We start from the raw sequence: 57,671 nt of genomic DNA on the forward strand, positions 1-57,671 counted from the left end.
AATCTGTTGTGCGGACTCCTCGCCCGAGACGTAAAGCACCGTGCCGATGTTTTCAGCCAGGAGGGAGGAAGTCTGTAGCAAGAGCGTTGATTTACCTATTCCGGGATCGCCACCGATAAGGATGAGAGAACCGGGCACGATGCCTCCACCCAAGACGCGGCTGAATTCCTCAATGGGAATGCGAATTCGCTGAAAACCGTTGGCCGCGATCTGGGTTATGGGTTGTGGTGGGGCTTGGGATGTCACCAGGGTGGAAGACGGCCCACCTGAGGTGAGGGCTGTCTCTACTAGACTATTCCATTCCCCACAACTGGGGCAACGGCCAAGCCATTTGGGGCTTTCGTTGCCGCACTGTTGACAGACAAAAACGGTCTTGCCCCGCGCCTTCATATCGCTCATAGCTCCTATCTAATCCCGGCATCTCTATCGCTAACCTTCCTTACCCTACAAGGGCGGGGATTATGCGCCCGTTAAGTAAGAATCAACTACAGACATTATAGCAAGGGGCATACCTTGGGGCAATGCAAGCAGAGTTAACCCCAACCACCGCCACCAGGTGTCTGGATAAGCAGGATGTCGCCCTCGTCCACCGAAAAGGTAGCCTTTGACGGAAGCTCTGTTTCCTCCTCACATCTCTTCCTGAACAGGATGTTGCGACCGGTGGCTCCTGGGCTTCCTCCAAATAGGCCATAAGGGGCAAAGCGTCGTCGTTCCGAAACGATAGTCACCGTGGCTGAGGATAGAAACTCGATAGCGCGATGGAGACCATCACCACCCTTATATTTGCCCAAGCCCCCGGAATGGCGGCGAATGGCATATTCTCGAACCCGGAAAGGGAATTGAAATTCCAGGGCCTCTATTGGCGTGTTCATCGTGTTAGTCATATGGGTGTGTACTCCGGATAAACCGTCACGTCCTGGCCGCGCCCCCATGCCTCCACCGATGGTCTCGTAATAAGCATAGAGTTGCTGTCGGAAGGGATCATAGCCCCCGATCGTTAGGTTATTCATTGTGCCCTGGCTGGCTGCCGGAATGATGTTGGGCAGCGCCTGGGCTAAAGCCCCCAGTATTACGTCTGCGATCCGCTGTGATGTCTCGACATTACCAGCTGAGACAGCCCGTGGCGGCCTGGCGTTCATAACACTGCCTTCTGGAGCAATGACCTTGATGGGGGCCAGGCATCCCTGGTTAGCCGGTACGCGATCCCCCGTCAGACACCGCACAACGTATAGCGCCACCGATTGTGTGACGGACAGAACGGCGTTGACGCAGCCCATCCGTTCCGCTGAACTACCGCTGAAATCTAGAGTGAGCTCATCGCCTTGTACCGATACCTCCACCTGGATGACGACGGGTTCAGCCGTATACCCATCATTGTCAAGATGGTCGGTGAAGACATAACGGCCATCTGGAACTGCGCTGATGACCGCTCTAGTCAGTCGTTCCGTATATTGGATTAAAGCGTCTATGTGGGCTCTTGTCTCAGTGATGCCATAACGGGCGATGATCTCATTTAAGCATCTTTCCCCCACCCTTGCAGCGGCGATCTGGGCGGATAGATCACCCCTGCGTTCCTCAGGGGTGCGGACATTACGGCAGATGAAACTTAACAGGGGCTCATCGACTTGTCCGGCCCGGGCAATCTTCAATGGTGGTATGATGAGTCCCTCCTGGAAGATCTCCGTGGCCATCGGCATTGACCCTGGGGTCATGCCCCCGACATCGGCATGGTGGGCTCGACTGGCAACGAAGCCAAAGAGCTCTTCGGCATTGCTCTGCCCCCCTTCACGGATAAAGACCGGCGAGACTAACGTAATATCAGGGAGATGTGTTCCACCCAAATATGGATCGTTGAGGATCACGATGTCGCCCGGTACAAAGTCGAATAGCTCAATAGCCTTGGCTACCGAAGCGGGCATGGCCCCTAGATGAACCGGGATATGAGCCGCCTGAGCTACCATACGCCCCTGAACATCGAAAAAGGCACAGGAGTAGTCGCGGCGTTCCTTTATATTAGGTGAATAGGCCGTTCGACCCAAGGTCACACCCATCTCTTCGGCTACGGAGATGAAAAGGTTCTTAAAGATCTCTAAACTTACCGGATCGATCACTATCTTATCCCCCTTCTGTGCTGGGAGATATGAGGAGATTGTGGAAGGGATCAACTATACCAGTCCAGCTGGGTGGGATCACTACCGTAGAATCGAACTGGAAGATGATAGCCGGTCCGGCTATCCTGTTCCCACAATGTAGTCGCGAGCGCTCGTAAAGGGCTGTGGTCAACAGTTGGCCAGCAAATAAGACCGCTTTCTGGCCAAGTAGGGCCTCACTGGCATCTTCTCCCCTAAAGTTTTCCCTTTCCAGGCTGGGTTTGTCGACCAGCCCTACCGCCCTCAGTCGCAGGTTGACTATCTCCACAGCTCGCTCGGGATTGCTGTAGGCGAATCGTTGTTGGTGAGCCTTATGGAACCGCTCAATGGCGGCTAAGCGACCCATGGAATTGATGGCCGGCTCGCCAGGCGATTCATACACTGTAGTCAATTCGTAGGCTTGTCCTCGATAGCGCATATCCAGAAACTTCTCAATCCTGATACGCTCCGCTGGAATCCCTTCAGCCAGCATCTCCATCCATCCCCGCCTCTCCAACGGTTCAAGGAGATTTTGGATTTGTTCCGAACCGGCCTCGGCTTCGCCTAACATTACTGTTGTGGAGTAGTCTTTAATTATATCCGACATCATAATCCCCATAGCCGAAAGTACTCCTGGATGGCGGGGAATCAATACCCGTGGTATGTGCAGCTCACGGGCCAGATCACAGGCATGGGCTGGCCCAGCACCACCGAAGGCGACGAGAACAAAGTCTCGGGGGTCAAAGCCGCGTTCCACTGATATCACCCTGATAGCGCGTTCCATATTCGAATTGGCCACGCGAATTATGCCTTGAGCGGCTTGTTGTATACTGGTGCCCATCGTCTGGGCCAGACGCTCCATATGTGACTTAGTTCGTTCGTAGTCCAGGTACATCCGGCCGCCCAGAAAGTAGTCCACATCTAACCTGCCCAAGATCAGGTTGGCGTCGGTAACTGTGATATCCTGTCCTTTACCATAGCAAACCGGCCCGGGGTCGGCCCCGGCCGACTCAGGACCTACGGTTAAGGCCCCTCCACTATCTATGCGAGCGATGGAACCACCTCCTGCGCCAACCGTATGAATGTCAATCATAGGCACCCTTAGGGGATAGCCATCGATGCTGGACTCGGTAGTTTCCTGAATGTAACCAGGGCAAAGAGAGACGTCGGTTGATGTCCCCCCCATATCAAATGTGATGACGTGGTTGAAACCACTGGCTAGGGCTACATTATAGGCACCTACCACACCACCAGCTGGCCCACTCAATATGGTTCGCACCGGTTGGTTGATGGCTGTCTCTGCTGAGATACTTCCTCCGGAGGACTGCATGATCCGGAAGCTGTGGCCCAAGCCTGTCCGCAGCTTGGCTATATAGAGGCTGATGATTGGGGACACGTAGGCATTGACGGTCACAGTGCTGATACGCTCATACTCGCGGTATTCTGGCAGTATCTCACTGGATAAGGAGACGAATAAGGTATCTTGCTCCCGCAAGAGAACGTCTCTGACCAAACACTCGTGCACGGGGTTCAGGAAGGAGAAGAGAAAACAGATGGCCACAGACCCCACGTTTTGTGCCTGTAATAGGCGCATGATAGGGCCAATCTCTTCCGTTGAGAGGGGCTGGATGACAGTGCCGGTGTAATCAATGCGTTCAGAAACCTCAAAGCGCCGTTCGCTTGGTACCAACAAAGGGGGTCGGTCAACCATCAAATCGTAGAGGCTGGGGCGAGTCTGGCGTCCAATCTCCAGGACGTCCTTGAACCCCTTAGTGGTGATGATGGCGGTGGTCGCCCCCTCACGCTCTAAAACGGCGTTTGTAGCCACGGTGGAGCCGTGCACGATAGGACAGTCAGAGGGTACGTTGAAGTCCTTGAGTCCCTGGCAGAGGGCCTCGGAGGGGTCGTCAGGGGTAGTAAGCAACTTGTGGATGGCTAGTTTACCATCTCGAAACAGGACGAAGTCTGTGAATGTGCCGCCTATATCGACGCCTAAGATCATCTTTGAGGAGCGGTGCTTAAGGATTTGTCTCTGCCCAGCAATATAGTAACCTTAATAGGGTATGTTCACTGTCTTTAGCTGTACCTTGAGTGGCCTCACCTGCTTGATTAGTTCCACAAGGTTAGCCACCAGGGCCTTATGGAACCTTTCTCCTTTCTCGGCGGTGATCACTGTTGCATCCCCATAGACACCACTTGGTTCTGTATTCTGCTTGAACTCCTCCATCGTCTGAGGCACGAAGATGCGGTCCCCCTGAAGATAAGGGTCGGAGATATGAAACCGACCCTGTGGCCATACGTTTCGCCTGGCCTTACTCATATCTACCAGGTTTGGATACAGGTAGAGCATCTGCGATCCCTCATGCTGAGCGCCGTGCCCGATCGATCCAGGTTCGGGTGTTCGGAGCTCCCTGGATATCGTGTCACCAAGATCCCAGGGATCCACTACGGCCACGTACGCCCCGGTCTCATTCCTCACCCTTGTCGCTGCTATCTGTAGCGGTGGCAGGTTGGCCCGGGCGTGACCATTGACGATGATCACCTTACCGAAGCCATGGCTGATCAAGCTGTAGCAGACCTCGGTTACCACTTGGGCCACCGTCTCCGGTCGCAGGGTAATTGTCCCCGGATAACCCATATGGTGAACTGACCAACCATACCAGAAAGGTGGTGCTACTAACGTCATCGTTTCCCTGGCGGCATCCTCAGCCAGGCGGATGGCCGTGAAGGCGTCGGTGCCTAAGGGCATATGTTGCCCGTGTTGCTCTGTGCTTCCCACTGGCAACAGGATCAAGTCGTTCTCCTTTAGATGTGCCTCTACCTCGGGCCACTTCCATTCTTGGAGCCAACATCGCCACATCGTTCACCCCTCGTTACATTCCTAAATAGGCTTTCCTGACGAGATCAATCTCCAGCAGCTCTGCCCCTGTGCCCTCCAGGACGATATTGCCGGTTTGAAGCACATAGGCTCTGTCGGCCAGCTCCAGGGCCTCTCTGACGTTCTGCTCTACCAGGAGGATGGTTGTGCCCTCCTGATTTATTTGCTTGATGGCCTCAAAGATGGCTGTCACCAGCCGGGGCATGAGCCCGAGGGAGGGTTCATCGAGCATCAGGAGTTTAGGGCGTGACATTAAGCCACGGGCTATGGCCAGCATTTGCTGTTCACCCCCGCTCAATGTACCCGCCTTCTGTTTCTGTCGCTCCTTCAGCACAGGGAACATAGCGAAGATGCGTTGGAGTGTCTCTTCTCGCCACTCCTCGGACTTGCGTGAGTAGGCACCCAATAACAAGTTTTGCCGCACATTCATCTTGCTGAAGATGCGTCTTCCCTCAGGGACATGGGCGATGCCCAGATCAACCACCTGGTGGGGCGGCGATTGATCGATCCTTACGCCCTCAAATAGGATCTGTCCCTCTGTAGGATGAAGTAGACTGGAGATAGTCTTCAGGATTGTGCTTTTACCCGCCCCATTAGAGCCGATGATGGCGACGATCTCTCCCGGCTCTATCCTGAAAGAGACATTGTGAAGGGCTGGAACACCCCCATACGATACTTTTATCTTCTCAACTTGCAGCATGGTATCTATCTCCCAGGTAGGCTCTAATGACATCCTCGTTTTGGGCGATCTCCTGAGGCATGCCCTCAGCTATCTTCTTCCCATAGTCGAGCACGAGGACCCGATCGGAGATAGGCATAATTACTTCCATAACGTGCTCAACCAGAAAGAGGGTAATACCCCGGTCGCGCAACCTATAGATCAGCTCTACCGCCTCTTGTTGCTCCTTCGGATTTAAGCCGGCCATGGCCTCATCAAGCATCAACAGTTTTGGCCTGGTCGCTAAAGCGCGGGCCACCTCTAAGCGCTTCTTATCAGCGGTAGTCAGGTTGGCTCCCAGAATGGACTGCTTATCGGCTAGCCCAACGAATTCCAGTACCTCCAAAGCCGTCTTACGTGTCTGCTTGGCGTCCGCTGTGTGGCAGAAGCCGCCCACCATCACATTCTCCAGGACAGTCATATCCTTGAAGATGCGCATAATCTGGAAGGTGCGGGCCAGTCCAAGCTGGCAGATTCGCTCCGGCGTATATCCGGTGATCATCTGCCTGTCAAACCTGACGGAGCCTTCATCCGGCCGGTAGAACCCAGCGATGCAATTGAAAAGGGTAGTCTTGCCTGCCCCATTGGGACCGATCATACCCACGATCTCTCCCTGGTTGACCTCCACATTTATGCGGTCGTTAGCCACCAGGCCGCCAAACCTCTTCGTCAGATTGTTCACTTCGAGAAGAGCCATCTCAATTCAACCCTGCCGTCTGAATCGCTGAAGGAGTCCAATCAATCCCTTAGGCTGAAAAACAGCCACAATCGTAATCATGGCCCCATAGGTGATCAGGTGCACGGCCGTCGTGCTGCCCAGGTAAACGCGGGTGAACTCGGACAAAGGTATCAACATGAGTGCTCCCAGAATAGGTCCCCAGAGCGTTCCCGCCCCTCCGACGACGGCAATAAGGCAGATGATCACCGAAAGTATGAAGTGGAATACCGTCTCCGGATCAATGAACATTAGATACTGGGCATAGAAGGATCCTCCGAAGGCAGTGAAGAGAGCACTGAAGGACATCGCAATCAACTTATATTTGGTGGGGTCTATGCCCAGGCTGCGTGCCGCATCCAGGTCCTGTTTGATGGCCCGGAAGTAGAAGCCCATTCGCGAGCGCTCAATCCAGTAGGTCAGAACCATTATGGCTGTAAGCATGGCCAGGCTGATGTAGTAAAAAGGGGCCCGACTCTTAAACTGAAAGTTGATAAATGACTCTTTTAGGAAGGGAACGTACAATCCTACGGCACCACCAACATCCTGCCAGTTAATAAAGCTGGTTTGGATTACTGAGGCAACGGCGATAGTAGCAATGACAAAATAGTGCCCTTTAAGTCTGAAGCATGGATAGCCAATGATCAAGGAAACCAGCACAGCCACAAGTCCACCGGCGAGCATCCCTATCCAGGGGCTGATGTTCCAGCGTAATAAGAGTACAGTTGAAGTGTAGGCGCCAATGCCAAGATAGGCGGCGTGTCCCAATGATACCTGACCGGCATAGCCACCGATGATATTCCAGGCCTGCCCCAACATAGCGTATAGGAAGATCATAATCATCACGTGCTGTGGGAAGAGCCCGCTGAAGATAAAGGGATAGACCAGGATGAAAACACCTAAACCAATCACTACAGCCATCCTGACCAGGCCAAAGGTTGTGAGCGTTTCAACCAGGGGAGCCCGTCTGACCTCAGTTGCACCCTCTACAAGATTCGGCGTTCCCATTTGCTCATCACCACTTCCCAAATAGCCCTTGTGGCCGTATCAGCACAACAGTCAGATAGACCAATAAAACGATCGCGTACTTGAAAGCCGGCAGAAAAAGTCCGGCCCAATTCTCCACCAGGCCGATCAGTATGCCAGCGACGAAGGCCCCGCTGATGCTGCCAAATCCGCCCAGGGCTACCGTCACAAAGGCGGTGAGGGCAAAGATGGAGCCAACGTTGGGGAAGATGTAATAATAGGTGGCTAACAGCGCGCCGGCGATGCCCACACAGGCGGCACCTATCCCCCAGGCGATGGCGAACACACGATCGGTATTTATGCCCATCAGGGCGGCTGCCTCTTTGTCCTCAGCCGTCGCTTCGAGGGCCCGTCCCGTCTCTGTTCTAGCGATTAACCAGTAGATGAAGGCTGTGGCCACGATGGCTCCCACCGAGGCTAGCAGTTGGGGTGTACCGACGAATACGCCCTTAAATACCTCAAGGCGCCCACTGGCCAGAGACACTTGAATCAGCCTATAGTTGGCTGTCCAGAGAAATTGGGCTGTGGCTTGCAGGAAGACCATCAGACCGAACGTGGCGAAGATTTGAGCTGACATAGGGGCGGCCAGAACGCGACTGATGATCAGCTTGTGCGTGAGCACGCCGATCATGAATAAAAGCAAGGCGCAGATGGGCAGGGAAACCAGCGGATCCATGGCGAAAAGCACATATAACCAGTACGCGGTATACATGCTTATCATCAAGAACTCCCCATGGGCGAAGTTCACGATATCCATAACGCCGTAGATCAGGGTAAGGCCAAGGGCGATCAGGGAATAAACTAACCCCATCAACAGACCGTTGAGCATTGCTTGGGCCAATGCCTCAGGCTGCATCTATAGTACTCCATTCTAGGAGCAGGTGGCTTCTACGAAGAAGCCGCCTGCTCGACCTCAGGAATGCTGTATCACCTATTTTCGCTCGCTCCACTTCGGGATGGGCCAGATCACGTCCTTTGCGGCCAACTCGAAGGGCCAAACGGTGTAGTATACCTCGCCCTGTGCTTGAACCACGATTCCCCGTCCAAGGATGTTCTGTCCGGTATTCGGATCGAACTTCACGCCGTCCCAGGGCATGATCAGCTGGTCGCCGGGGATATTAGTCTCAAGCAAAGCCTTGCGGATAGCCTCCGGGCTGGTGGAACCAGCGCGGTTAATAGCATCCAACATCGTTAACGTTCCGGTGAAGTTACGTGAAGATACGCCAGTCATATTAGCCCCATAGCGCTGCTTGTAGAGATCATTAACGGCCTTCACCAGAGGCTTCTTCCCGGCCAGGTCCAGAGCGAACACCTCGCGACTTAATATGTAGTTGCCATCCTTTCCTACCGTCTTCAGAAAATCTGACTCGATGAAGCCGGCATCCTGGGCGATCACGGCCAGCGGATTGTAGTCCAGCTGCTTGAAGGTCCTTACCATCAGGATAGCGTCGGAGATGTAGGAGGTAGGCATCGCGATATCGGCCCCGGAACCCTTCAGTTTCTCGACCTCGCTACTGAGAGAGGCGGTATTGGCTGGATAGGGTATGGTCGTCACTACATCATTGCCGTACTCCTTGGCATATTGAGCCTCAAACTTGGCCGAGTCGGTGCCGAAAAGGGTATTCTCGTGGATGAGGGCGATCTTCTTGACTGCAATGCCCTTTTTCTTCTTCAAATCCTCCAGGAACTGGAAGAAGTTCTGAGCGAACGTTTGATCGTGTGGGGTGGTGCGGAAGAACCACTTCAGGCCCTGTTGGGTTAACATTGGGGAGGTGGAGATGGGAGTCAGGAGTGGCACTCCCAACGATTCGGCCGCCCTGCTGGCCACAGCGGTGACTGAACTGGCGTAGGTACCGACGATGGCCACCACCTTCTCACTAGTGATCAACCGTTCTACCTCAGCCTTGCCCTTCTCCGGGCTGCCCCCATCATCTGCGAAGACGAGCTTGACTTTTGCTCCACCAAGATTAGGTAGTCCCTCTGTCTTAGCCAGGGGCATGTTCAAGTCATACTTGCCATTAACAATTTCGGCCAGCAGTTCAGAGCCGTTTTTCATCTCCAACCCAGCCGGACCCTGAGGGCCTGTCAAAGGAGCGAGGACGCCTACTTTTATCTCCTTCACGACCACGGGGGTGGGACTAGGTGCCGCAGCTGGCTTAGTTGCTTCCGCTGCCGGCTTAGCGGCAGTAGGGGTGGGTGTCGGCGCGGCGGCCTTCTCAACACAAGCAGACAGCAAGACACCGATTAACAGAAATACCAACGACATCCCCAGAACTTGCCCTATCTTCTTCATATCAATTTCCCCTCCTTCAGTGAATGCATCGAATGGGGGGTGTTCGAAAGCGCTTCTCAATTTGAACCCCACCATTTTGAGGGATTTTAGAAAGAAAGCCACTGTTGGGGTACACCCCCAGACCCCCAACGTTGAAATTCCCTGCTCCGTTCTAAATTACTATCTCACCTCCATTCCTGTAAGGCGTTTGGGAACGCCTCTCGACTCCAAAAAAAGCCCTCTATAGGTTTAGCAACCATCGTGGTATTTCTACCATCATGGTGTGCAGGTCCACTTCGCTGATGCCTTTCTCATAGAGACACTGAGCCAGAATGCGCAGGGCCTCGGGAGGCATTGGATTGTGTCGTTGTCCTGTGTCCGTGACAAGAATGCAATTACCGGCTCCCAGGATGCTTATGGCTTCACGGACCCGGTCCAGATTGTTGCCTGGCCAGGCCCACATGGGGGAGAGCCCACAGTAGTCGATCTCCACCTTTGCTCCCAGGTTCACCAGCTCTTTTAGCGGCCCCAGGTCAAGGTTCGGTATTTTGAAGAAGGGGTGATTGATTATCATCCGACGAACGCCATGCTCCCTGGCACCACGTAGCAAGGCCAGGATCTCCTCGGGGGAAAGGTGTCCTGTTCCCAGAGCGACATCGTATTGGGCGATTAAGGCAAGTACGTTCTGTGTGTCATCGGTCAGTCGTCCATTACTTAATATGGTGATGCCTTCCTGGGTGCGCTGCCCCCCGGCCTGGACGTCGTATCCACCGGTGAAGCCGAATATCCGGGCATGATTGGCGGCGTCGATAGTGGGCATCCAAATGATCTTGCCTCCTAGCTTAAGCGTGGCTTCTACAGCCGCTGGGTTGAGGCCACCGACATAGCGGTTCAGGACTATACCACCAAAAACCTTAATCTCTGGAAACTCTTGTCCTACCAGATAGGCCCGGCTAACGGTAGCCTCGTGATGGCATTTGAGGACGATGGCCTGCATCCCGGTCTCTTGTGCAGCCCTGGCCATCGCCCGATCATCAGCCAGGCGGTGGAACAGGCAGGGGTGAGAATGGATATGGATATCAATGGCTCCCTGCACTGATACCATATCGGTCATAACGCTCTACCCTGAAGGATAGTTTTCCATCTGAGCCCCATAGATTCGAGTTCCTCTCTAACCCGATGATATAGTTCAAGGTATTCCGGTTTGGGAATGCCCCGGGCGACATCGAAACAGTCCTGGTATCGTTGGCCGATGGGGGCATGCGGTATCGAATCCTCGTACCGATCCAGAAGGGACTTAACAACCTCGTTAGCCTCTTTCCGGGTCATCCCGGTGGTGGCGTGGGCCACCTCGGTCGCGAATTGCGGTTCTAGCGGAGTCATATAGTCGACGTGTGTGGCCTTGGCCGTTCCTTCGGCCTCGATCGACCCGCCGGAAACGACGGCGGCGATCACCCAGGCAGCCGTCTCGTAGAGACACATTTCTGTCACGGGCCCAGCAGCGACATACCCCAAGTCCAGGAGTGGGAAATGGCTGTTGCGACTGATGGCCTGGGAGCTGACGCTCAAGGCCCATAAGGTATTCCGACAGGTAGTGCAGCCATAAGCAAAATGAGTGGGGAACGGATGATGGAACGTAGCGCGCTTCACCAGGATGCCCTCCAGATTGTAGGCCACCGTCACCACAGCCGTACCTTCTGGCCCACCGGCGTAGCCACCAAGAAGCGTTCCTGTTTCGGAGAGCCAGTTGAGCCCTGTATTCAATAAATAGGCAATCTTATTCAACAGGTCGAAGTTGATCTTCAGTTCAGCTAAGGAAGCGATCTCCCAGGCATCCCCGGCCCCCAGGCCGAACTGGCTGCCAGCCAGTGTAGCCATGCCAGATACAGCTGTGGCTATGCCATTGATAATGGGTAGACCAGGCCGTCCAGCGCGGCGAATGGCCTCTTTAGAAAGGACTACAGTTCTGATCGCTCCCTCGATCTCCAACGGCGTCCCAGCTACAACTTCCTGTCCATTGATAGTGGCTAGGCTGGGCGTAGTGATGGAGTCAGCCAGAGGGATGGCGGCATACCACTGCACCAGGCTGGCCAAAATCTCCTCATTGGAGGCACCCCCGCCGGCCGCACCTACCGAACACCACGGTGGTTCGCTGCTTTCAGGGCGCCTGGCGATCAGCCTCTTGGCCTCCTTCCCCGTACCTAAAATGGGTCCAATGGGGGCAGAGGCGATAGCCTCGTTGAGCTCCTCCGCGCTGAACTTGATGATCCGTTCACTATCGACACAGTATGTCCCTACATCTCGATAAAATTCCATTCCAGCCATAAACAGCCGGTCGGCTAACCCATCGTCGGCCGGTATCGGGTTCTCTGGATCATACCTGATATCGTATTTGCGGATTACCTCCCGTAGTTTGGGTACGAAAACTCGCAGGTTAAAATCGTTCTCTGAACAGACTGGGCCGCTAAGGGCCCTATTAACCACCTCAGCGAAACTGACCATGCCCTTTAGCCTCTCTTTCTCTCAGACATCAGTTGCAGAGCGACCTTGACTGCATCATCGGCCGTCGCCCCATAGCCGTCTGCTCCTATCTTGTTAGCCCACAGTTGATCGACTGGAGCACCGCCCACCATCACCTGATATTTTTCCCTGAGTCCTTGCCCTTTGAGGTGCTCAATGACATCCTTCTGGTTAGGCATCGTCGTTGTCATCAGGGCAGAACAGGCTATGATATCGGCCTTCGTCCTTTCAGCAGCCTCGACAAAGGCTGAGGCAGCGATATCGCTGCCCAAATCATACACTTCGAATCCCGCTGCTTTCAACAAGGTGGCGACAATATTTTTACCGATCTCGTGAATATCACCTTTAACCGTGCCGATGACGACCGTACCAGCCCTCAACGTCTCCTTGTTGTCCCTGGTCATCCTTGGCTCCAGCACGGCCATCGCTGCTTTCCAGGCCTCAACGGCCAACATAACCTCTGGCAACCAGATTTCGAAGGCACGCCACTTGTCGCCCACAGTCCGCATGCCAATCAGGAGCCCCTTTTCTACCGCTTCGACGGGTGGAATGCCCTCCTGTAGAGCCTGTTCTGCGGCAGCTGTTGCCGCGGTGACATCGCCAGCGACGATGGCCCTGGCCAGCGCCTGTAAAGTCGCTTCGTCTGACAATGAAGAATACCTCCTTGTGTTATTGTAAGCTGCTCAATATGTCAAGGTCAGCTTTCACCTGCAGTCGCTTGAGGGCTGCCCACAGTGAGGCCTGGTTGCTCGTCACCACTGGCTTGCCCAGCACCTTAGAGAGAGGCACAATTATCTCGAAGGTGCGAAAGTTGGTGCAGCTGATAAAGAGGACATCCGAGTCCTTATCGTTGAATTCATAGGCTAGTTTGAAAGCTTCGGCTGGATGTTGCCGGCCTATCTCGGTGTTATCCACAATCCCTAATCCCCGTACCTGCGTTACCTTAAATCCGTTGTCCTCAAAGAAGATCCGTTCCCGCTCGTTGATCTCAGTGATATAGGGAGTGAAAATCTCCACGCGTTTGGCCTTAAGGTGAGTCAGGGCGTCCAAAACGGCGTGGGAGGTCGTCAGTGTCGGTATCCCGGTAGCCCCTTCCATCTGTTCTTCAAGTCGCCTATCATAACCCTTTCCTTCGATGAAGCTGCCACTGGTACAGCCATAAAGGATCAGATCAGGTCGACAATCAGCCAGGAGTTGTGCCCCTTGGACACAGGTAGAGGCCATCGCCCGAAGCACCTCTGGCGTCACATCAACGCAGGGCATCCGTGCCGTGTGTAGTGACACAGAAGGAGGCAAATAGTGGCCGAATTCGAATTCCATTGTGGTGTTCGATGAGGGAATAAGTAGCCCGAGTCTCTTCCTGGGCTCGCCTAACATACTAACCACCTCCTCACTCGCCTTAGGTCATTATGGGGTTGTAATCAACATTGTGATGTCCCGAAAACTGAAATTCTGCTCGATTTACGGTATAGCTAATCGAAGGCCACGGCCAGGTCCCTGATCAATGACTCCTTCTCCAGAGGCCCGACCATCACCCGCTCCCCCGGCCGGACAATCGTGTGGCAGGCCTTGACCGCTTTGCCTCCCAAGCGGAGGCGACAGCTCCCACAGATGGCCCGCCCGCAGTGATAGTCACGGAAGGCTAGGGTTGGGTCCAAATCCTCATAGATATGCCTGAGCAAGGCCAGGAGGGTCGTTTCCCGGTCAGATAGGATGCGATATGTTTGGAGAGTGGGTTCACCTTCCGCCTGGGGGTCATAACGCAAAATGTCAACGATAATCTCCTTGGCAGGTTCCTTCATTGTCTACGATGCCTCCTCATCTAGCCGGATGGTGGGCACAAGTGTGCTGATGATTCTGTTGTTGTTGCGCCGCAGCAGGGTATGCTGTGGCCAGCCATCGGCCATCTCGGGGTAATCGGTTCGAAAATGGTGACCACGGCTCTCCTTGCGCAACATGGCTGCTGTGGCCACCGCCTCAGCCAGATCAATCATTCCAGGCAGTTCTAGCGCCTCTCGCCAATCATTATTGAAATGAGTCGTCCCCATGACACGGAGATGTGGTAGATCCTCCTCGCGCAATTGTCCCAAGTCTGCTAGAGCCTTCTGTAAGCTAATCTCATCTCGCTTATGTCCCAGATATGTCTGCACGATAGCCTGTAGATGGCGCTTCACCTGGCGAGGTCGCAGGTTACCATCTTTTCGCTCCAGCACTGAATAGGCTGCGGCCGCTGCCTGCTCTACCTCTTCAGGCTCTATTTCTACCCGCTTCCCCAAAGCCTTCGCTGCTTCGGCGGCAAAGTGGCCTGCCCGTGTGCCAAACACTTGGGTCTCGGCCAGGGCGTTACCAGACAAACGGTTTGCTCCGTGCACGTTACCGGCCACCTCTCCGGCTGCGTAAAGCCCGCTGATATTTGTCTCTGTCCTCTCATTGATGCGGATGCCTCCGAGGGTGTAATGGGTGGCGGGGGCTACTTCGATGGGCTGACGCCGAATATCAATACCGACATCCCGCAAGTTATCGTAGGGCAGAGACATTAGTCGATTCAGGATCTCCTCTACCTCTTCTGCACCCCTTGGTGACTTGGCAATATCGATATACAGACCGCCGTGCACCGTCCCTCGGCCCTGCTCTATTTCGTCGAACATAAGGCGCATAAACACGTCGCGTACCGGCAAGGGGCCAGATGGTAAGAACTCTTCGCCCTTTGCGTTTAGCATCTTGCCGCCGACATGCTCCTCATATAGCAGCCCCTCATATTGCACTACAGTGCCACGAAGATGAGGAGGATAGACCAGCACAGTGGGGTAAAAGAGCATCATTTCCATATCGACCAATTCTGCTCCGATGGTGTAGGCCAGCGTGGCCCCATCACCGGTGCTGTCCGGAGACGCATCGGTTTTCTCCCAGAGCGCCTCGTAGCCCCCCGTTGCTAGCACCACCGCCTTAGCGGAGAAGGCGTAGAGGGCACCACAGCGGAGATCAAGAGCGGTTGCCCCCACGACCCTACCGTTCTTAGTCAGTAGCCTGGTCACCATATGGTCCTCAAGCACCTTGATCTCGGGATGCCGGCGCAGCTCCTTTTTGAGGCCAGCTATCAATCCGTAGCCACCGCCCTGAATGACCAGGTTTCGAGGATAGGTCTGGCCAGGGTGCCAGACCTGCAAGAAGCGTTCACCATCCTTGCGGAACTTAACGCCATACCTTTCCAGTTCGAGCATTCGCGGTATGGCCTCGGTGGCCAACGCCTTGGCCAGGTTCTGATCGCTGAGATATCTTCCTTCACGTACCGTATCCTGGAAGTGTATTTCCGGGTTATCACGGGAATCGCGGTGGCCGAGGGCTGCTTCAAAGGAGGGATAAGCCATGGGAGTCAAGCCGCTCCGGCTCAGAGCGCCCTTACAGAGTAGGGTACAGCGAACGCCTTGGGTGCTGGCCTCTATGGCTGCTCTTGCCCCTGCTCCACCGCCCCCAATGACTAGGACATCAGTTTCAACAGTCTGATAGGAGACCATAAAACCTCCCAAGGTTAGGATCGACGCAGCGGCGTCGCTATATGGCTAGAAAGTGGGTGGCGTTATAACCCAGATTAGTTCTAGGTCCTCGGTTCCGATATTGCGCCAGCGGTGTGGGCTTGTACTTTTGAAGTAGATGGAATCCCCTGCCTCGAGAGTATACGTATTGTCATTGATCTCGATCTGCATCGTCCCTCTTTGCACGAAGCCGCACTCTTCGCCCTCATGGCGGTAATAGCTCTCGCTACCAACCCCAGCCGCCGCTCTGATGTAAAGGAATTCCATCCTGCCTTGTAGATTAGGAGAAAGCAGCTCGTAATGAATGTTTGAACCGGGATAGACGAGACTCTTTCGGCTGTGCTTCCGAACGACAACCTCGTCGCTACTCTCTATCTTACCCTCCCTTGGGGGAGGCTTGACCTTCTCAAAAAAGGAGGCGATGGGCACGCCGAGGGCTTCAGAGATGGCCTTGAGGGCAGACACGGATGGGGTAGCCAGATTGCGTTCGACCTGGCTGATAAAGCTAGGGGAGAAGCCGGTCATCTGAGCAACCTGGCGAATCTTGAGATTCTTCGCCATTCTGGCTAGTCGCAGCTGGGCGCCAAGGTCCATCAGGCCCTCTTTGTGCAGTGGTGCTTACTAAATCACTATCATTTAATTTTATTAATCACAATTTAACATACATATGGATTTTGTCAAACCTTCTAATGGGCTATAATTGAGAGAGAAAGCGAGAAAAGAGGAGCTAACGAGAGATAAATGACCTCTTACGTGCCTAGGTCGCTCCGCACTCATTTGACCCTCGGTGGGACTTAGGTGAGGATAGCTGAGGAAAATTATTCAAGGTCACACGTCTATTGATCGGCTAGATGTTGGCTGGGAGAAGGTGAGGTTTGCTGGAGAGGGATGCGATTCAAGTCACTGGCCGTATCCCTACTCGTGGCACAGGGCTGGCGTTGTCTGAGCCTCTACACGGCCGAAATTTTAGCTCCTGCACAAACTCTATTCAGCGAGGAGGAGCCGCATGCCCAATGCACCATCCCCGTCCTGTGTGCGCCCCAGTACCGGTAACCGCACCCTCCTGATTTTAGCTGACAGCTCCCAGGCCGAGGCCTTGCACCTGCCAGGAGCTCTTTATGCCGCGCTAGGCCACTGGGGCATGCCCTACCAGGTCTTGGACCTGGCCCGCAGTCGTTTTGATGCCCAAGGGCTGGCCTCTCACGCTGCCGTGGTCATCGCCCAGGAGCACCTGGGGGCCCGCCTGACCTCAGGCGAGGTGGCGGCCCTGCTGAGTGCCGTGGATGATGGACTGGGCCTGGTCAATTTCGATCATGACCTGGATCTCTACGGTGCAGCCTACCGAGAAGCCGTAGGGTTGATGGGGACCGGCCTGGGAGGCCGACCGGCAGTAGAGGGTGTGGAGAAGATAGTGGTGGCTGACGATGGCCACTACATCAGCTACACGCGGGAAGTGGGCACAGCCGTATCCCTGCGCCAGCCAGTGCCGGCCCTTATAGTCCGGGTCGAGGGCACCAGGAGGAGGGTGTTGGCTGAATCCCAGGATGGCGCCCCCATGTTGGTGGCGGCAACCCTTGGCCAAGGCAAAGTGGTCCAGTGGCTACTGTCGCCGAGGGTCTGGACCCGTTCCTATCTTGGCCACACTCGGGGGATGGATGACCTCTTTTGGAAGGGCATCACCTGGGCGGCCCGAAAGCCCTTCGTCATGAAGGCTATGCCGCCCTTCGTCCGCCTCCGCTTCGACGACTGCAACGGCTATTGGCGAGATGGGTCGGACTTCTACTTCGTGGACGTCCTGAATGCCTATGGCCATATCCCAAGCCTGGCCCTGTGCATGCGGGCGGTCACAGCCGATGGAGCGGCCCGGATCCGCGCGCTGGCTGATGCCGGACGAGCGGAGTTCGCTCCCCACATCCTTGAACCATCAAAAGGCATCTTCTATGGTGATGAAGCTGGGGAGTACAGCGAGGAGCAGTTTCACGCTATCATCGCCGAAGTGAAGGAGCTGTTCCAGAAGTGGGGGGTGAGGATTTCCCCCATTCTTTCAGATCATGACCACACCTGGAGCTGGGGGGTGGTGCCGCTGCTGAGGGAACTGGGGATCGAGTTCAAAATGAACATTACCTTGCCTGGCGAGCGCTGGGAAGACGTACACGTGGACTGGCGGCCGGCGCCATACGGCGTCATGGACTACGCCCTGGACTACCTGCCTGACCCGCTTAGTCACCTTTTCGTTGTCTTCAATCACTACCCAGCCTTTGAGCATGCTCGGGCCTATCTACCGGACGGCCGCTTTACCTATAACCGGGCCGGGGGCTTCGGATCCTACAAATGGGACTTTCTCAACGGGTTGACCACCTACCGGGGACAGCAAGCGACTAATCAGGTGGAAGTAGCAGCGCGGCGCCTGGCTGAGCACACTCGTCTGGGCCTGGATAGCCTCTTCTTCGGCGGCTCCATCAGCCACTCGCACTTCATCCGCGATCTTTCGGCGGGGGAATGGCGAGCCCTGATGGATCGCTATGAGGAGCTGACGGCTCGTTACCAGAAGCTCAACGTGGGCTATGATCAAGTGGCCCACTACGCCAGAAGCAAGGTGGATAGCCACCTGGCCTATGTTGAAGCCGAGTCCTCTGGGACCTTCCACTGCCGCCTTGAGGGCCGCACCACTGTCCCCCTCCAGCTCTACGTCTTCCGCGACGTGGACGATGGCACCGAGCATCGTTTCCAGGAGGTACCGGTCTTTGAAGGGAGGCAAGAGGTATCTTTCCGGGCCTGACCACGGGCGCAGGGAAAATCCCAGCTGTGCTCCAGCCACCAAGCAAGACACTTTATGAGCATCACTCAGGAGGTGTCCACTTGCCCTAGCTGCCTGGGGCGGCGCTTAGGGGCAAAGATGGATGGGCACTGGAAAGCAGAAATAGCCCTTGTTGGAGAAGGAGGTGAGGGACAAAAACATCAATGCCGATGGTTGATCGTATCCCAGTTGGGAAGTACAGCGTCTAGTTTTATGTCTGGTGATGTAAAAGGAGGCTTTCGATGAAAAGGCAGTTTTTGATGCCGATCATTATTGTGGTACTGCTTGGTGTCCTAGCCAGTGCCTGTGCCCCAGCAGCTGCCCCGACTCCTACGCCAACCAAGCCACCTGCCCCACCAACGGCGGCACCAACCCCTGTAGCTGTAGCCACCCCCACACCAATGCCACCGACGCCAACCAAGCCAGCGGCACTACAGAAGATCACCTTCACCACCGATTTCGGCTTCTTCGGTCGCCACGCACCCTACTACACGGTTCTGGATAAGGGCTTCTGGAAAGAGGCTGGGTTCGATGTGACTATCGTGCGCGGGGCAGGTTCCCTCGATGCCATCAAGATGGTCGCAGCGGGCAAGGCCGACTTTGGCTTCGCTGATAGCGGGGCACTGATCATCACGCGGGCCAATGAGAACGTCCCTGTCAAAGAGCTGGCCATCATCTACCAGAAGGCCCCGCAGGCCATCTACTGCCTGGAAGAGTCCGGGATCAAGAAGCCTAAGGACCTGGAGGGTAAGGTTCTCTCTGATTCAGCGGCCAGCGCTGTCCCTAAGCTCTTCCCGGCGTACGCCAAGCTGGCCGGCATCGATGCCAGCAAGGTCACCTGGAAGTTTGTCGACCCTGCTACACTACCAGCCCTTCTAGCTGCTAAGCAGGTCGATGGTATCTCTCAGTTCATGCCGGGTGAGCCGATGCTAGAAAAGGCGGTGGCTCCCAAGAAACTGGTCCGCCTGGCCTACGCTGATGCTGGTATGGAGATGTATAGCAACGGTATCATCGCCACTGATGAGACCATCCAGAAGCAACCGGACATGGTACGGCGCTTCGTTTTGGCGACCCTGAAGGGAGTCCAGTATGCGCTGGATCATCCGGATGAGGCTGGCGCTATAATGAAAAAGTACCATCCAGAAGGGGACGCAGCCATTTATGCGGCTGAGGTGAGGATAGTGCGCCAGCTGGCCATTACCGACGACACTAACAAGTACGGCCTCGGCTACATCGACCCGAAGCGTATGGAGAAGACTCGCGATTTGCTGAGCGAACCCTTGGGAGCCAAGCGGATCGTGGCGGTTGAGGAACTTTACGCGCCGGGCTTCCACCTGCCGAAGCCTTAGGGGCTGGTTTCCTGGCGACCTGATATTTAAAGGGCTGGTGGGCGCTGGATAACTGCTAGCTCCTGACCGATGTAACGGAGAGGTAAGGACCTTGGGACAGCGCGAGTCCACCTGGGTCGAACTGCCAGCAGAAGAGGTAGGTGATGTGCTCGTTGAGGCGATGGCCCTTGGTGGAGTCGAATACCTATTTTTCACCTCCGGGTCTGATATCATCTTCTACCAGGAGGCGGTGGCCAAGGCCCATGCGTTAGGTCGTCCTGCACCGAAGCTCATCACCGTGTTGCATGAGAACGTGACCCTCAACGCAGCCATGGGGTATACCATGGTCACTGGACGCCCCTCTGCTACTGCTGTCCATGCGGACTTGGGCACGCTCAACTACGGAGCTGCCATCCACACCGCTGCCCGGGGCGGCTACCCTGTCCTGATGACGGCCGGGGCTGGCCCTCGAGCCTATAGCGGGACCATGCGGGGCGACCGCGACCATGTGGTCTACTGGCTTCAGGAGGTTCGCGATCAGGGCGAGCTGGTCCGACAGTACACCAAGTGGGATTACCGCCTGGAGGCCCAAGATAATCCTGGATTGGTAGTCAGTAGAGCATTGCAGGTCGCGCTGAGCGAGCCGCCCGGGCCGGTCTACCTGAGCATTCCCCGGGAGATTGGCATGCTGCCAGTCCAGGGGGCACATTTCCCTACCCCTCAGCAACTGGGGCTCCCGGAGCGGCTCGCGCCCGACCCCGAGGCCATCACCAGGCTCGCACGCTGGCTAGTTGAGGCTAACAATCCAGTTATCATTGATGGGCGCAGTGGTCGCCACCCCGAGGCGGTAGGTGCGCTGGTCCGGCTGGCCGAGCTATTGTCCATCCCCGTGCGGGGGACTGGCTGGCGGGACCGTCTCAACTTCCCTACTAATCACCCGCTCTTTGGGGCTGATCCCCCGCTCTATCAAGCCGATGTGGTGCTGGTAGTTGAGAGTGCTGTACCCTGGGTGCCCGGCCCCGAGGCGCCCGGACGCCAGGCTAAGATCGCCTTCCTCGACGTTGATCCCATAACCCAGGCTATCCCGACCATGGAGTTCACCGCAGACTTGCGCCTCCAGGCTGATAGCGCCCGGACGCTGATTGACCTGTACGAGGCGGCCACAAAGCTCTTATCCTCCTCCGGCCGTTGCCGCTGTGTTGATCGCCTTGAGCGACTGCAGGTGGTCAAGCTCGAGCGAGAGCGGCAGGCTGAGTGCCTAGCCATGGAGGCGGCCAGAGAGCGGCCTATCAACCCACGCTGGCTGGCCTATCAGGTTGGCCAACTAGTTGGGGAAGAGGCTATCCTACTAGATGATGCTCTGAGCAATTCCCATCTGGTCCAGACCTACTGGCGCAGCAGCCGGCCTGGCTCTCTATTCCGGACGGGAAGCAGTGCCGGGGGCTGGGGTCCGGGGGCAGCCTTTGGAGCCAAGCTGGCCGCCCCTGACCGGGATGTGGTGCTAGCCGTGGGGGATGGCTATTACATATTTGGAGTACCCCTTGCAGCTCTCTGGTCAGCAGTACACTACAAGGCTCCCTACCTAACTGTGGTCTTCCAGAACAGCAGCTACAGCACTGGTACCTGGGAGGTTCATAACTTCTACCCAGACGGCTACGCGGCAAGGGATGCATTCGAAGGTGGTATCTTCGATCCGCCGCCAGATTTTGCTAAGGAGGCCGAGTCCGTGGGTGCCTACGGTGAGAACGTGTACGAGCCGGAAGAGGTGGCGCCGGCTCTGCGGCGGGGGCTGGAGAAAGTGCAACAGGGGACTCCCGCGGTCATCGCTGTGTGGCTACCTAAACTAGGGCGAAGAATAACATAGCTCCCGTCAGGGAAGATCGGATACAGTCCAATGGCAATGATGCCTTGGGCCAGTGCAGGGGGGACGTCCGCGCGGCGTAAAAACGTCCGGTCTCACGCCCCATAGGGGTTTATAGGGGCATCGCTCAGGTTGACGGCGATGGTTTTCACCTCAGTGAAATAGTGAAGGGCTTCCATACCCATCTCCCGGCCGATGCCACTCATCTTGTAGCCTCCGAAGGGTGCCTCGGAGAAAGCTAAGGTGATGTGGTTGAGGCTCACGATGCCGACACGCAGCCGGTGGGCGACACGCAACCCACGGGCCGAGTCCCGCGTCCAGATCGTGCCTGCTAGCCCGTACTGGCTGTCGTTCGCCATGCGGACTGCCTCCTCCTCGTCTTTGAAAGATACGATATGTATTACGGGGCCGAAGACCTCCTCTCGTGCCAGGCGGATATCGTCCGTGACACCGGTAAAGACAGTGGGCAAGAGGAAGTTACCAGCGGCCAGGTTTGGGTCAGCGGGCGCTGCGCCGCCGCACAACAGGCGGGCCCCTTTGCCCTTTGCGTCCTCAATGTAGCTGAGGATACGGTTCAGGTGCCGCCTCGAGGTGATGGCCCCGATCTGAGTGGTGGGGTCCAGGGGGTCTCCAACTCGCAGCCGCTGCGTCCGTTCCACGAAGGCGGCGGTAAACTCGTCCACGACAGACTTCTCCACTAGCAGCCGTGTCCGCGCAATGCAGTTCTGCCCCGCGTTGTAGTAGATAGCTGCCAGAGAGCCATTGATGGCCGAATCAAGGTTGGCATCGGCAAAGACAATATTGGGGGACTTGCCACCGAGCTCCAGGGAGACGCGGGTGATATTACGGGCGGCCGCGGCCATGATCATCTTGCCTGTTTCGGTTTCGCCGGTAAAGGAGAGTTTGTCGATGCTGGGGTGCCCAGCCAGGGACATGCCCACCGATGGCCCGGGCCCGGTCAGCACATTAACTACTCCAGCAGGAACACCACACTCCAGAGCAATCCGGCCCAAAAGCAGGGTCGTCAAGGGGGTGTCGCTGGCTGGTTTGAGGATGATGGTACAGCCAGCGGCCAGGGCTGGTGCTAGTTTGACACTGGCCAGTAGTAGCGGGAAGTTCCAGGGCGTGATAGCACCAACCACTCCCACGGGCTCACGTCGGGTATAGCACAGGAGATCGCCCAGTACCGGGATAGTCTCTCCGAAGATCTTGGTTGCTGCTCCAGCGTAGAACTCGTAGAGGTCTGCTGTCCGGGTTGCATCGTCGCGGGCGGTGGTGATAGGCTTGCCGTTGTCCATGGTCTCTAGGAGAACGATCTCCTCCAGCCTGTCCCGGAGAGCCTGGGCGATCCGGTACAGAACCCTCCCCCGCTCTGCTGCGGAGAAGCGTGGCCATGGGCCTTCCTCGAAGGCCCGTCTTGCGCTCGCTACTGCTAAGTCCACGTCTTCGGGCCCAGCCTGTGGCACTTCTGCCAGAAGCTGGCCTGTGGCCGGGTTGAAGACGGGGAAAGTCTGGCCTGATGCGCTCTCCACGGGCCGGCCTTCAATTATCATCTGATAGCGCTGTGGTGCTTTAGTGTTGCTCACCCTTGGCTACCTCCCCTCGCTGGATTAAAAGCGAAGTGCCCCCTACATAACAGTGGGTTTTATTCGTGCTAAGACTCTTTTGGCTCCAGGATGTTTTCGAGAATTTGCACTTGGAATAGGGAAAGAAAAGCGATAGGTTGACCTACAAGAGTCGAAAGATCAAAGACTTGCAAAAGAAGGCCCCTACTGACGATCGAGGTGACCGCTACTGTAAGTATAGTACTCGAATGACCTCCTCTCGTCAAATGTTGTTGTCCTCTCAATAGCAGTTGGGTTGCATCAGTGCGTTGTTTGTGCTAAGATAATGGGCGTTACGAGAGGAGTCTAACGAGGGCCTGTGGCGCAGCGGGAGCGCGTTTGACTGGCAGTCAAAAGGTCAGGGGTTCAAGTCCCCTCAGGTCCACCAAATAACGTTGATAGTAGCTGTCCTAGCAGAGGGCCTTGTGGATCACTGCCTGCGCCTGATGCACATCCATACGTTCCTGTGCCCGCTGGAGGGATTCTGCGTCGATCTTCCTGGCCAGGCACCAAAGGGCCTCGATGTTTTCGATGGCTATGCTGGTCGCCTCAACGATATCCTCGTGGTGAGGGGAAAGGCTTAAACCGAACCAGCCATCGTAATCGATCATTCGACAATAATACAAGAATTCCAGGACTTCCCAGAAATGGATGGTCGCTGGGATTATTTCATGATCCCATTCGCTATCTATATCACTAAAGTAGATGTGACAGAGCTTGCCGCTCCGCGCAATGTGAGTCAACGACTCTGTGGGGTTCTCCCGACTTGTCAGGGCGTAAGTGAAGTCAATTGTCACCCCGAGGTTAGCTAGCCCCAGTTCCTGACAGATGGCCAGGGTCTTACCCACCTGCCCAATAGCCATATGTTTGCGTGGCTCCTGCGAGCGATATTTGAGCCCGATCCTGACGTCTGGGGCAGCATACATGGCTACCTGTTTGATGCCATCAAGTCCCAGTTCCCATTGTTTATGATAGTCGACCTGAAAAGGATGGTCGCAGCCATCATAGGCCAGCCATAGACCAACGATGGGTGTTCCAATCTGACGGGCGATGTCTACAGAACGCTTGGCCTCTTCGATGGCATCCCGACGTAATTGGGCATCGCGGCTGGTGAAAGTACCGTATTGCCAGCGGGGATCACCCCAAAGGTCGGTGTCGACGACAGATACCGCCAGGCCGTTCTCATCTAACAGCCTTTTGAAATCGGTCAATCTGATCTGATCAAAGTCGGTCTGATAGCATTCGACAGCTTGTAGTCCCCTGACCTGACCAGCGATGGCTATGGATTCCTCTAAAGGGATGATTTTGCCGTTGCCATCGGGCCGATGGTGAAAGGTTCGCAGCCCAGCAGAGAACTTCAGATTGTTCATCGTGCTCACCCCCATACCATTCGGTTGTCAACGTGGGCAAGTGTAGGACAAGGCGAGCTATTTTGTCAATGGCCCATTTTGGCCCGGATTTCCTCTCTGGAGATAGTCCTTGTAAGAAATACAGTGGTTTCAGGGAGGTTCAGCAGGCGCTCGTAGATGGTGTTAGCCACTGATTTAGAAGCACAAAGGGCGTATAAGGTTGGGCCGCTACCGGAGAGTCCTATTACTTCAACCCCAGGTAGGCGCAATTTGGAGTGCAGGTCTTCGATAAGCCTGTATTTCTTTCTAAGGATGGGCTCGAATGTGTTCCTGAACAGCGTAGATGGTATCGGCTGGCCCTCTCTTAAGGCCAGGCTAAGGGCAAGCGTCGTTGACCCATCAGTGTGATTTGCGGGAGTGAGACACGAATACAGGAACCTGGTTTTATCCGGGAGAGAGATATGAGGGGTAAGAAGCACAACCCAGGTGGTCGGGAAGGCGGGCAAAGGAGACAGACGTTCCCCTCGTCCTTCGGCGAGAGCCGCCCCCCCTTGAAGGAAAAAGGCTACATCTGAACCCAACTCAGCACTCAAGTCTTGTAGTTTCTCCAGCGGATAATCTAAATGCCAAAGCCGATTTAAGACGATCAGCGTACAGGCAGCATCGCTGCTGCCACCACCAAGCCCGCCAGCCACTGGGATGCGCTTGACCAGTTCTATCTCAACACCGTTTCGTATGTCAGCGCAACGAGCTAACAGCCTGGCTGCCTTAAAGACGAGGTTATCCTCGTCGTTTAAGGAGGGCAGGTTACATCTCAGGATGATCTCCTTCGCTGGCCGAAAGCTTAATTCATCGTGTAGCTCAACCGTTTGCATTACAGACATTATTTCATGGTAACCATCAGGGCGTTTGCCCAGAACTTCTAAAGACAGGTTTATCTTGGCGAAGGCAGGTAGGATAAGCTTCCCTCCTTCAGCAGCCATTGGCTTTTGAGCAGGGTGAGATGACTCGCCAGTCATACGTATCCTCTCTTCTCCAGGACCTGGCAGAGTTTTGCCCATTCTTCCAGAGTCAATGTCTGAGCTCGTCGTGTTTCGTCTATGTTGGCCTCACGGAGGAGATGTGTGGCCATCTCTGGTGGTAGGCTGATATGCCGGGCGAGGATATTGCGCAGCTGTTTGCGGGGTTGGGAGAAGCCGATGTGGGCAACCTGGAAGAATTTTTGGGGATTGATATCGATAAGAGGGTGATCATACACTTCGATATACACGATTGCCGAATCTACCTTGGGCGGCGGATAAAAGGCAGCGGCTGGTATGACTCTGACTAAGCGGGGTTCGCCGTAAAACTGAATGCTCAGGGAGAGCAGGCTCATAGCACCTGGTCGGGCGGTGATCCGTTCGCCAACCTCCTTTTGCACCATAAGCACCAGCACCTTTGGCTTAAGAGAGGACTCCAGGAGATGGCGAAGGACAAGAGAGGTGATGTAATAAGGAAGGTTGGCCACTACTTTATATGGTTGCGCCGCAATAAGTTCGGCTGGGTCAAACTCCAGGATGTTCTTATTCACGATCTCAACATTCTTGAAGGAGGAGAGGAGGCTGTGGAGGGCTTTGGCCAGGGCGGGATCGAGCTCTACAGCTATCACTCGGCCGGCCCTACGGGCCAACTGTCGGGTCACATTCCCCAGCCCAGGCCCGATCTCAAGCACGATATCGCTCTTTTGAAGATCAGCGATTTCGACGATCTGCTGAAGCACTCCTTCATCCACGAGAAAGTTCTGCCCCAATCTTTTGCGGGGGCGCAGCCCTAGTTGGCGGAGTAGACGCCGTATGCCTGAGAGAGAACTGGCGTCGGCGCGTGGTTGAAGATAGGCCCAGCCCTTATCCTGTTCCCTTTCTCTCTTGGCCATATTTGCCCATCACTGTCGATCTGATACTAATGCTTCATCCTGATCACGCACCCTGCGTTTTCAACAAAGATGCTCACTCGGCAAGTAAAAGGGAAGGCAGTCGATCGCCTTCCCTGCAAAGTGGTATCCTGCTGTGCAGAGCGCATAAATATGGCCGTGCACCCACTGTCGATTCCAACCGTCCGGCTTGCGGACAACAGCCAGCTCCAATCAGGCGACCCTGCGGCACCCAGAAGGGACTACTTACCGCTGCTTTCTTCCGAACCTGACGGGGTTCGTAGGCTTCTGCCGCGCAGGACCCAATCTTCAACGCCACTTTTTGTCAGCAGTCCCGAAAAGCGAAACCTCGAGTGGGGATTCGACCCCGCTATAGCGGGTTGCGGGTACAGGGCACCGCTAGCTCCCCATCTAGCACGACCAAACCCATTATATTAGGAGTTGATGTTTCCTGTCAAATCAGGCAGCTCAAGATAATATTGCAGTGCTGGCCGTTTGCTTCTATAATTGGATTACATAGTTGTCCTTTGGGAATTAAGAAGCAGGAAATGTTTTCGAAGCGCTGTCCTCAACACTATACGCAGGATCCTGCTGGAGGCTCCTCCACCGCCTCATTATTTCTTTGCATTCATTTCAGTCCCCTTGAGAGAGCCTACCATTAGGAAGGAATGAATATTTTGGGAGTTGAGCTCGTCCATATCGGCTTTGGTAACGTCGTAGCCATCAACCGTATTCTGGCCATCGTCAATCCTGATTCTGCTCCGGTCAAGCGGATGATACAGGAAGCCCGCGAACAAAATATCCTTGTTGATGTCACTTATGGACGCAAGACTAAGTCGGTGATCGTCTTCGATAGTGGGCATATTCTGCTGGCAGCGATCCAGCCCGAAACGATCACGGGCCGCCTGAATCAACAGCGGACGAGCGAGGGGGATAAATGGCAAGAACGGACACGATGAGCGAAGCAAATTCAGTCATTTTGACTCAACCGATAGCCATTGGTGAGGCTGATAGGGTATCAGGTGCTTGGACAAAGCGGCGTTCGGGTCTTCTTTTTGTCCTCTCTGGGCCTTCGGGGGTAGGCAAGGATGCCGTTATTAACAGTCTCAAGGAGCAGAAAACCCCCATTCATTTCGCCGTCACCGTAACGACCCGACCACGTCGTCCCGGGGAGATGGAGGGCATCAATTACTACTTCGTCACTGTGGAACAATTCCATCAAATGCGAGAGCACGGTGAGCTCCTGGAATGGGCCGAAATCTATGGCCACTTTTATGGGACACCGCTTCAGCAGGTGAGAGAGACCTTGAACAGCAGTAAGGATGTCCTTCTGAAGATAGATGTGCAGGGGGCAGCTAAGGTCAAGAAACATGTGCCGCAGGCGGTATTCATCTTTCTGGCGCCTGAGACCATGGATGACCTGGTCGAACGGCTCAAGCAGCGGGCCACAGAGATGGCGGGTGAATTGGAGGCAAGGATAAAGACGGCTTATGAGGAGATAAAGCATTTGCGTTATTATGATTACGTTGTAGTCAACCATAAGCAAAGGCTGGAGCAAGCTGTGGAGGAGATTAAGTCTATTATCACGGCTGAGAAATGTCGCGTCAGACCAAGACAGATAAAGCTATAATCGGCTGTTCAAGTTTAGGACCGAATAGCAATAGCATGGGGAGCCGCCGATGACCTATGCTGAAGTGGTAGTGAACTCGCCGGCGTCGCGTGTAGGTACAACCTTTCACTATGCTGTGCCGAGCGGTTTAGATATTCGAGTGGGACAACTAGTCCTGGTACCCTTTGGGTCCTATCGCTTACAGGGTATAGTGCTGGCGATCACCCCTACCAGCCCGGTTGAGATAGTCAAGGAGATTCTGGGGGTTTTGGACCCCAGTCCGGTGCTTACGGAAGCCCAAATTGCCCTGGCTCGCTGGATAGTAGATTACTATTGCTGTTCTCCCCTGGACGCTGTCTCCCTAATGCTCCCCCCAGGGATCAAGCGGAAGATTATCACAACTATAGCTCTTAACGAGCAAGCAGTGATCCCCAATGATCTGAGTGAGAAGCAACGCATGCTCCTGACCCTTTTGCACAATAAGGGCAGATTGCGTCTGGAAAAAGTGCGCTCTGCCTCACATTGGAAAGACTTCAACTCCGTCTTACGGCCGCTAATCCGACGAGGGCTGATTATCCGTGATTGGGAGCTGGAAAAGCCGAAGGTACACGTGAAGCGACAAAAAGTGGTTCGATTGATTGTCGCTGATGAGTATCTTGATGAGATTCTGACTCAGCTCAAACGTGCTCCCCGCATGGTAGAGGCCCTTTGCTTCCTGCAAGATAAACGGTCGAGTGTGGTCCAGCGGAAGGATATGGACGAAAAAGACAGGATGACCTTCATTCCAGTATCCGAACTCTATAGCGAGACGGGTTGTGATGGAAGAGTGCTAGGTGCTCTTTTACAGAGAGGACTGGTGGAGGTCCAGGAGCAAGTGGTGCGGCGTGACCCATTGGCACAGCGGTCTTTTCGTCTGGCGCCAGCGCCATCCCTGACAGCGGCCCAGGCACAGGTTTGGCAGGAGATAGAGAGGGGGATGCTCAGGAGAGAGTCAACCGTGTATTTGCTACACGGGGTGACAGGGGCGGGGAAGACAGAGCTTTATCTGCGTGCCTTGGAGGCGACATTGCAGCAAGGCAAACAGGCGATCGTACTTGTGCCCGAAATTGCCCTAACACCTCAGACCATTCATCGCTTCGCGACCCGTTTCCCGGGCGCCTTAGCTGTCCTTCACAGCAAGCTCTCTTTGGGGGAACATTACGATGAATGGCAACGGATTCGGGATGGCCTGGTCTCAGTTGTTATCGGTTCGCGGTCGGCTGTTTTTGCTCCCTTACCAGATTTAGGGCTGATCATTCTCGACGAGGAGCATGAATGGTCCTATAAACAAGATAGGATGCCTCGTTACCATGCTCGTGATGTAGCTATCAAGCTTGGCCAATTAACAGGGACAAAAGTGATCCTGGGCAGCGCTACACCGGACGTGGTTTCCTATTATCGAGCCGAGCAGGGTTTCTACCATTTATTGCGCTTGCCGGAACGTGTAGGGGTGATGAGTGCGACTGCTGTTCCTGAAGGTGATAAGGTTGGGGTTGTGATTGACCCCCATGCTTACTTGCCACCTGTCCATGTGATTGATATGAGACAGGAACTGCGGGCAGGCAACCGGGGCATTTTCAGCCGGGCCCTTTTGGAGGCACTATCTTCTGCTCTGGAGGCGGGGGAGCAGGCGATTCTGTTCTTAAATCGTCGTGGCTCGGCAACTTTCATTATGTGTCGTGATTGTGGGCACGTCCTTAAGTGTAAGCGCTGCGACACCTCCCTGGTATATCATGCGGTTGGTGAGGCTCTCGTATGTCATCAATGTAACTATCACACCGCTGTGCCGAATACTTGCCCCCAGTGTCGGAGCAGTCGCATCAAGTTTTTCGGTATTGGCACACAAAGGGTAGAGGAGGAGGTGAGACGGCTCTTCCCGCAATCCCGCCTCCTCCGCTGGGATAGGGATGTGACCCGGGGCAAGCTGGCTCACGAGCAAATTCTTTATCGGTTCGTACGTCATGAGGCTGATATTCTGATTGGTACACAGATGATCGCCAAGGGGCTGGACTTACCCCTGGTAACGCTGGTGGGTGTGATTAATGCTGATACGGCCTTGCATTTGCCGGACTTTAAAGCAGCTGAACGAACCTTCCAGATTTTGACGCAGGTTGCTGGGCGGGCTGGACGAGGCGCTCTGGGTGGCAGGGTTATCATCCAGACGTACACACCGAATCATTATAGTATTCAGGCGGCGAGCAGGCATGCCTATGAGGCCTTCTATCAACAGGAGATGCATTTTCGGCAAAAGCAACACTATCCACCTTATAGCCAGTTAGCGCGACTTATTTATGCCAGTAGCAGTCATAATCGCGCTCAGGAGCAGTCGGAGCGTTTTCGTGAAGTGCTGTTGCAGCAGATTAATTGTCTAGGGCTATCTGGGATAGAGGTGATAGGTCCGGCTCCAGCCTATAGACGCAAGCTGCGGGGTAAGCACCGTTGGCAGTTGGTTCTATGTGGTCCGGTGATCCAGTCGTTATTGCGGAGTGTAACGATTCCCCTAGGATGGATGGTTGACATCGATCCAGTAACAATGCTTTAGTTCGGCGAGCGGAGACTCCCCTCTCGGCGTAACGCATCGGGTGGGAAGATCTAGTCTTTACATAATTACTTTGGGGCACCTCCAGGAGGTACATAAGGCGGAGTGGCTGTTTTGCCTGTTTTGTCAGCCGATGATCCTATTTTGCGGCTGAAATCTAAAAAAGTACGGCATCTTGATAGTACGCTGCAGAAGCTCATTGATGATATGGTTGAGACGATGCATAGTGCTAAAGGGCTTGGGCTGGCTGCCCCTCAGGTGGGCACACCATTGCGTATCATCGTCCTCGAGCTGCCAAAGGAGTCCGATGACCCGCTGGCAGGGAGGCTTATCGTGCTTTGCAATCCTGAAATTGTGAAGGCCAGTGGAGAGTGGGAGCCTGAGGAAGGCTGTCTCTGCTTGCCTGGCTATGTGGCCAATGTGAAGAGGGCGCGGAGCGTCGTTGTGAGAGGGCGTGATCGACAAGGGAAAGAGGTGAAGATCAAAGCTAAGGATACGTTAGCGCAAGCCTTGCAGCACGAGATCGATCATTTGAATGGTACTCTCTTCTTCGATCATCTTCAGAGCTTAAATCAGCTACGCCGTGTGGAACCTAAGGACAAGGGTAAAACAACCTTGGAATAGCTAAGAGATCGTTTGGCGATGGAGGTTCCGAGAGAGCGAAGCACTTCTGGAAGTGAGGAGCAGTTTATGGGAAAGACCTTGGCTGAAAAGATTCTCAGCGAGAAATCGAACAGTGATGCCCGGGCCGGTGACATCGTCATCGCCAGGGTAGATGTGGCCTTGGCTCAGGATGGAACAGGTCCCCTGACAGTGCAGCAGCTACGGACGATGGGGCTTGAACGGGTGGCCAATCCTAAACGTACTGTCTTTTTTCTTGACCACGCCGCACCGAGTCCACGCTGGGAGCTATCCAACGATCATATAATTCTGCGTTCTTTCGCCAAACAGATGGGTATTCAACTTTCTGAGATTGGGGAAGGGGTATGTCATCAGATAATCGCTGAATCGTATGCTAGTCCAGGCGAAGTAATCATCGGAGCCGATTCCCATACCGTTACGGCGGGGGGGCTATGTGCCTTCGCTACAGGAATGGGCTCTACTGATGTGGCGGTAGGGCTGGCCCTGGGCAAGACCTGGTTCAGGGTGCCGGAGACCTTTAAGGTTGTTGTCAGTGGTGCCTTTCAAAAGGGTGTATATCCTAAGGATCTGATTCTCCATCTCATAGGTATGATCGGGGCCGATGGGGCTACCTATAAATCGCTAGAGTTCTGCGGCGAGACCATCGAGGGCATGAGCATGTCTGGACGCTTTACTCTGGCCAACATGGCTGTGGAGGCTGGGGCTAAGGTAGGGTTGATCGCCTCCGATGAGGTGACTCGCGCCTATCTTGAATGGCGTGGGCGGGGTGATGCCTATCACCCTATGCGCCCAGACCCAGACGCCATCTACGAACATGTGATCACTATAGATGCCTCCATCCTTGAACCGGCCATCGCTAAACCACACACAGTGGATAACACATCTTTAGTTAAAGATCTCCAGGGAATGAAGGTTGAACAGGTCTTTCTTGGCAGTTGTACCAACGGGCGATTGGAAGACTTGGCTGTTGCTGCAGAAATATGGAAAGGGAAGAAGCGTCATCTAGAGACGAGGGTCATCGTCGCTCCAGCCTCCAAGGAGGTATTCCTGCAAGCCCTGGCGGCCGGTTACATAGCGACCTTCGTTGAGTTTGGGGCCGTGATCGTTCCGCCCGGTTGTGCTGCTTGTGTTGGCGTTCATCAAGGGGTTTTAGGGGATGGTGAATCTTGCCTGAGTACATCAAACCGCAACTTCCAGGGCCGCATGGGGAATCCAGCAAGCTTCATTTACCTGGCCAGCCCAGCTACGGCAGCGGCTAGCGCCTTGCGGAGTGAGATCACCGACCCAAGGGAGGTATTATAATGATAGAACCAGGTCTGTCCGGCCAAGAGTTCGCCCGCATGGGCGCTTCGCTAAGCGGCAGGTTGAGAGGTAAGGCTTTTAAGTTTGGTGATAATATCTCGACTGACCACATCGCCCCGGGGAGATACTTCCACCTGCGCAGCGATCTTCCTGAACTGGCCAAGCATGTCCTGGAAGATGCTGATCCCACTTTTGCCAGGCGGGTACAGCCAGGGGATTTTGTGGTGGCTGGACGTAATTTCGGGTTGGGCTCAAGTCGTGAACATGCCCCTACCATCATCAAATCGGCTGGTGTGAGCGCTGTTTTGGTGAAGTCGGCCGCTCGTATCTTTTTCCGGAATGCTATCAATGTTGGTCTTCCTATCCTCATCTGCGATACGGATAGAATCGACGCCGGGGATGAGTTGGAGGTGGACTTAGCGGCGGGCACGATCGACGATCTCACGCAGAGCATTCGTTTGACCTTCGGGAAGATCCCTGAACAGATGATAGATATCCTTAGCGAGGGTGGGCTTGTTGCCTACATTCGTAAATACGGTGATTTTAGGGTTTAGGTAGCAGTAAGGTTTAGGGTACCGATAGGGCCTTAATTGTTGCGTAGGGATGAGAGCGGACAGAGGGGCCGTACGCCGTCGAGTACAAGGTGATTGATAGGGCCTTAATTGTTGCATGGGAGTGAGAGAGTGGTTTATCGTGTAACCTTAATCCCTGGAGATGGAACTGGGCCGGAGCTGGTTGGGGCGGCTAAAAGGGTATTAGAGGCAAGCGGTGTGTCCTTTGATTGGGATATTCAAGAAGCCGGTGGGGCCGTGTTGGCAGAATACGGGACTCCTCTGCCGGAACACGTGCTGGACTCGATCCGGCGTAACAAGGTTGCTTTGAAGGGACCGATCACTACACCGGTCGGCAAGGGATTTCGCAGTGTGAACGTCACCCTTCGACAGGATCTCCAGCTCTATGCTAACGTGCGTCCGGCCAAGACCATACCTGGTGTAAAGACCCCTTTCGATAACATTGATTTAGTCGTCGTCAGAGAAAATACGGAAGACCTTTATGCTGGCATCGAGCACATGGTCGGCGATGATGCGGCTGAAAGTATAAAGATCATCACGCGCAAGGCCTCCACACGCATCGCTCGTTTCGCCTTTGAATATGCGTTAAAGAATGGACGGCGCAAGGTCACTGCTGTTCATAAGGCCAATATCATGAAGCTCACCGATGGACTCTTTCTGGAATCTTGCCAACAGGTGGCTTCTGCCTATCCCCAGATCGCCTTTGAGGATCGTATCGTTGACAACATGTGCATGCAACTGGTGCAGAAGCCTGAATTATACGATGTACTTGTCTTGCCGAATCTTTACGGAGATATAATATCCGATCTCTGTGCGGGGTTGGTGGGTGGCTTGGGGGTAGCGCCGGGAGCGAATATTGGTGAAGAGATAGCTGTTTTTGAGCCGGTGCATGGTAGCATGCCTAAATATGCAGGACAAAATAAGGCTAATCCGACAGCCCTTATCCTTTCTGGTGTGTTGCTGTTAGAATATCTCGGCGAGCAGACGGCCGCTCAGATAGTGCGATTGGCCCTGGAATCCATCATTGCCGAGGGTAAGGATGTGACTTACGATCTGGGCGGATCAGCTGGAACATCTGAGATGGCCGAGGCCATCGTTGCTAGAATGGAAATATCGTCGTAGCTCACATGCCAAGGGGTAGCCGGTGAAGATTCAAGAATATCAGGCACGGCAGATTCTGGAGCGATATGGCATTCCCATCCCAAGGGGTGAGGTAGCCACGACGCCTGACGAGGCCGAGGCGATCGCTGAGCACCTCGCTGTTCCGGTAGTGGTGAAGGCGCAGGTACTTGTGGGAGGGCGGGGTAAGGCCGGAGGGGTAAAGTTGGCTCAATCACCCTCCGAAGCTGGTCTGGTGGCCAGCAAGGTCCTTGGTATGAATATAAAGGGGACCACTGTTCGAAAGGTGCTGGTTGCGGAAGCCACTGATATCACCAAGGAGCTGTACCTTGGGGTAGTGATCAACCGCACCAGTAAAGTTGTAACCGTAATGGCCAGTGGTGAGGGGGGCATAGATATCGAGGAGGTGGCCAGGGTTGCCCCGCAGAAGATCGTCAAAGTCGACGTTGATCCCCTTCTCGGTCTGAGGGACTATCAGTCCCGCGAGTTGAGTTTTGGCATAGGTTTGGAGGGACGATTGGCGTGTGACTTCGCCAGAATCGCACTTGACCTTCAGCGGGCATTCGTCGAATGCGATGCCTCCCTGGCTGAAATCAATCCCCTGGCCATTGATGGACAGGGGACATTGAAGGCCATCGATGCTAAGATAATCTTAGATGAGAATGCCCTTTTCAGACATAAGGAGTTAGAGTCGTTACGTGATTCGAGTGAGGAAGATCCTCACGAGTGGTCGGCACGCGAACAGGGCTTAAGTTATGTAAAACTCGAGGGTAACATAGGTTGTATGGTCAATGGGGCCGGTCTGGCGATGGCGACGATGGACCTGATCAAATTATATGGGGGAGCGCCGGCCAACTTTCTTGATATCGGGGGTGGTGCCAGGGCAGATCAGGTGGCCGCTGCCTTGAAGATATTGCTCTCCGATAGAGATGTTCGGGCTATCTTGCTTAATATTTTTGGCGGCATTACCCGCTGCGATGAGGTGGCGTACGGCATCGTAGCTGCCCTTCGTGAGTCTCAATGCCGATTGCCGGTCGTCGCTCGGCTAGTGGGCACCAATGAGGAGGAGGGACAAGGAATTCTGTCCCAAGCGAACCTGATTACGGCCCAGACTATGGAGGAGGCAGCTAAACGGGTCGTGCACTTGCTGGAGATGTAGGTTGAGCATACTAGTCGATAAAACGACGCGCTTGTTAGTACAGGGGATCACCGGTAGGGAGGGTGAGTTTCATACGCGGCAAATGCTTGAATATGGCACCAATATCGTGGCCGGCGTGACGCCTGGCCGTGGGGGTGAGAGTGTAGCCGGTATTCCTGTCTTCGATACGGTTAAGGAGGCTGTGCGAGCCTGTTCTCCGAACACATCTATCATCTACGTCCCAGCTATTGCTGCCCCTGATGCTATCATTGAGGCTGTCGCGGCGGGCATCCCACTGGTTGTCTGCATTTCAGAAGGTATACCGACTCTCGATATGATTCAGGTCTATCATTATGTGCGGCGGGTGGGCAGTCGTCTGGTGGGGCCGAACTGCCCTGGACTCACCTCACCGGGCGAAGCGAAGGTAGGTATCATGCCGGGCCATATTCATTGTCCTGGTCCAGTGGGTGTCGTTTCCCGTAGTGGCACGTTGACTTATGAGGTCGTGCAAGGATTGACCCGACGTGGCTACGGACAATCAACTTGCATTGGTATTGGCGGTGATCCTATCGTGGGGACATCGTTCATTGATGTCCTAGAGTTGTTTGAGAAAGACTCAGATACCAGGATCATCGTGCTTATCGGTGAGATAGGGGGCGCGGATGAGGAGCTGGCGGCTGAATTTATCAGTCAGAGAGTAAGTAAGCCAGTTGTTGGATTTGTGGCCGGTCTTAGTGCCCCGCCAGGGAAACGAATGGGTCACGCTGGGGCGATCATCTCCGGGGGAACGGGGACGGCGGCCGAGAAGATCGCTGCCCTTCGAGCAGTGGGTGTAAGGATGGCCCGTAGTCCGGCCGAGATCGGTGACCTCGTTGGGGAGGTACTTAAAAGCTAAATGAATAGAGAAAACAAGATGAGCGAAGAGCAAACGGCTGAACAGGCCAATGTGGGGACGGCGGTAGCGGCTACAGTCGAGGCAGCCATCGAATCTGTATCTAAGGAGGCGGGTAAGGCGCCGGTCGTCGTTTACCACCCCTGGTGTAAGGGATGCGGTATTTGTGTGGCCTTCTGTCCAAAGCATGTACTTGAGTTGGGCGAGGATGGACTGGTGAGCATAGCTCGCCCGGAGGATTGCGTGAATTGTGACCTGTGCGATGTCCTTTGTCCAGACCTGGCCATTTTTAGCCCAGGTTGGCCGGAGAGAGGACGCCGGCGGTTTGGAAGGGGGAGAAGTGAAGGGCAGGAATGAGTTAAGGTTCATGCAGGGGAACGAGGCCTGCGCCGAAGGGGCCTTGGCTGCTGGACTGCGGTTCTACGCTGGGTATCCTATCACACCCTCAACGGAGATAGCTGAGATCCTCTCGTGGCGGCTGCCGCAGGTCGGCGGTAAATTTATTCAAATGGAAGATGAACTTGGGAGCCTCGCCGCCGTTCTGGGGGCCTCCATTGGCGGACTGAAGTCGACTACGGCCACCAGCGGCCCAGGTTTCTCTTTGATGCAGGAGAACATCGGGTTCGCTGCCGCGGCGGAGATACCCTGTGTTATTGTCAACGTTCAGCGGGCTGGTCCTAGTACCGGTCAACCAACTAGCCCTGCGCAAGGCGATGTGATGCAGGCCCGCTGGGGAACGCACGGCGATCACCCCATCATTGCCCTTGCTCCTAGCTCGGTGCGTGAGACTTTTGATTTAACTATTCGGGCCTTTAACCTTTCGGAGAAGTACCGTACTCCGGTAATTCTTCTGATGGACGAGGTAGTGGCCCATATGCGGGAATCGATCATTTTACCACAGCCTGGCGAGATCGAGGTAGTGGAGCGCCCCAGTCCGACCATCGACCCATCGGCCTACCTTGCCTTTGACAATAGCATAGATGTGCCACCCTTGGCCAGTTTTGGAGAAGGCTACCGCTATCATATCACTGGGCTCTTTCACGATGAGGCCGGCTTTCCCACTCAGCGTTTGGACGAGATCAATCCCTGGTTCGAACGGCTCTTCCATAAGATAGAAAGGAACCGAGCAGATATCATTCGGGTGCAGGAAGAGCTGACATCAGATGCCGACATCGTCCTAGTATCATATGGTGCTAGCGCGCGGTCTGCCCGTCACGCCATGAGGATAGCCAGAGAACAAGGGCAACAGGTAGGATTGCTCAAGTTATTGACCTTGTGGCCATTTCCGGAGGAGAGTGTAGATCGTCTGGCTGGACGAGTGAAGAAATTTATTGTGCCGGAAATGAACCGTGGCCAGATAGTGCTGGAGGTTGAGAGGGTCGTGAGGGGACGAGCGGAGGTACGGGGGGTCAGTCGGGTTGATGGTGAGCTGATCCTTCCGGCGCAGATTGAGAAAGCCCTGGAGGATTGACCGATGATGGAAGAACGTATCCCGGTCACGTACAAGTATTTAAGGCTACACAAGAAGTTTCCCAGTGTTTGGTGCCCGGGCTGTGGTATAGGCATTGTTTTCAATGCCCTTATCAGGGCGATCGATCGTAGTGGGCTGAAAAAGGATGAGGTGGCCTTTGTCTCAGGTATAGGATGTTCTGGACGTATGCCCGTTTATGGTGACTTTGATAGCCTGCATGTTACCCATGGGCGGGCGCTGGCCTTCGCTACTGGGCTAAAGTTAGCCAAACCAGATATAGAAGTGATCACTGTGATGGGTGATGGCGATGCATTGGCTATTGGAGGCAATCATTTTATCCACGCAGCTAGACGGAACATGGACATCACGGCAATCATTGTTAACAATAGTATTTACGGGATGACGGGTGGACAATATTCGCCGACTACACCGACCGGGGCTAAGGCAACTACAGCGATGTATGGCGATGTCGAACAGCCATTCGACGTCGCCAATTTGGCAGTGGTAGCTGGGGCGGCCTTCGTGGCTCGTGGTGCGGTTTATTACGCTTTTGAGCTGGAAAGATTGATCGAGCAGGCCATCAGGAAGAAGGGCTTTGCCCTTGTTGAGGTTATCAGCCATTGTCATATCCACTATGGCAAGATGAATGGGATGCCTGAGGCGATCGACATGTTGAAGTGGCAGAAGGAGAACACGATATCTAGGTCGCAAGCGGAGAAGGAGGGTGGAGCTGGGGGTAAAATCATCAGGGGCGTATTAGTTGACCGCTCATTGCCCGGCTATGTTGAGCAATACGATAAGATTATAGCCCAGGCTCAGCAACGATTGGGGCGTGCCCGATGAGGGGGCGTTACGAGATTCGCTTGGCTGGTGTGGGTGGCCAGGGTATAGTGTTGGCTGGCCTTATCTTGGCTGAAGCAGCGGCTATTTATGACGGTAAAAATGCTATTCAAACACAATCCTACGGGGCTCAGACGAGAGGTGGCCCGAGCATGTCTGGCATCGTCATCAGCGATGAGGAGATAGACTATCCGAAGGTGCTCCACGAAGATCTGTTGCTGGCCATGAGTCAGGATGCTTGTGACAAGTATTACCCCAATATGAAAAAGGATGGGCTTCTCATCGCTGATTCTTTCTTTGTGCATCGGGTGCCAACAGAAAGGGCCTATCATCTTCCGATAACAAGCGTAGCTAGAGAAATGACCGGTCACTCGGTTACAGCCAGCATGGTGGCCCTTGGGATTATCGTAGGGTTGACCGGCATCGTCTCTGCGGAAGCGATCGTTTCTGCTGTGAAAGATCGTTCGCCCCGAGGGACAGAAGGACTAAACCTGAGAGCGCTCGAGGCTGGGTTCCAGGTGGCGCGCCAGATCAAGGCCGGCAAAATCTAATCAGGCAGTTCCTTGCAAATATTCAATCCTTAGCAGGCATCTCTAAAAGAGCCCTCACAATTCGAGTTTGGAATAGTGTGAGAGCATTGAATATCTCTCCCAAATCCGCCTTTGGCGGATTCAAGGTAGTCCTTTGGGCCTTTTGTCCTTCCTGCGGAAGGAGGGCATATCCCCAGATCCACCGTCCGCCGAAGGTCCACCTTCGGCGGACGCACCCTTGGACCCCCGTTGTTTAGAGAAGCATAGGTGAGCGAGGCACGGCCAATTTGACAGGGGGTGGGGCCTCGCCTATAATCAGTGCCTGATACAGGCGGTCTTAGCGAAGATTTGTTGGGAGGATGGGCTGTGCGACAAGCCACAATGAGGATTTTCATCGCCATCATTATTCTAGCTATAAGCGCGGCTTGGATAGATTTACCAAATAATCCAGGTATACACCTTGAATTCGGTGGCTTCAAGCTCGACCGTGAGCTGCGGATCCACGAAGGACTGGATTTACAGGGGGGCATGCAGGTGATGTTGGAGGCCAATGTGCCCCCAGGTAAATCCGTCACGCGAGACGCGATGATTGCGGCTAAGGACATCGTCGAGAACCGGGTGAACGGCTTGGGTGTTTCGGAACCGTTAATTCAGCTGGTCGGGGATAAACGAATAATTGTGGAACTCCCAGGTATAAAGGACCCAGAACGGGCCATTAGAGTCTTCGGGGAAACGGGCTTACTGGAGTTCATCGACGCAGGTGACACATTCCTTTCTGATGGGACAGTTGTTACAACGACTCTGGGTGGTCCTGGCATGGTGGGGATTAGTCCTGAGGCGGCGGCCACCCCTGCTGCCCCAGCACCCACACCTACACCGCCAGCTAGCCCGGTACCAGCCACACCTACGGCGGCAGCTCCCATCACGAGTACAACACCGCTGACGGGGACAGTTGGGACAACTCCAGAGACGCCCAAAACAGAGAAGGTCTACAAGACGATCCTAACCGGTGATCAACTGCAAAGTGCTAAAGTCGGTTTTGATGAACTTGGCCGTCCAGAGATAGACTTCACCTTTAAAGATCAGGGGGCTAAGATATTCGCTGACTACACGACGGCCAACGTTGGCAAGTTCCTGGCGATCACCATGGATAAGCGGGTCATCTCCAGTGCGGTGATCAGAACACCTATTACAGGTGGGTCGGGGCGCATCACCAGCGAGCGCGGCTTTCCGTTGGCCGAGGCACAGAGCATCGTCATTCAGCTAAAATATGGTGCTTTGCCCATCCCTCTCAAAGTGGTACAAAGCATATCCGTTGGCCCCACTTTGGGACAGGATTCCATTCACAGAAGCATGATTGCTGGTGCCATTGGGTTGGCCATAGTTATCGCCTTTATGATCATCCATTATCGCCTGCCCGGGCTGTTAGCTAGCCTGGCCCTTTTCATCTATGCCTTGCTTGCCTTCGCTCTGTTCAAGCTCATACCGGTAGTGCTCACCCTGGCCGGTATTGCTGGTTTCATTCTTTCCATTGGGATGGCTGTAGACGCCAATATCTTAATATTTGAGCGTATGCGCGAAGAGTTGCGTTGGGGCAGGACCTTAGGGGCAGCTATCGAGGCCGGCTTCGCCCGCGCCTGGACCTCTATTCGTGATTCTAACGTTTCGACGATAATCACGTGTATCATTCTGTTCTGGTTTGGCGAGCATTACGGGGCAAGCATCATCAAGGGATTCGCTTTGACCCTGGCCATCGGTGTGCTAGTCAGCATGTTTACGGCTATCATCGTCACACGTACCTTCCTCCGTGTAGCCCAGCGGATGTTGGGCATGGGAGAGGAAAGTGCTCAACAACCCCATCTGCGGCGTCTACTTGGGCTGCCGGGGGGAATGACGAAGTGAAAACAGGAGGGCAAGTTGTCGAATCGTTTTAACGAAGCGCTGGAGAAGAAGAGGGTTCTCATTTGTGATGGGGCCATGGGGACGATGTTAATGAGCAGTGGGGCGCACTACGACCTCTGCCCTGAAGAGCTCAACCTGACTACACCGGAGGTGGTGCGCGCTGTACACAGAGCCTATGTTGAGGCTGGAGCGGATATCATTGAGACAAACAGCTTCGGCGGGAACAGTGTTAAACTGGCTGTGGCCAGGATGTTTGAGAAACGGCGAGAGGTAAATCTGGCGGCAGCGTGTCTGGCCAAGGAGGTGGCCGGCGATTCTGTCCTGGTGGCCGGCTCCATCGGTCCGCTAGGAAAGTTCCTCCAACCTTTGGGCCAGGTCAGTTATGGACAGGCCGTGGAGGCATTTCGGGAACAGGCCGAGGCGTTGATGAAGGGGGGAGTGGATCTCTTCATCATTGAGACGATGGCTGATCTCAAGGAGATCAAGGCGGCTTATCAAGCGGTCACAGAGGGGACGGGATTACCGGCTATTTGTACGATGACCTTTGATACTGGGCATCGCACTATGATGGGGGTGAGTCCAGCCCAGGCGGCGCAGGAGCTCTGCGCCCTGGGTGTGCCAGTCATCGGCGCTAACTGTGGTCGTGGGCCGGAAGAGTTTGAAGCTGTCCTCCAGGAGATGAAGGAAGCTTGCCCGCAGGCTATTCTGGCCGTTCAGCCAAACGCCGGGCTGCCAAAACTGGTAGGGGACAAGGTTATCTATGATGCCAGTCCAGAGGAGATGGCCGAATACGCTCGTCGCTTCGTCGCCCTAGGGGTGCGGGTGATCGGAGCCTGTTGCGGGAGCACACCCGAACATATTCGAGCCATCATTGAGGCTGTCAGAGCATCATCCTAGGAGGTTTCTGTTGAACATTATTGGCAAACGATATCTCTATTTTGTCATTTCTGCCCTAATTATAGTTCCCGGCCTTGTTTCTCTCCTGATACCACCCGGTCTAAGGCTGGGCATCGACTTCACTGGTGGTACCCTTTGGGAGATCGCCTTTGAACATCCGGTGCAGCCTGCTCAGGTGAAGGGAATTTTTGCTAACCACGACCTGACCGATACGATGGTGCAGACGACCGGTCAAAATACCGTTCTGATACGAAGTAAGGAGATACCTGATGGTTCTGATCTGAAACGGGCCCTCGAAGCAGATCTGCGGACAAATCTGGGCCAGTTTCAGGAGCTTCGCTTCGACTCTGTTGGTCCCACGATAGGAGCTGAGGTGGCCCAGCGGGCCATCATCGCTGTGGCTGCGGCGTCTGTAGGCATTTTACTTTACATAACCTTTGCCTTCTACAGGGTAGCTTCGCCTTTTCGCTATGGCGTTTGTGCCATTGCAGCCCTCTTGCATGATGCCTTTGTCGTTTTAGGCATCTTCTCCATTCTGGGTAGGTTCTTCAATGTTGAGGTCGACTCCCTCTTTGTCACCGCTCTACTGACGGTGATCGGCTTCTCGGTGCACGATACGATCGTTGTCTTTGACCGCATACGGGAGAACATGGGCAAGCGCAGTGGAGAGGCGTTTGAAGCGGTGGTTAATCACAGCATGGTCCAGACCTTGGGGCGTTCTATCAGTACCTCGTTGACCGTTGTATTCACCCTGACAGCACTGGTGCTTTTTGGTGGGGTGACAACTAAGACTTTTACTCTTGCTCTGCTAATTGGTATCATCAGTGGCACCTACTCATCGATATTCAATGCCAGTCCTCTCTTGGTCGTCTGGGAGAATAGGGAGGTTGGACGGTTCTTCATACGGCTTCGCTCGGCCTGAGAGAACCACCCCTGTTTTGCAGACGCGCCTAATCCCGGCCAGACCTCTGCCAGTGTTTTTCTCCGTTTCTAGTCATTTATGGGGGGTCAGCGATGCGAGAGCCCATCTTCATCACCAAAAGTACCTCAATTGGGGAAGCTGATAAGTTCTTAAGTCTAGCACCCATTGTTGTGGAAGAGGATCTGCCCATCTATCAGATTGCCCAAAGGGTAGCCGAGCATCCTGGGACGCGCCTCATAGCAGTTGTAGACCAGGATCAGAAGCTGGTTGGTGTAATTTCTGTAACCGCTCTTTGCGAGCTTGTATTCTTTCATGTCCTTCCGGAGGATTTTTTCGCTGATGTCACCGATTATGAGAAATTGGAGGAGTTTGCTAAACGAGCGAGAGTTCACGTAGCCAAGGATCTTATGCATCGCCCGGTATGGGTAACCAGAGATGATCTGGTCAAGGATGCTTTCGAGCGGATGCATGTAGCCAGGCTTGAGGGTTTACCCATCGTTGATGAGGGGAAACGGGTAATCGGCTACATCGATATGCTTGAGTTACTTCTCGTTTGGTTACGGGCGGAGAAGGCATATCGAGATGTCGATGACTCTTAAAGGGGGATTATGATCGTTGAATAACGCACTGGTGGCAGGGGCGATCTTCGCTGTAACGTACCTGATTATTACTACGGATAAGGTACATCGGACCGTCGTAGCTATGGCCGGGGCGGTAGGGATGATCCTCTTGCGTGTCATAGGTCAGGACAAGGCCTTCCTGGCTATAGACTTTAACGTTATCTTTCTTCTGGCCGGGATGATGATAATCGCCAATATAATGCGGACAACCGGTGTCTTTCAATGGGTGGCCATCCGCTCTGTGAAGATAGCGGGGGGCGACCCCTTTCGTATTCTGGTGGTCCTAGCATTATTGACAGCGGTTTTCTCTGCCTTCTTGGATAATGTTACAACGGTAGTTTTGATAGCACCGATAACCCTTTACATCGCTTCAGGTCTGGGAATTAACCCTTTACCATTTCTCATCGCTGAGATCCTCGCTTCGAACATTGGAGGGACGGCTACACTTATCGGTGATCCGCCTAACATCCTTATTGGTAGCGCGGCGCGCCTCGACTTCGTTACCTTCGCGGCTAACCTCACTCCGGTTGCCATTATCATCCTGGTAGTTTTCCTTATCACGGCTCGCTTCCTATTATTCAATAGCCTGAAATCCGACGCGCATTCGGTGGCGGCCATCTTCGAGATAGATGAGGCCAAGGTGATCACTGATCATCGCCTTTTGCGCAAATCGCTCTTGGTGCTTTGTCTGACTATCATTGGGTTTCTAGTACATGGCTTGCTACATTACCAACCAGCTACAGTCGCCCTTTTTGGGGCCGTCGTTCTCCTGCTTCTAAGCGGGCATGATCCGCATGATGCCTTACGTGAGGTAGAGTGGACGACGCTATTTTTCTTTATAGGCCTGTTCATCCTTGTCGGGGGTATTGTAGAGGCTGGTTTGATTGGAGCGCTGGCCCGTGGTGCCCTGGCACTGACCCATGGCGACCTTACCTCGACGGTGTTTCTTCTCCTATGGCTGAGTGCCATTCTTTCAGCTATCGTAGATAACATTCCCTATACGGCCACAATGATTCCATTAGTGCAGGATTTAGGACAATATATGCAGATAGCTCCCCTGTGGTGGGCCTTAGCCCTGGGCGCTTGTCTGGGCGGTAATGCAACGATAATCGGGGCCTCAGCGAACGTGATCATGGCCAGCATCGCCGACCGAGCCGGTTATCCCATTCGCTTCTGGGAATTTGTGCGCTACGGTGGGCTGGTCACGCTGGAGTCGTTATTGATTTCTACGGCTTACATCTGGTTCTTCTACCTGCGCTGATGGAACCAAACCCTGGCCGGCTCCAGCGATAATTCGCTGGAACGAAGAATCGAAGGCTAACCGCTCCCGCCGATCAGGTGCGGCTATCCTCTAGCCATCCCTGGCTTTTTGATTCGCCAGGCGTTGATGGTTTTGTAATTGGAATACAGTTCGATCTGATCCCTGTTGCAATCAAGAATGATGCGGTCTGCATCGGCTTTTAGAATCCACTCGACCGGTATGACAGCGTCCCGAGTTAAATGGGGCCCCTTGCGAACAACAAACGAGGTTACCCTGTCTGAAAGGGGATCAGCGATCACCTCATCCACAGTACCAATCTGGCCATCGCTGCACTCGACGATGGCCCCTTCGATTATCTCGATCTTTCCTACACCAGCGTGTTCCACTCGCCTTGCCGGGAAAAGGACCTGTGATCGGGGGTAGGGAGGCGGTGGTGTCCAATCCGTCTCCGGGGTAACATAATCGGCATCTATATAGTCGGGCAGTTGGTCCAGATCGAGGATGGAGATAGGCAGCACAACGCGGTCATCCTCTAAGCGATCGATCAAGCTGATCGGAACAACGATATCGCGGGTGATGCTTTCCCCCTGGCGGAGAACAAAAGCGATGGCCTCCTTCGTGCGTGGATCTATAACGATGCGATCGACTGTACCGACCTCCTCTGTGCGACACATAACAGTGCTCCCCACGTTGATGTTCATCGTTGCCACCTCGCTCTCTTGAGAAGCCTCTTCACCCTAAGTATACAGTATAGTTGTATCGCTTATCTATAAGATAAGAGGGCATTGAATATCTCCTCCAAATCCCCGCAGGGGTTCGAGGTAGCCCTGCAGGCTTTTTTGTGCTCTGGGGCGCATCCCCAGATCCGCTGTCCGCCGAAGGTCCGCATTCGACGGACGCCCCCTTGGGACCCCTGTTGTTCACCCATTTAATCTAAGGCTCAGGCGTTGGGCAGGGAGAAGTCGGCTGGTACTTCCACAACTACCGGGCTTTCGATTTGTAAGACGTCGCGCAAGGTTCTTTCGAGGTCAGTGAGGTCTGAAACCCTAACGCCATATGCCCCAAATGCCTCGGCCAGCTTGACGAAATCTGGGTTATGTAATTGGGCATCCACTATGCGATTGTCCCCATAGCGTCGCCTCTGTATTTGCTCGATGGCGCTATAAGAGCTGCTATTGAAGACGATTACCGGCACGTTAAGTCCGTATTGAACGGCCGTGGCCAACTCCTGTCCAGTGAAGAGGAAGCCGCCATCGCCGCAAAGGGCTATTACCTGTCTCTTAGGAAAAGCGACCTTAGCACCAAGTGCCGCTGGAAAACTGAATCCTAAGGCGCCGAAGGCCCTGGGGTAGAGAAAGGTGCGCGGCTCGTAAACCGTGAAGTAACGGGCAGCCCAGTAGCAGATGACCGTAGGGTCGTTAACGACTATGGCGTCTCGGGGCAGAGCCGACCTAATCTGTTCCAACACCCCGATCTCTTTTGGATTCTTGCTCCGCGTCGTTTCATAGGCTACTTTCTTGATGGCGGCGATCTCAGACTGGCGGGGAGTGCGCGGCGTAAGGCCGGTGCCATGGAGACGGTGCAGTATCTGCTGCAATACCTCCTTGGCATCACCCAGTATACCCACCTGCATGGGATAGTTCTTCCCAATCTCTGCTTCATCAATGTCTACCTGCATCAGGCGCGATGGTAGGGGTAGAGTCCAGTTGGCGGTGGACATTTCACTGAACCTTGTCCCTACGGCCAGCACCACATCGGCCTGCCTGAGGAGTTCGGCTACTGGGCCCTCCCTTGTCCAGGTATTGCCCAGCATCAAGGGATGATCCTCCGGTACTATCCCTTTACCCTTACAGGTGGTTAATATTGGTGCCTGGAAAAATTCAGCCAGAGTCAGGAGCTCTGTGCCGGCTCCAGCGCTGATAGCGCCTCCTCCAGCGTAAAGGAGAGGGTGAATTGCTTGGGCCAGTATGTCAGCCGCAGCCTGGACCTGTTGAGGGTTCCCGGTTTTTCGTTGGGCAGCGATAATTACATTGGGAAAGTCTAGTTCATCCTTAGTGAGTAGAGCATCGGTAGTGATCTCCAGCTGGACGGCTCGTCGTCTTCCCGTTTGCAGTCGTTCCATCGCCTCGTGGATGGCTGAGGGGATATCGGGTGGTCTGGTTACGCATCTATTCCAATCGACGACGGCCTGGAAGAGTTCCCCTTGATCCTTTAATTCGTGTAATGTTCCCTGCCGCCAATTAGGTTTATTTTTGTCCACAACGGTTGTAAGGAGTAATACAGGCGAGGAATCGGAATAAGCCTGAGCCAAAGCGGTAAGGGCGTTTGTGGCCCCTGGTCCGGTTATGGTAATAGCCACACCAACCTTTCCAGTGGCCCGGGCATAGCCGTCGGCCATAAATCCGGCGCCCTGCTCGTGGCGAGTCACAATGTGGCGTATCTCTGGACAGTCGAGCAAGGCATCAAAAATGGGGAGGTTGTGCACACCGGGAATACCGAAAACCACCTCGACGCCCTCAGCCTTGAGTGCCTGGACTACAGCCTGTCCACCGCTCATCTCGGACATATTCTACTCCCCGTCAAGAATTAAGGCAGGAACTATCCCTGATCGGATAGGTATCTTTTCACCTCATCATCACTGATTTGTTCGAAGTTCAGATAAAAACGGCCGACTGCCCAGAAGGGCTCCGGTGTGGCTAAACAGACGATTCTATCCACCTGTTGTTCCAATTCGCTAACTACGACAGGAGGAGCGACCGGTATAGCCAGAACGAGCCTTTCGGCTCCGGCCGCCTTGATCGCCCTTATCGTAGTCAGCATAGTAAAGCCAGTAGCGATGCCGTCATCAACCAGGATGACAGTTTTATCTCTTGGGTTGGGTGGTGGGCGTCCGCCGCGGTAAAGAGCTATACGTTGCGCAATTTCTTCCTTTTGTCTCTCTATCTCCAGTTCTATATATTGATGAGGGATGCCGTAGGCGGTGATCTCCTCTTCGTTGAGCTGCACTTCGCCGTTCTCGGCGATGGCCCCGATAGCATACTCCGGGTTGCCTGGAGCGCCGATCTTTCTGGTGATGAACACATCGAGGGGCAAACCGAGGGACTTAGCTACTTCGTGTCCGACGACGACTCCGCCACGGGGCAGGGCGAGAATGATAGCATCCATCCCTTGATATTCTTGAAGCTCCTGAGACAGTCTTTGGCCAGCCTCGTGTCGATCGGCGAACAACATTTTTGGCGTCCTTTCGCCGCATATCTGATGGCATCAGCCATTAAACCTGGCAATTGGAACAGTAATAACCTCTACGTCCGTGAAACGTGGCTTGAACCACGGGCGAACAGCAATGGGGGCAGTGTTCTTGGCGGTGAATCTGCATAATGTAGCGGCCTTTATTTCCCAGGGCATCTTGATATTGTGCCTCGCCCCCCAGCTCGATGGCCTCGGTGAGCACAGATTTAATAGCCTCGTGCAATCTCGCTATTTCCAAAGGTGTCAGACTGACCGCTTTGCGATCAGGGCGGATGCCAGCCCTGTACAAGATCTCATCAGAGTATATATTTCCAATCCCGGCGATGAGCGATTGATCCATCAGGATAGCCTTCGTGTCCATCCCTGGCTTTGACTTCAGGATTTCCCGGAACCGTTCCACGGTGAATGTCGGATCAAGAGGCTCGATGCCCAGTTCAGCCCATCTCGAGTCGAACTCCTCGGGGGCGACAAAATGGGTATGTCCCATAAAGCTCTTGTAAATAGCCAGCTGGGATTGATCATCGAGGCGGAACCAGGCGGTCGCCTCCGATAGATCCTGGCCCGTCTGCGCGTAGATTGGTTGGCCGGTCAGTCCGAGATGTAGCCAGATACTGCCATTCTCCAGTATCAGAATAACCGATTTACCGCGTCGCCGCACAGCCCCGATTCTCCCTTTCACCAGACGGGCGAACTCTTGAGGGGGCAGATTGAGCGCCCTGGGCTGCTTGAAGTGAGCATCCACGATCGACTTGCCCACTATGCACTGCCCAAGGTTGCGGCTGAAGGTCTCTACTTCTGGTAACTCTGGCATGGCGAAACCCTTAAGGTTGCTTTTCAACGCTGAATGACTGGCTGGTATCATTATACCCTTTTAGCATATGTGGGTCTAGATTTTATTTTGGCGCTTTATACGTTTACATAGGCGGGGGAACATGGTAGTATTGGCTGGCAATTAAGCGGCGATAACCAGGGGATAGGTATGTGGACAGTACTGCGGATAGCCCCAAATCGGCCGATAGCGAGGGCGTGGCAAGAGTTCCTGGAGGAGGAGGGGATTCCGTGTGAGTTGTGGTGGAGCGACCAGACTCGCCGGGATGACCTTGCTGCTCCTTGTGAAATCCTCGTTCCCAGTGATAGGGTGCACGTGGTGCGAACTCTGATCCTTTCAGGGTTGTTGACCGGCTTGCTTCCCGGTTCGACCGAAGCAATATCTCTCTCGGCAAAGCATTCTGCCCCTGAGCAAACGAGCTCAATTTCCCTGGATGAGGGAGGCAGTGGTTGAAGGCGCTATATGTCTGTTCTGTAGAGGCGGCAGCTGGTAAAACGGCCTATGCCATCATCCTGGCGCGATGCTGGCAGCGACGGGGTCTTGTCGTTGGCTATATGAAGCCTATAAGCGTGCTCTCTCTGAAACAGCCGGAGGTCGACTCTGGGGATGCCTTTTTCGCCAAAAGTATTCTTCATCTCCAGGAGCCCATAGAGGACATCGCTCCGGTGGAGTTGGCTCCGCACGTCGAGTCCTCCCCTCCAACCTTGAGGGAGAAGATCATAGGAGCCTACACGAGGATCGGGCAGGATAAGGATATCATCCTACTTGAGGCCCCCCCAGGACTGGCCGATGGTGCAGCACTAGGGCTAGACCTTCCCTATCTGACTGAGCTCTTTCAGGCAAGGGTTTTGCTAATCCTCCATTACACTCACGATTATAGTGATCTAGTCGCAGCAGCTGGGATGGCCAGGACAATGCTTGGGGATAACCTGATTGGTGTAGTGATTAATGCTATCCCTGAGCGGCAGGTTGCCGCAGTGAGAGGGGCGCTTGCACCTTCCTTAGAACGAGAGGGAATAAGGATATTAGGGACTGTCAAGCAGGACAATACGCTGTTCGCTCCAAGTGTGGCTGATCTGGTCAGGCAGGTCAATGGAGAGGTGCTCTGTGGGGCAGATAGGCTGGACAGGCTAGCCGAGCATATTATGATTGGGGCTATGAGTCCGGACGGTGCCCTCGCTTACTTCCAGCGTCTTCCCAACAAGGCGGTGATTGTGCCCGGCGATCGCCCCGATATCCAGTTGGCAGCCTTGCGGACCCCCACCTGTTGTTTGATTCTCACGGGCGACTTTGTGGTAAATCGGGCCGTCCTGATTTTGGCTGAAGAGTCAGATATACCTCTGGTCAGGGTCAAGGAGGATATCATCACTACGCTTGAGAATCTTGAGGGGGCCTACCTAAGGACCAGATTCCGACAGGAAAGTAAAATCCAGCGCTTAGAGACGTTGCTTGCTGAAGAGTTCGATTTGACTACCCTGGGGCTGGCCATTGGTTTGGGCCAGTAGGGGACAGGAAAGTTTGGGGGTCCTAGAGGACAACCCCGCCATCCTTTAGGAAGGAGACCATCAAGAGGGAGGTTGATTGTGTCGAATGAGGGGCATGTGGAGATCTCATTAGAGGAGATAGAGTCGCTTTTAGCTGGCTATACAGATGTAGATGGAGCGTTATTACCTATCCTCCATGAGGTACAGGAACGGTATGGTTATATTTCTGATGTAGCGGTCGAGACTATCGCTAAGCATCTGCGCATTTCTCCCGCTCAGATCTACGGTATGTTCACCTATTACACTGATTTTAGGTCCAAACCGCCGGCTAAAAGGGTAGTAACTGTGTGTCAGGGTTTGGCCTGTCGCATACAGGGCGGCTTGGCTCTGTGCCAACAGATAAAGGATGATTTAGGACTTGAACCTGGAGGCATTACGGCGGATGGTGAGTTGGAACTAGAGCTATCTCCTTGTTTAGGAATTTGCACTCACGCGCCGGTGATCGGCCTCAATCGTACGCTGGTAGGAAGAGTAACGAAAGAGAGGTTGGCTCAGTTTATTTTTATTAAGGAAGAAGGGGCGATACCCGAAGGGACGCAGGGAAGCGCTCTTTAGGGGAGGTACGAGGGTGAGAGGGGATTTTGAGGTGATTAAGGCGCGGGCTATGGCCCATTGGGAACGACTATCGCGTCCTACAGTACCACGGATCATCGTCGGTACGGGTGCTTGTGGCCTCAGTGTGGGGGCCGAGGAGGTTTTCAACGCTATCCAACAGGAGCTCCAGCGACATAACATTGAGGCTATCGTCAGCCAGACTGGCTGCAACGGCATGTGTTACGCTGAGGTATTGGTTGACATAATGAAGCCAGGTGGGCCGTGTGTAACTTATGGGCATGTCACCCCTGAGCTTGTTCCCTTGCTTATTGGGGACTGTCTGCTAAGAGATGAGCTTCGTCCAGACCTGGCTGTTGCGACCACAGCCAATACGGCTGTTAATGGCATCCCGGCCTACGATGACATCCCCTTCTTCAAATACCAGCAACGGATCATTACCCGCAACTGTGGCCGGATCGATCCAGAGAGTATCGATGAATATATCGCTAATGGGGGTTATACTGCTCTGGTCAAGGCCCTTTTCGATATGAAGCCGGAAGAGGTGATCGCCGAGGTCAAGGAATCTGGTCTTATGGGTAGGGGTGGTGCTGCCTTCCCAACGGGGAGGAAATGGGAATCATCACGAGCGGTCAAAGGGCATCCCAAATACGTTATTTGTAACGCTGAGGAGGGAGAACCGGCTGTCTATAAGGACCGGCGCCTGATGGAGAGCGATCCCCAGCGCATTATTGAGGGGATGCTCATCGGCGCCTACGCTGTCGGTTCTGATTGTGGCTACATCTACATAGGTGGTGAGCATGACCTGGCGGCGAGGCGCATGGCCGTTGCCTTGGAGCAGGCTCACCACTATGGACTGCTTGGGCACAACATCTTAGGTAGTGGCTTCTCCTATGATATCCTCCTCCGTCGGGGAGCTGGCTCCTATGCAGCTGGAGAGTCCTCGGCTCAAATGTCATCGTTGGAGGCTAAGCGGGGTATGCCCCGCCCCAAGCTGGTTCGCTCTGTTGAACGGGGGCTCTGGGCCAAGCCGACTCTTATGAACAACGTAGAAACCTTTGCCAACATACCAGACATTATTGAGAAGGGTGGTGTTTGGTATGCTAGCATCGGTACAGCGGAGAGCAAGGGAACCAAGCTGTTCGCCTTATCCGGACATATCCGTCACCCAGGTCTGGTTGAGGTACCCTTCGGCGTCTCATTGCGACGGTTAGTATTCGATATTGGTGGGGGTATCCCAGGGGGGAAGCCCTTTAAGGCCGCTCAACCTGGTGGACCTTCGGGTGGTTGCTTGCCAGCATCCCTTCTAGATATTCCGTTATCCTTTGAGTCCCTCGAAGAGGCCGGCTCGGCCATTGGTTCAGGTGGCTTGGTAATAATGGATGAAAGTGTGTGTATGGTTGATATGTCCAGGTATTTCATCGGTTTCAGCGCCGCTGAATCGTGTGGGCGCTGTACCACCTGTCGTATAGGCTGTCAGCGGCTGCAAGACATTGTTACTTATATCGCGGAGGGCTTAGGGCGACTGGAGGAGTTGGATCTCCTGGAAGCTATGGCCACAACTATGAAAGAGACAGCTCTCTGTGGTTTAGGACAAACGGCTGCTGTACCTCTCCTCTGTTCCATCCGTCACTTTCGGGCGGAGTATGAGGCGCATATTCTGGAGAAGAGATGTCCAGCGAATTTTTGCCGTATGCGCGGTGAGGGTGGTTTGGGATGGGGTCCGGGAGAAATGAACTATGCTGACACGACGGATATGCCAGGGCAGCTGCTCAGCGTACCCATCAGATAGACATTCAGCGCAGTCCTTTCAGGAGTAAGGCTTTAGCGGAAGGGGCTTTCGTCGACCAGGAAGTTTCCCCTGAAGTCTGGTTTTGTGATGAGCTCCGTATGGGGGAGGTAGGAATTGACGATAGCGGAAAAGGCAGTTGGCGAAAGACGCCCAAGTGTAGTTAATCTGGTTATCGATGACCGTGAGGTTGAGGCGGAGAAGGGCATGACTGTACTTCAGTCTGCCTTACTGGCTGGGATTTACATTCCACATCTTTGTTGGCATCCGGCTATCAAGCCATATGCCGGTTGTCGCCTATGTTTGGTGGAGATCGAGAAACGCAGGGGGATGGATACGGCATGCACCATACCTGTTTCTGAAGGAATGGTGGTGCGTACCAATACACCTAGCGTCATTAAGATGCGTCAGAACGTGTTGGAGATGTTACTCAGCGATCATCCTGATCGCTGCCTCAATTGTCCGCGTATTCCTCGCTGCCATCCGTTTGGTGTTTGTATCAGGGACCAGGAAGTAAATGACCGCTGCGTCTTCTGTGCCAAAAATGAACGCTGCGAGCTGCAACGCGTCGTGGATTTTGTAGGGATCCGCTGGCAGCGCTACCGTGCTCCGCGCCATATCTCTCCAGTGGAACGTTCCAATCCCTTCATCGACTTCGATCCCAGCTACTGCATCAACTGCACACGCTGCACGCGAGTTTGTGATGAGGTGCAAGGGGTGGCTGCAATCGAGAGCACCTATCGGGCGGGAAATCTCCATATAGCCAGCGCCTTTGAGGTAACTAGGGATCTATCAAACTGTGAGTTCTGTGGCCAGTGCGTTCAGGTCTGCCCGACAGCGGCCCTTACGGATCACCAGAGCAAATATGATGGCCTTCCTGATGTGGCTGTACCTACGACATGCTCTTTCTGTGGCTGCGGTTGCCAGCTTCTTTTGAATATCAAAGGAGGACAGATCAGCAGCTCTTACCCGACTGAGAGAGGGATTAATGGTATGTCCCTTTGTGTCAAGGGGCGCTATGGCTATGACTATGTCCAAAGCCAGCACAGGCTAAGCAGACCGCTGAAACGTGCTGCTGATGGATCCCAGCTGACGGTCACCTGGGAGGAGGCCATTGGCTTTGTGGCCAGTAAGATGACGGAGGTCCTGGAAAGGTATGGTCCCGAGGCCATTGGTGTCATCGCCTCTGATAAGTGTACTAACGAGGAGAATTATCTCCTCCAGAGGTTTGCCCGGGGTGTATTGGGAACAAATAATATTGGGCATATGGGGGAGCTTTGTCATAAGCCCACCCTTGAGGGGCTGAGTGCAGCCTGGGGCAGCGCAGCCATGACAGGTCCACTTCAAGACATTGCGAAGGCTGGGTGTATCCTTGTGGTTGGGTCTAATACTACCGAGACCCATCCTATTGTGGCCCTACAAATCAAGCGGGCTGTACGTCGTAGTGCGAAGCTGATTCTCATTGATCCACGCCAGATAACGTTGAGTCGCTTCGCCTATCTGCAGCTCAGGCCACGTCCGGGAACAGATCTGGCACTTCTCATTGGCCTAGCACGGGCGATCCAGGATGAGGGTTTGGTCAATGAGGCGTTCGTCTCCGAACGTTGCGAAGGATTCGAAGAGTTCAAGGAGGCCCTGCGTGATTGTGATTTGACCGCGGTCTCAGAGATAACCGGTGTAAAGGTGGAGGATATCCTGACCGCGGCGAGAATCTATGCCACAGGTGGCGCCGATTCTCGCTATGAGATACCGCTGAGTTGGTATGGCCACTTTGTAGAACCAGACAGTCGGCCGGCCACAAACTCATCCTGGATAATTTATGGTGCGGGTGTGACGCTCGGTGCGGCCCCGCGGGAAACTGTTCAGACGCTGGCCAATCTGGCAATGTTGACCGGTCATCTTGGCCAGGAAGGAGCTGGTCTGGCACCCCTGGCTGGCCCGAATAATCTGCAGGGAGCGAGTGACATGGGCGCTATGGCTGAATATCTACCGGGATATCGGCCGATCAACGACGTTGGAGCATGCCAGGAATTCGCTTCGGCCTGGGGTTGTGAGATGCCGATTGTTTCAGGGTTGGATATCCTGCAGATGTTTGAGGCGGCACGTCTGGGTAAGCTGAAGGCACTCTATATCGTCGGAGCTAATCCACTCCTGTCCTTAGCCAATAGAAGCTGTGTGGAAGAGGGACTTCGATCATTGGAATTGCTCGTTGTGCAGGATGTTTTCCCCACGGAGACAGCCGCTCTGGCTCACGTTGTGCTCCCGGCGTGTTCTTTTGCAGAGAAGGAAGGAACGTTCACCAATACTGAAAGACGGGTGCAGTTTGTGCGTCAAGCCTTGGCGCCTCTCGGTGATAGTCGGCCGGATTGGTGGATAATTTCTGATCTGGCCAATAAAGTACTTGCCCTAGGGGATGGTGGAAAGCAATCACAATGGTTGAGCTTCGACTACCTGCATCCTAAGGATGTCATGGAGGAGATACGCGCTCTGGTGCCGTCGTATAGGGGTATAATCTATGAACGATTGCAAGTTGGGGGGCTTCAGTGGCCTTGCCCCAGTACTACCGATCCGGGTACGGCTACCCTTTATCAGGAGACGTTTGATCGAGGAAAAGGGAGGTTCATTCCTCTTAGATACAATCTGGGGCCAAAGGAAACCAATCAGTGCTATCCATTCACCCTGCTTAGCGGCCGTACCCTCTACCATTACAACACAGGTGCTATGACACGGAATGCCCCTGGGCTGAAGGAGTTTCGCCTTGAATCTTGTTTACATATTCATCCGGATGATGCAGCGCTGTTGTTCCTGAAAAGCGGTGATAAGATCCGGGTCATCTCTGAGCAAGGTGAGATATCAACGACGGCCGTGATCAGCGATTCGGTAGCCAAAGGGCTGGTCTTTATGCTCATACACTATGGTGATACTCCGGTCAATGTCTTGACCGGACGCTCACGTTCACTGTTGCGTCATAGTTTGGAGATGCGCACTGTCCTGGTGCGGATCGAAAAGATGATGGGATAGAGGGCTCCTCGCTGTTGCTGATCTGATCCCTTCTTTTGGATGTTCCTATGAGCTCTGTAGAGAGTGAATATCACCCCCAAATCCGCCGAAGATGGATTCAAGGTAGCCCTGCGGGCTTTTTTGTACTCTGGTGGGGCACATCCCCAGATCCGCCGCAGGCGGGCTGTGTCCCCTTGGAACCCCCGTTTAGCGTGGTTCCACGATTAACTTGACTGCTGTTCTCTCCTCGTTATCGATCATCACATCTGTGAAAGCCGGAATGCAGATAGCATCTAATCCACTGGAGGCTAGGTAGCCTCTAGCGATAGCTATAGCCTTCACCGCTTGATTGACTGCTCCAGCACCTATGGCCTGGATCTCCGCTCTCCCCTTTTCCCGCATTACCCCGGCAATGGCGCCAGCTACAGCACTTGGCTTCGATTGGGATGATACCTTCAGGATTTCCACCTGCTCTTGAGGTTCTTGCTCAGATTGTACCTTCACTTGGTTGCCTCCTTGTAGTGATAAGCAGGCAGCTGGTTCGATGCTTAGCTGAGCTGATGAATGACCAGCCGCTATCCGTCAATGATTTTGTCCAGGCGAAAGATCTGGGTAGTCTTGCCGGATTCGGGATCGATATCCACGATTACGGAGTTGAAAGCTACAGGTCCTTTGGCCACCTCAAGTGAGTCAGGCAGCTGGGTGATGAAACGAGAGATAACTGTTTCCACCTGCATTCCAATGACCGAGTTCCAAGGGCCTACCATCCCAACGTCGGTGATATGGGCCGTACCTTTGGGTAGAATGCGTTGATCGGCCGTAGGGACGTGTGTATGTGTTCCAAATACAGCGCTGACACGTCCATCAAGATACCAGCCCATAACTACCTTCTCTGACGTCGCTTCAGCGTGGAAATCAACAATCCTTATCTTCGGGGAAGGGCCGATTCGGCTTAGAAGCTCATCGATGGCCCGAAATGGGCAGTCAAGGTTAGCTATAAATAGTCGGCCGGACAAGTTGATGATTAGGGTGTCTTTCATCTCAAGATGGCCCCGACCGGGCGCCCCAGGTGGATAGTTTAGAGGACGCAATATCGGAACGTCACGTTCAAGGTAGGCACGTATCCCTGTCTGTTCCCAGATATGGTTTCCTGAGGTAATGACATCCACACCGGCTTCAAATAGCTCCTCAGCCGTGGTCTGAGTCAACCCGCGACCACCAGCGGCGTTCTCTCCGTTGGCGATGATCAGTTCGAGCTCGTATTGTTGCTGTAAGGTGGGGAGGAGCTGTCTTACAGCACGCCGCCCGGGTCGGCCGACAATATCACCTATCATCAGGATACGCAAGGATCTCTCCCAGAGTGTTAAGGATTCGCGTGGCTGGAGTCAATATTATTCCCGCTTCATGGCTGCCCGCAAAGTTGGGCTGCGGCCAACTCGGGATCTCCCGAATAGTATCTGAGCCGAAAGCAGATGCTGACGGGGGACGTTATCCCCTGTCGTTCCTGGTGAGAGCTACTTGGCATAGTCCACGGCGCGGGTTTCGCGAACGACTGTCACCTTTATCTGCCCTGGATATTCCAGGGTTTCCTCTATCTGCTTGACGATATCTCTAGCCAAACGCACCGCGGCTAAGTCGTCGATTTCGTCGGGCTTGACTATGATCCTTACCTCACGGCCGGCCTGGATGGCGAAAGACTTTTCCACCCCGGAGAATGAATTGGCTATGTTCTCCAGGGACTCTAATCGTTTGATGTAGCTTTCCAGTGTTTCCC

The 57,671-nt window shown here is 54.3% G+C and carries 53 protein-coding genes, 1 tRNA gene and 1 other RNA gene (2 of these 55 cut by a window edge); 27 read left to right on the forward strand and 28 right to left on the reverse strand.

The features are described 5' to 3' along the window. The 16 genes from radA to M1136_05005 all read right to left on the reverse strand — a co-directional run. Positions 1 to 399, reverse strand: the start of a protein-coding gene (gene radA / locus M1136_04930) for a DNA repair protein RadA (GenBank protein MCL5074981.1). It extends 984 nt beyond the left edge of the window; the window shows 399 of its 1,383 coding nt (coding positions 1-399); it begins with the start codon at positions 397 to 399; its stop codon lies beyond the left edge, outside the window. 134 nt (positions 400 to 533) lie between these two features. Further along, positions 534 to 2,108, reverse strand: a complete 1,575-nt coding sequence (locus tag M1136_04935) for a hydantoinase B/oxoprolinase family protein (protein ID MCL5074982.1) — start codon at positions 2,106 to 2,108, stop codon at positions 534 to 536. 7 nt (positions 2,109 to 2,115) lie between these two features. Next, complete coding sequence (locus M1136_04940; protein ID MCL5074983.1) at positions 2,116 to 4,131, reverse strand: hydantoinase/oxoprolinase family protein; 2,016 nt, start codon at positions 4,129 to 4,131, stop codon at positions 2,116 to 2,118. 51 nt (positions 4,132 to 4,182) lie between these two features. Continuing rightward, positions 4,183 to 4,989 (reverse strand): creatininase family protein, encoded by an 807-nt coding sequence (locus tag M1136_04945; GenBank protein ID MCL5074984.1) that lies wholly within the window; start codon positions 4,987 to 4,989, stop codon positions 4,183 to 4,185. Between the two features lie 13 nt (positions 4,990 to 5,002). Continuing rightward, positions 5,003 to 5,707 (reverse strand): ABC transporter ATP-binding protein, encoded by a 705-nt coding sequence (locus M1136_04950; GenBank protein MCL5074985.1) that lies wholly within the window; start codon positions 5,705 to 5,707, stop codon positions 5,003 to 5,005. Then, positions 5,694 to 6,422, reverse strand: coding sequence for an ABC transporter ATP-binding protein (locus M1136_04955; protein MCL5074986.1), 729 nt, complete (start codon positions 6,420 to 6,422; stop codon positions 5,694 to 5,696). Before M1136_04955 ends, M1136_04950 begins: the two co-directional genes overlap by 14 nt. 6 nt (positions 6,423 to 6,428) lie before the next feature. Then, complete coding sequence (locus M1136_04960) at positions 6,429 to 7,448, reverse strand: branched-chain amino acid ABC transporter permease (protein MCL5074987.1); 1,020 nt, start codon at positions 7,446 to 7,448, stop codon at positions 6,429 to 6,431. 7 nt (positions 7,449 to 7,455) lie between these two features. After that, a complete protein-coding gene (locus M1136_04965; GenBank protein ID MCL5074988.1) occupies positions 7,456 to 8,322 on the reverse strand; it encodes a branched-chain amino acid ABC transporter permease in 867 nt (288 codons plus the stop codon). A 75-nt stretch (positions 8,323 to 8,397) separates the two neighbouring features. Next, positions 8,398 to 9,759 (reverse strand): ABC transporter substrate-binding protein, encoded by a 1,362-nt coding sequence (locus M1136_04970; protein MCL5074989.1) that lies wholly within the window; start codon positions 9,757 to 9,759, stop codon positions 8,398 to 8,400. A gap of 220 nt (positions 9,760 to 9,979) precedes the next feature. Then, complete coding sequence (locus M1136_04975; GenBank protein MCL5074990.1) at positions 9,980 to 10,852, reverse strand: DUF6282 family protein; 873 nt, start codon at positions 10,850 to 10,852, stop codon at positions 9,980 to 9,982. Continuing rightward, positions 10,849 to 12,240 (reverse strand): monomethylamine:corrinoid methyltransferase, encoded by a 1,392-nt coding sequence (locus tag M1136_04980; GenBank protein ID MCL5074991.1) that lies wholly within the window; start codon positions 12,238 to 12,240, stop codon positions 10,849 to 10,851. The genes M1136_04975 and M1136_04980 overlap by 4 nt, the downstream gene beginning before the upstream one ends. Positions 12,241 to 12,245: 5 nt before the next feature. Beyond that, the gene (locus M1136_04985) at positions 12,246 to 12,908 is read right to left on the reverse strand and encodes a B12-binding domain-containing protein (protein MCL5074992.1); all 663 of its coding nucleotides are present in this window, start codon (positions 12,906 to 12,908) and stop codon (positions 12,246 to 12,248) included. A 19-nt stretch (positions 12,909 to 12,927) separates the two neighbouring features. Then, positions 12,928 to 13,635 (reverse strand): maleate cis-trans isomerase, encoded by a 708-nt coding sequence (locus tag M1136_04990; protein MCL5074993.1) that lies wholly within the window; start codon positions 13,633 to 13,635, stop codon positions 12,928 to 12,930. Positions 13,636 to 13,730: 95 nt separating this feature from the next. Continuing rightward, on the reverse strand, positions 13,731 to 14,060 hold the full coding sequence (locus tag M1136_04995) for a 2Fe-2S iron-sulfur cluster-binding protein (protein MCL5074994.1): 330 nt from the start codon (positions 14,058 to 14,060) through the stop codon (positions 13,731 to 13,733). 3 nt (positions 14,061 to 14,063) lie between these two features. Continuing rightward, positions 14,064 to 15,773, reverse strand: coding sequence for an FAD-binding protein (locus tag M1136_05000; GenBank protein ID MCL5074995.1), 1,710 nt, complete (start codon positions 15,771 to 15,773; stop codon positions 14,064 to 14,066). A 45-nt stretch (positions 15,774 to 15,818) separates the two neighbouring features. Next, entirely contained in the window at positions 15,819 to 16,385 is a 567-nt protein-coding gene (locus M1136_05005) for a cupin domain-containing protein (GenBank protein ID MCL5074996.1), read from the reverse strand. A gap of 412 nt (positions 16,386 to 16,797) precedes the next feature. Between M1136_05005 and M1136_05010 the strand changes: the two genes are divergently transcribed. The 3 genes from M1136_05010 (at position 16,798) to M1136_05020 (ending at position 21,780) form a co-directional block, all read left to right on the forward strand. Continuing rightward, positions 16,798 to 18,570 (forward strand): hypothetical protein, encoded by a 1,773-nt coding sequence (locus M1136_05010; GenBank protein ID MCL5074997.1) that lies wholly within the window; start codon positions 16,798 to 16,800, stop codon positions 18,568 to 18,570. A gap of 260 nt (positions 18,571 to 18,830) precedes the next feature. Further along, positions 18,831 to 19,937: an ABC transporter substrate-binding protein gene (locus M1136_05015; GenBank protein MCL5074998.1), complete on the forward strand. Its 1,107-nt coding sequence runs from the start codon at positions 18,831 to 18,833 to the stop codon at positions 19,935 to 19,937. Positions 19,938 to 20,028: 91 nt separating this feature from the next. Beyond that, positions 20,029 to 21,780 (forward strand): thiamine pyrophosphate-requiring protein, encoded by a 1,752-nt coding sequence (locus M1136_05020; GenBank protein MCL5074999.1) that lies wholly within the window; start codon positions 20,029 to 20,031, stop codon positions 21,778 to 21,780. Between the two features lie 92 nt (positions 21,781 to 21,872). Here M1136_05020 and M1136_05025 read toward each other — a convergent pair whose 3' ends face one another. Continuing rightward, positions 21,873 to 23,363: an aldehyde dehydrogenase family protein gene (locus M1136_05025; GenBank protein MCL5075000.1), complete on the reverse strand. Its 1,491-nt coding sequence runs from the start codon at positions 23,361 to 23,363 to the stop codon at positions 21,873 to 21,875. Between the two features lie 331 nt (positions 23,364 to 23,694). Between M1136_05025 and M1136_05030 the strand changes: the two genes are divergently transcribed. Continuing rightward, positions 23,695 to 23,769 (forward strand) — tRNA-Ala (locus M1136_05030). A 22-nt stretch (positions 23,770 to 23,791) separates the two neighbouring features. Here M1136_05030 and M1136_05035 read toward each other — a convergent pair. The 4 genes from M1136_05035 to ffs form a co-directional block, all read right to left on the reverse strand. Further along, the gene (locus M1136_05035) at positions 23,792 to 24,751 is read right to left on the reverse strand and encodes a sugar phosphate isomerase/epimerase (protein ID MCL5075001.1); all 960 of its coding nucleotides are present in this window, start codon (positions 24,749 to 24,751) and stop codon (positions 23,792 to 23,794) included. A 65-nt stretch (positions 24,752 to 24,816) separates the two neighbouring features. After that, positions 24,817 to 25,749 carry a 4-(cytidine 5'-diphospho)-2-C-methyl-D-erythritol kinase gene (ispE, locus tag M1136_05040; GenBank protein MCL5075002.1) on the reverse strand — a complete coding sequence of 311 codons (933 nt, stop codon included), beginning with the start codon at positions 25,747 to 25,749 and terminating at the stop codon, positions 24,817 to 24,819. Beyond that, entirely contained in the window at positions 25,746 to 26,642 is an 897-nt protein-coding gene (gene rsmA, locus M1136_05045; protein ID MCL5075003.1) for a 16S rRNA (adenine(1518)-N(6)/adenine(1519)-N(6))-dimethyltransferase RsmA, read from the reverse strand. Before rsmA ends, ispE begins: the two co-directional genes overlap by 4 nt. A 154-nt stretch (positions 26,643 to 26,796) precedes the next feature. After that, positions 26,797 to 27,059: signal recognition particle sRNA large type (gene ffs, locus M1136_05050), an RNA gene on the reverse strand. Between the two features lie 257 nt (positions 27,060 to 27,316). Between ffs and M1136_05055 the strand changes: the two genes are divergently transcribed. From M1136_05055 to M1136_05140, 18 genes are all read left to right on the forward strand, one after another. Next, positions 27,317 to 27,598, forward strand: a complete 282-nt coding sequence (locus M1136_05055; GenBank protein ID MCL5075004.1) for a DUF370 domain-containing protein — start codon at positions 27,317 to 27,319, stop codon at positions 27,596 to 27,598. Next, positions 27,577 to 28,269 (forward strand): guanylate kinase, encoded by a 693-nt coding sequence (locus M1136_05060; protein MCL5075005.1) that lies wholly within the window; start codon positions 27,577 to 27,579, stop codon positions 28,267 to 28,269. Before M1136_05055 ends, M1136_05060 begins: the two co-directional genes overlap by 22 nt. A gap of 49 nt (positions 28,270 to 28,318) precedes the next feature. Next, a complete protein-coding gene (priA, locus tag M1136_05065) occupies positions 28,319 to 30,829 on the forward strand; it encodes a primosomal protein N' (protein ID MCL5075006.1) in 2,511 nt (836 codons plus the stop codon). Positions 30,830 to 30,931: 102 nt separating this feature from the next. Continuing rightward, positions 30,932 to 31,450 carry a peptide deformylase gene (gene def, locus M1136_05070; protein ID MCL5075007.1) on the forward strand — a complete coding sequence of 173 codons (519 nt, stop codon included), beginning with the start codon at positions 30,932 to 30,934 and terminating at the stop codon, positions 31,448 to 31,450. A 66-nt stretch (positions 31,451 to 31,516) separates the two neighbouring features. Further along, on the forward strand, positions 31,517 to 32,770 hold the full coding sequence (locus M1136_05075; GenBank protein ID MCL5075008.1) for a 3-isopropylmalate dehydratase large subunit: 1,254 nt from the start codon (positions 31,517 to 31,519) through the stop codon (positions 32,768 to 32,770). A gap of 38 nt (positions 32,771 to 32,808) precedes the next feature. After that, complete coding sequence (locus M1136_05080) at positions 32,809 to 33,324, forward strand: 3-isopropylmalate dehydratase small subunit (protein MCL5075009.1); 516 nt, start codon at positions 32,809 to 32,811, stop codon at positions 33,322 to 33,324. A gap of 129 nt (positions 33,325 to 33,453) precedes the next feature. Beyond that, positions 33,454 to 34,464, forward strand: a complete 1,011-nt coding sequence (locus tag M1136_05085) for an isocitrate/isopropylmalate dehydrogenase family protein (protein ID MCL5075010.1) — start codon at positions 33,454 to 33,456, stop codon at positions 34,462 to 34,464. A 22-nt stretch (positions 34,465 to 34,486) separates the two neighbouring features. Next, a complete protein-coding gene (gene sucC, locus M1136_05090) occupies positions 34,487 to 35,620 on the forward strand; it encodes an ADP-forming succinate--CoA ligase subunit beta (protein MCL5075011.1) in 1,134 nt (377 codons plus the stop codon). Between the two features lies 1 nt (position 35,621). Beyond that, the gene (sucD, locus tag M1136_05095; protein ID MCL5075012.1) at positions 35,622 to 36,494 is read left to right on the forward strand and encodes a succinate--CoA ligase subunit alpha; all 873 of its coding nucleotides are present in this window, start codon (positions 35,622 to 35,624) and stop codon (positions 36,492 to 36,494) included. Continuing rightward, positions 36,495 to 36,848: a 4Fe-4S dicluster domain-containing protein gene (locus tag M1136_05100; GenBank protein MCL5075013.1), complete on the forward strand. Its 354-nt coding sequence runs from the start codon at positions 36,495 to 36,497 to the stop codon at positions 36,846 to 36,848. A 10-nt stretch (positions 36,849 to 36,858) separates the two neighbouring features. After that, complete coding sequence (locus M1136_05105; protein ID MCL5075014.1) at positions 36,859 to 37,962, forward strand: 2-oxoacid:acceptor oxidoreductase subunit alpha; 1,104 nt, start codon at positions 36,859 to 36,861, stop codon at positions 37,960 to 37,962. Between the two features lie 3 nt (positions 37,963 to 37,965). Continuing rightward, positions 37,966 to 38,805, forward strand: coding sequence for a thiamine pyrophosphate-dependent enzyme (locus M1136_05110; protein MCL5075015.1), 840 nt, complete (start codon positions 37,966 to 37,968; stop codon positions 38,803 to 38,805). Continuing rightward, on the forward strand, positions 38,802 to 39,353 hold the full coding sequence (locus M1136_05115; protein MCL5075016.1) for a 2-oxoacid:acceptor oxidoreductase family protein: 552 nt from the start codon (positions 38,802 to 38,804) through the stop codon (positions 39,351 to 39,353). Before M1136_05110 ends, M1136_05115 begins: the two co-directional genes overlap by 4 nt. A gap of 345 nt (positions 39,354 to 39,698) precedes the next feature. Then, the gene (gene secD / locus M1136_05120; protein ID MCL5075017.1) at positions 39,699 to 41,234 is read left to right on the forward strand and encodes a protein translocase subunit SecD; all 1,536 of its coding nucleotides are present in this window, start codon (positions 39,699 to 39,701) and stop codon (positions 41,232 to 41,234) included. Between the two features lie 15 nt (positions 41,235 to 41,249). Beyond that, a complete protein-coding gene (locus M1136_05125; protein MCL5075018.1) occupies positions 41,250 to 42,131 on the forward strand; it encodes a homocysteine S-methyltransferase family protein in 882 nt (293 codons plus the stop codon). 7 nt (positions 42,132 to 42,138) lie between these two features. Continuing rightward, positions 42,139 to 43,053 carry a protein translocase subunit SecF gene (gene secF, locus M1136_05130; protein ID MCL5075019.1) on the forward strand — a complete coding sequence of 305 codons (915 nt, stop codon included), beginning with the start codon at positions 42,139 to 42,141 and terminating at the stop codon, positions 43,051 to 43,053. Positions 43,054 to 43,145: 92 nt separating this feature from the next. Further along, positions 43,146 to 43,652, forward strand: coding sequence for a CBS domain-containing protein (locus M1136_05135; GenBank protein ID MCL5075020.1), 507 nt, complete (start codon positions 43,146 to 43,148; stop codon positions 43,650 to 43,652). 16 nt (positions 43,653 to 43,668) lie between these two features. Next, a complete protein-coding gene (locus M1136_05140) occupies positions 43,669 to 44,934 on the forward strand; it encodes an ArsB/NhaD family transporter (protein ID MCL5075021.1) in 1,266 nt (421 codons plus the stop codon). Positions 44,935 to 45,017: 83 nt separating this feature from the next. On the opposite strand, the gene M1136_05145 is transcribed toward M1136_05140, so the two are convergent. The 4 genes from M1136_05145 to M1136_05160 all read right to left on the reverse strand — a co-directional run bounded on the left by M1136_05145 (position 45,018) and on the right by M1136_05160 (position 49,045). Further along, the gene (locus M1136_05145; protein ID MCL5075022.1) at positions 45,018 to 45,635 is read right to left on the reverse strand and encodes a DUF2171 domain-containing protein; all 618 of its coding nucleotides are present in this window, start codon (positions 45,633 to 45,635) and stop codon (positions 45,018 to 45,020) included. A gap of 239 nt (positions 45,636 to 45,874) precedes the next feature. After that, positions 45,875 to 47,500, reverse strand: coding sequence for a thiamine pyrophosphate-binding protein (locus M1136_05150; GenBank protein MCL5075023.1), 1,626 nt, complete (start codon positions 47,498 to 47,500; stop codon positions 45,875 to 45,877). 32 nt (positions 47,501 to 47,532) lie between these two features. After that, on the reverse strand, positions 47,533 to 48,165 hold the full coding sequence (locus tag M1136_05155; GenBank protein MCL5075024.1) for a phosphoribosyltransferase: 633 nt from the start codon (positions 48,163 to 48,165) through the stop codon (positions 47,533 to 47,535). Between the two features lie 40 nt (positions 48,166 to 48,205). Beyond that, positions 48,206 to 49,045, reverse strand: coding sequence for a hypothetical protein (locus M1136_05160; protein MCL5075025.1), 840 nt, complete (start codon positions 49,043 to 49,045; stop codon positions 48,206 to 48,208). A 117-nt stretch (positions 49,046 to 49,162) separates the two neighbouring features. Between M1136_05160 and M1136_05165 the strand changes: the two genes are divergently transcribed. The 5 genes from M1136_05165 (at position 49,163) to M1136_05185 (ending at position 55,918) form a co-directional block, all read left to right on the forward strand. After that, a complete protein-coding gene (locus M1136_05165; GenBank protein ID MCL5075026.1) occupies positions 49,163 to 49,465 on the forward strand; it encodes a hypothetical protein in 303 nt (100 codons plus the stop codon). Beyond that, on the forward strand, positions 49,462 to 50,517 hold the full coding sequence (locus M1136_05170; GenBank protein ID MCL5075027.1) for a phosphotransacetylase family protein: 1,056 nt from the start codon (positions 49,462 to 49,464) through the stop codon (positions 50,515 to 50,517). Before M1136_05165 ends, M1136_05170 begins: the two co-directional genes overlap by 4 nt. 78 nt (positions 50,518 to 50,595) lie before the next feature. After that, positions 50,596 to 51,111 carry an NAD(P)H-dependent oxidoreductase subunit E gene (locus M1136_05175; protein ID MCL5075028.1) on the forward strand — a complete coding sequence of 172 codons (516 nt, stop codon included), beginning with the start codon at positions 50,596 to 50,598 and terminating at the stop codon, positions 51,109 to 51,111. 13 nt (positions 51,112 to 51,124) lie between these two features. After that, the gene (locus tag M1136_05180; GenBank protein ID MCL5075029.1) at positions 51,125 to 52,900 is read left to right on the forward strand and encodes an NADH-quinone oxidoreductase subunit F; all 1,776 of its coding nucleotides are present in this window, start codon (positions 51,125 to 51,127) and stop codon (positions 52,898 to 52,900) included. A 114-nt stretch (positions 52,901 to 53,014) separates the two neighbouring features. After that, a complete protein-coding gene (locus M1136_05185) occupies positions 53,015 to 55,918 on the forward strand; it encodes a molybdopterin-dependent oxidoreductase (GenBank protein MCL5075030.1) in 2,904 nt (967 codons plus the stop codon). 186 nt (positions 55,919 to 56,104) lie between these two features. Here the strand turns inward: M1136_05185 and M1136_05190 are convergent, their stop codons facing one another. The 3 genes from M1136_05190 to rny form a co-directional block, all read right to left on the reverse strand. Next, positions 56,105 to 56,365, reverse strand: coding sequence for a stage V sporulation protein S (locus tag M1136_05190; GenBank protein MCL5075031.1), 261 nt, complete (start codon positions 56,363 to 56,365; stop codon positions 56,105 to 56,107). Positions 56,366 to 56,472: 107 nt separating this feature from the next. After that, a complete protein-coding gene (locus M1136_05195; protein ID MCL5075032.1) occupies positions 56,473 to 57,243 on the reverse strand; it encodes a TIGR00282 family metallophosphoesterase in 771 nt (256 codons plus the stop codon). 168 nt (positions 57,244 to 57,411) lie between these two features. Next, on the reverse strand, positions 57,412 to 57,671 hold the final stretch of the coding sequence (gene rny / locus M1136_05200; protein MCL5075033.1) for a ribonuclease Y. 1,291 nt of this gene lie beyond the right edge of the window; 260 of the gene's 1,551 nt are visible here — the last part of the coding sequence; the start codon falls outside the window, past its right edge — the gene reads right to left on this strand; it ends in the stop codon at positions 57,412 to 57,414.

It is taken from the genome of Chloroflexota bacterium (genome assembly GCA_023475225.1).
Taxonomy (GTDB): domain Bacteria; phylum Chloroflexota; class UBA6077; order FW602-bin22; family JAMCVK01; genus JAMCVK01.

Bases quoted from the DNA above. Each gene is read 5' to 3' on its own strand.
- M1136_05015 (MCL5074998.1), top strand. From the start codon at position 18,831: ATGAAAAGGCAGTTTTTGATGCCGATCATTATTGTGGTACTGCTTGGT.
- M1136_05150 (MCL5075023.1), bottom strand. From the start codon at position 47,500: ATGTCCGAGATGAGCGGTGGACAGGCTGTAGTCCAGGCACTCAAGGCT.
- M1136_05060 (MCL5075005.1), top strand. From the start codon at position 27,577: ATGGCAAGAACGGACACGATGAGCGAAGCAAATTCAGTCATTTTGACT.
- M1136_05005 (MCL5074996.1), bottom strand. From the start codon at position 16,385: ATGGACCTTGGCGCCCAGCTGCGACTAGCCAGAATGGCGAAGAATCTC.
- M1136_04970 (MCL5074989.1), bottom strand. From the start codon at position 9,759: ATGAAGAAGATAGGGCAAGTTCTGGGGATGTCGTTGGTATTTCTGTTA.
- M1136_05035 (MCL5075001.1), bottom strand. From the start codon at position 24,751: ATGAACAATCTGAAGTTCTCTGCTGGGCTGCGAACCTTTCACCATCGG.
- M1136_04960 (MCL5074987.1), bottom strand. From the start codon at position 7,448: ATGGGAACGCCGAATCTTGTAGAGGGTGCAACTGAGGTCAGACGGGCT.
- M1136_04955 (MCL5074986.1), bottom strand. From the start codon at position 6,422: ATGGCTCTTCTCGAAGTGAACAATCTGACGAAGAGGTTTGGCGGCCTG.
- M1136_05080 (MCL5075009.1), top strand. From the start codon at position 32,809: ATGGGCGCTTCGCTAAGCGGCAGGTTGAGAGGTAAGGCTTTTAAGTTT.
- M1136_05075 (MCL5075008.1), top strand. From the start codon at position 31,517: ATGGGAAAGACCTTGGCTGAAAAGATTCTCAGCGAGAAATCGAACAGT.
- M1136_04990 (MCL5074993.1), bottom strand. From the start codon at position 13,635: ATGTTAGGCGAGCCCAGGAAGAGACTCGGGCTACTTATTCCCTCATCG.
- M1136_05145 (MCL5075022.1), bottom strand. From the start codon at position 45,635: ATGAACATCAACGTGGGGAGCACTGTTATGTGTCGCACAGAGGAGGTC.
- ispE (MCL5075002.1), bottom strand. From the start codon at position 25,749: ATGACTGGCGAGTCATCTCACCCTGCTCAAAAGCCAATGGCTGCTGAA.
- M1136_04995 (MCL5074994.1), bottom strand. From the start codon at position 14,060: ATGAAGGAACCTGCCAAGGAGATTATCGTTGACATTTTGCGTTATGAC.
- M1136_05115 (MCL5075016.1), top strand. From the start codon at position 38,802: ATGAGGGGGCGTTACGAGATTCGCTTGGCTGGTGTGGGTGGCCAGGGT.
- priA (MCL5075006.1), top strand. From the start codon at position 28,319: ATGACCTATGCTGAAGTGGTAGTGAACTCGCCGGCGTCGCGTGTAGGT.
- M1136_05160 (MCL5075025.1), bottom strand. From the start codon at position 49,045: ATGATACCAGCCAGTCATTCAGCGTTGAAAAGCAACCTTAAGGGTTTC.
- M1136_05155 (MCL5075024.1), bottom strand. From the start codon at position 48,165: ATGTTGTTCGCCGATCGACACGAGGCTGGCCAAAGACTGTCTCAGGAG.
- M1136_05135 (MCL5075020.1), top strand. From the start codon at position 43,146: ATGCGAGAGCCCATCTTCATCACCAAAAGTACCTCAATTGGGGAAGCT.
- M1136_05165 (MCL5075026.1), top strand. From the start codon at position 49,163: ATGTGGACAGTACTGCGGATAGCCCCAAATCGGCCGATAGCGAGGGCG.
- M1136_05100 (MCL5075013.1), top strand. From the start codon at position 36,495: ATGAATAGAGAAAACAAGATGAGCGAAGAGCAAACGGCTGAACAGGCC.
- M1136_04950 (MCL5074985.1), bottom strand. From the start codon at position 5,707: ATGCTGCAAGTTGAGAAGATAAAAGTATCGTATGGGGGTGTTCCAGCC.
- M1136_04975 (MCL5074990.1), bottom strand. From the start codon at position 10,852: ATGACCGATATGGTATCAGTGCAGGGAGCCATTGATATCCATATCCAT.
- M1136_04965 (MCL5074988.1), bottom strand. From the start codon at position 8,322: ATGCAGCCTGAGGCATTGGCCCAAGCAATGCTCAACGGTCTGTTGATG.
- M1136_05010 (MCL5074997.1), top strand. From the start codon at position 16,798: ATGCCCAATGCACCATCCCCGTCCTGTGTGCGCCCCAGTACCGGTAAC.
- M1136_04940 (MCL5074983.1), bottom strand. From the start codon at position 4,131: ATGATCTTAGGCGTCGATATAGGCGGCACATTCACAGACTTCGTCCTG.
- M1136_05000 (MCL5074995.1), bottom strand. From the start codon at position 15,773: ATGGTCTCCTATCAGACTGTTGAAACTGATGTCCTAGTCATTGGGGGC.
- M1136_04945 (MCL5074984.1), bottom strand. From the start codon at position 4,989: ATGTGGCGATGTTGGCTCCAAGAATGGAAGTGGCCCGAGGTAGAGGCA.
- M1136_05105 (MCL5075014.1), top strand. From the start codon at position 36,859: ATGCAGGGGAACGAGGCCTGCGCCGAAGGGGCCTTGGCTGCTGGACTG.
- M1136_05110 (MCL5075015.1), top strand. From the start codon at position 37,966: ATGATGGAAGAACGTATCCCGGTCACGTACAAGTATTTAAGGCTACAC.
- M1136_04980 (MCL5074991.1), bottom strand. From the start codon at position 12,240: ATGGTCAGTTTCGCTGAGGTGGTTAATAGGGCCCTTAGCGGCCCAGTC.
- rsmA (MCL5075003.1), bottom strand. From the start codon at position 26,642: ATGGCCAAGAGAGAAAGGGAACAGGATAAGGGCTGGGCCTATCTTCAA.